The organism is Methylovorus mays (assembly GCF_020531915.1).
GTDB classification, from domain to species: Bacteria; Pseudomonadota; Gammaproteobacteria; order Burkholderiales; family Methylophilaceae; genus Methylovorus; species Methylovorus mays.
Map to the genome: position 1 here is coordinate 57,040 of NZ_JAJAVG010000007.1, position 57,671 is coordinate 114,710.

At 56.2% G+C, this 57,671-nt stretch carries 57 protein-coding genes (2 of these 57 only partly in view); 30 read left to right on the forward strand and 27 right to left on the reverse strand.

Translation table 11 applies throughout. From position 1 onward, the window contains the following. From LG203_RS08935 to feoB, 7 genes are all read left to right on the forward strand, one after another. Positions 1-171, forward strand: the end of a protein-coding gene (locus tag LG203_RS08935) for a septation protein A (protein WP_230345453.1). 363 nt of this gene lie to the left of the window's left edge; 171 of the gene's 534 nt are visible here — the last part of the coding sequence; its start codon lies beyond the left edge, outside the window; its stop codon occupies positions 169-171. After that, complete coding sequence (locus LG203_RS08940) at positions 171-473, forward strand: YciI family protein (protein ID WP_230345454.1); 303 nt, start codon at positions 171-173, stop codon at positions 471-473. The genes LG203_RS08935 and LG203_RS08940 overlap by 1 nt, the downstream gene beginning before the upstream one ends. A gap of 1 nt (position 474) precedes the next feature. Further along, positions 475-741 carry a BolA family protein gene (locus LG203_RS08945; RefSeq protein WP_230345455.1) on the forward strand — a complete coding sequence of 89 codons (267 nt, stop codon included), beginning with the start codon at positions 475-477 and terminating at the stop codon, positions 739-741. A gap of 18 nt (positions 742-759) precedes the next feature. Beyond that, the gene (locus tag LG203_RS08950) at positions 760-1,581 is read left to right on the forward strand and encodes a peptidylprolyl isomerase (protein WP_268867377.1); all 822 of its coding nucleotides are present in this window, start codon (positions 760-762) and stop codon (positions 1,579-1,581) included. A 199-nt stretch (positions 1,582-1,780) separates the two neighbouring features. Next, positions 1,781-3,577, forward strand: a complete 1,797-nt coding sequence (locus tag LG203_RS08955; protein ID WP_230345457.1) for a M61 family metallopeptidase — start codon at positions 1,781-1,783, stop codon at positions 3,575-3,577. Between the two features lie 47 nt (positions 3,578-3,624). Next, positions 3,625-3,852, forward strand: a complete 228-nt coding sequence (locus tag LG203_RS08960) for a FeoA family protein (protein WP_230345458.1) — start codon at positions 3,625-3,627, stop codon at positions 3,850-3,852. Further along, the gene (gene feoB, locus LG203_RS08965; RefSeq protein ID WP_230345459.1) at positions 3,849-5,633 is read left to right on the forward strand and encodes a ferrous iron transport protein B; all 1,785 of its coding nucleotides are present in this window, start codon (positions 3,849-3,851) and stop codon (positions 5,631-5,633) included. Before LG203_RS08960 ends, feoB begins: the two co-directional genes overlap by 4 nt. A 106-nt stretch (positions 5,634-5,739) precedes the next feature. Here feoB and LG203_RS08970 read toward each other — a convergent pair whose 3' ends face one another. Genes LG203_RS08970 through sucC form a run of 6 tightly spaced genes read right to left on the reverse strand, consistent with a single transcriptional unit; the run spans position 5,740 to position 11,173 of the window. Then, complete coding sequence (locus LG203_RS08970) at positions 5,740-6,081, reverse strand: DMT family protein (protein ID WP_230337649.1); 342 nt, start codon at positions 6,079-6,081, stop codon at positions 5,740-5,742. Between the two features lie 29 nt (positions 6,082-6,110). Beyond that, on the reverse strand, positions 6,111-6,449 hold the full coding sequence (locus LG203_RS08975; RefSeq protein ID WP_013441740.1) for a P-II family nitrogen regulator: 339 nt from the start codon (positions 6,447-6,449) through the stop codon (positions 6,111-6,113). Between the two features lie 32 nt (positions 6,450-6,481). Further along, complete coding sequence (locus LG203_RS08980; RefSeq protein WP_230345698.1) at positions 6,482-8,101, reverse strand: NAD+ synthase; 1,620 nt, start codon at positions 8,099-8,101, stop codon at positions 6,482-6,484. Positions 8,102-8,111: 10 nt separating this feature from the next. After that, positions 8,112-9,089, reverse strand: a complete 978-nt coding sequence (locus LG203_RS08985) for an ankyrin repeat domain-containing protein (protein WP_230345460.1) — start codon at positions 9,087-9,089, stop codon at positions 8,112-8,114. A gap of 15 nt (positions 9,090-9,104) precedes the next feature. Then, a complete protein-coding gene (gene sucD, locus LG203_RS08990; RefSeq protein WP_230345461.1) occupies positions 9,105-9,992 on the reverse strand; it encodes a succinate--CoA ligase subunit alpha in 888 nt (295 codons plus the stop codon). A gap of 2 nt (positions 9,993-9,994) precedes the next feature. Continuing rightward, positions 9,995-11,173 (reverse strand): ADP-forming succinate--CoA ligase subunit beta, encoded by a 1,179-nt coding sequence (gene sucC / locus LG203_RS08995; RefSeq protein ID WP_230345462.1) that lies wholly within the window; start codon positions 11,171-11,173, stop codon positions 9,995-9,997. A 141-nt stretch (positions 11,174-11,314) separates the two neighbouring features. Between sucC and serB the strand changes: the two genes are divergently transcribed. Both serB and LG203_RS09005 read left to right on the forward strand, forming a co-directional pair. Beyond that, complete coding sequence (gene serB, locus LG203_RS09000) at positions 11,315-12,157, forward strand: phosphoserine phosphatase SerB (RefSeq protein WP_230345463.1); 843 nt, start codon at positions 11,315-11,317, stop codon at positions 12,155-12,157. A gap of 82 nt (positions 12,158-12,239) precedes the next feature. Beyond that, on the forward strand, positions 12,240-13,220 hold the full coding sequence (locus LG203_RS09005; RefSeq protein ID WP_230345464.1) for a DUF4238 domain-containing protein: 981 nt from the start codon (positions 12,240-12,242) through the stop codon (positions 13,218-13,220). Between the two features lie 165 nt (positions 13,221-13,385). Here LG203_RS09005 and LG203_RS09010 read toward each other — a convergent pair whose 3' ends face one another. From LG203_RS09010 to purL, 7 genes are all read right to left on the reverse strand, one after another. Next, a complete protein-coding gene (locus LG203_RS09010) occupies positions 13,386-14,258 on the reverse strand; it encodes an SMP-30/gluconolactonase/LRE family protein (protein ID WP_230345465.1) in 873 nt (290 codons plus the stop codon). A gap of 21 nt (positions 14,259-14,279) precedes the next feature. Then, positions 14,280-14,864 carry a hypothetical protein gene (locus LG203_RS09015; protein WP_230345466.1) on the reverse strand — a complete coding sequence of 195 codons (585 nt, stop codon included), beginning with the start codon at positions 14,862-14,864 and terminating at the stop codon, positions 14,280-14,282. A 24-nt stretch (positions 14,865-14,888) separates the two neighbouring features. Continuing rightward, positions 14,889-16,118: a PQQ-dependent sugar dehydrogenase gene (locus LG203_RS09020; protein WP_230345467.1), complete on the reverse strand. Its 1,230-nt coding sequence runs from the start codon at positions 16,116-16,118 to the stop codon at positions 14,889-14,891. A gap of 32 nt (positions 16,119-16,150) precedes the next feature. Then, a complete protein-coding gene (locus LG203_RS09025) occupies positions 16,151-17,416 on the reverse strand; it encodes an NAD(P)/FAD-dependent oxidoreductase (RefSeq protein ID WP_230345468.1) in 1,266 nt (421 codons plus the stop codon). Further along, entirely contained in the window at positions 17,406-17,732 is a 327-nt protein-coding gene (locus tag LG203_RS09030) for a c-type cytochrome (protein ID WP_230345469.1), read from the reverse strand. Before LG203_RS09030 ends, LG203_RS09025 begins: the two co-directional genes overlap by 11 nt. A gap of 183 nt (positions 17,733-17,915) precedes the next feature. After that, positions 17,916-18,398 carry an ankyrin repeat domain-containing protein gene (locus LG203_RS09035; RefSeq protein WP_230345470.1) on the reverse strand — a complete coding sequence of 161 codons (483 nt, stop codon included), beginning with the start codon at positions 18,396-18,398 and terminating at the stop codon, positions 17,916-17,918. A 55-nt stretch (positions 18,399-18,453) separates the two neighbouring features. Then, positions 18,454-22,350 carry a phosphoribosylformylglycinamidine synthase gene (gene purL / locus LG203_RS09040; protein ID WP_230345471.1) on the reverse strand — a complete coding sequence of 1,299 codons (3,897 nt, stop codon included), beginning with the start codon at positions 22,348-22,350 and terminating at the stop codon, positions 18,454-18,456. Positions 22,351-22,462: 112 nt separating this feature from the next. On the opposite strand from purL, the gene LG203_RS09045 reads away from it, so the two are divergent. Continuing rightward, positions 22,463-22,861 carry a hypothetical protein gene (locus LG203_RS09045; protein WP_230345472.1) on the forward strand — a complete coding sequence of 133 codons (399 nt, stop codon included), beginning with the start codon at positions 22,463-22,465 and terminating at the stop codon, positions 22,859-22,861. Between the two features lie 49 nt (positions 22,862-22,910). Here the strand turns inward: LG203_RS09045 and LG203_RS09050 are convergent, their stop codons facing one another. From LG203_RS09050 to LG203_RS09065, 4 genes are read right to left on the reverse strand one after another with little or no spacing between them, the layout of a single operon-like run. After that, complete coding sequence (locus LG203_RS09050) at positions 22,911-23,285, reverse strand: nucleotide pyrophosphohydrolase (protein WP_230345473.1); 375 nt, start codon at positions 23,283-23,285, stop codon at positions 22,911-22,913. Beyond that, entirely contained in the window at positions 23,278-24,441 is a 1,164-nt protein-coding gene (locus LG203_RS09055) for a THUMP domain-containing class I SAM-dependent RNA methyltransferase (protein WP_015829693.1), read from the reverse strand. Before LG203_RS09055 ends, LG203_RS09050 begins: the two co-directional genes overlap by 8 nt. Then, positions 24,438-25,271 carry a polyamine aminopropyltransferase gene (locus LG203_RS09060; protein WP_230345474.1) on the reverse strand — a complete coding sequence of 278 codons (834 nt, stop codon included), beginning with the start codon at positions 25,269-25,271 and terminating at the stop codon, positions 24,438-24,440. The genes LG203_RS09055 and LG203_RS09060 overlap by 4 nt, the downstream gene beginning before the upstream one ends. Continuing rightward, entirely contained in the window at positions 25,264-27,123 is a 1,860-nt protein-coding gene (locus tag LG203_RS09065) for a ribonuclease catalytic domain-containing protein (protein ID WP_230345475.1), read from the reverse strand. Before LG203_RS09065 ends, LG203_RS09060 begins: the two co-directional genes overlap by 8 nt. A 67-nt stretch (positions 27,124-27,190) precedes the next feature. On the opposite strand from LG203_RS09065, the gene LG203_RS09070 reads away from it, so the two are divergent. The 5 genes from LG203_RS09070 to LG203_RS09090 all read left to right on the forward strand — a co-directional run bounded on the left by LG203_RS09070 (position 27,191) and on the right by LG203_RS09090 (position 33,209). After that, positions 27,191-27,637: a Fur family transcriptional regulator gene (locus LG203_RS09070; RefSeq protein ID WP_230345476.1), complete on the forward strand. Its 447-nt coding sequence runs from the start codon at positions 27,191-27,193 to the stop codon at positions 27,635-27,637. A 191-nt stretch (positions 27,638-27,828) separates the two neighbouring features. Then, positions 27,829-28,242, forward strand: coding sequence for an RNA polymerase-binding protein DksA (gene dksA, locus LG203_RS09075; RefSeq protein ID WP_230345477.1), 414 nt, complete (start codon positions 27,829-27,831; stop codon positions 28,240-28,242). A gap of 42 nt (positions 28,243-28,284) precedes the next feature. Further along, the gene (gene zigA / locus LG203_RS09080) at positions 28,285-29,502 is read left to right on the forward strand and encodes a zinc metallochaperone GTPase ZigA (protein WP_230345478.1); all 1,218 of its coding nucleotides are present in this window, start codon (positions 28,285-28,287) and stop codon (positions 29,500-29,502) included. A 151-nt stretch (positions 29,503-29,653) separates the two neighbouring features. Then, positions 29,654-30,676: a CobW family GTP-binding protein gene (locus tag LG203_RS09085; RefSeq protein ID WP_230345479.1), complete on the forward strand. Its 1,023-nt coding sequence runs from the start codon at positions 29,654-29,656 to the stop codon at positions 30,674-30,676. A gap of 292 nt (positions 30,677-30,968) precedes the next feature. Further along, complete coding sequence (locus LG203_RS09090) at positions 30,969-33,209, forward strand: arginine/lysine/ornithine decarboxylase (RefSeq protein WP_230345480.1); 2,241 nt, start codon at positions 30,969-30,971, stop codon at positions 33,207-33,209. 47 nt (positions 33,210-33,256) lie between these two features. Here the strand turns inward: LG203_RS09090 and LG203_RS09095 are convergent, their stop codons facing one another. Together LG203_RS09095 and LG203_RS09100 are read right to left on the reverse strand one after the other, a co-directional pair. Continuing rightward, a complete protein-coding gene (locus LG203_RS09095) occupies positions 33,257-34,651 on the reverse strand; it encodes a tetratricopeptide repeat protein (protein ID WP_230345481.1) in 1,395 nt (464 codons plus the stop codon). Positions 34,652-34,685: 34 nt separating this feature from the next. Next, positions 34,686-35,177, reverse strand: coding sequence for a dihydrofolate reductase (locus LG203_RS09100; protein WP_230345482.1), 492 nt, complete (start codon positions 35,175-35,177; stop codon positions 34,686-34,688). 148 nt (positions 35,178-35,325) lie between these two features. Here LG203_RS09100 and LG203_RS09105 point away from each other — a divergent pair, with 148 nt between their 5' ends. The 7 genes from LG203_RS09105 to LG203_RS09135 all read left to right on the forward strand — a co-directional run bounded on the left by LG203_RS09105 (position 35,326) and on the right by LG203_RS09135 (position 42,887). Then, a complete protein-coding gene (locus LG203_RS09105; RefSeq protein ID WP_230345483.1) occupies positions 35,326-36,768 on the forward strand; it encodes a sensor histidine kinase in 1,443 nt (480 codons plus the stop codon). Positions 36,769-36,881: 113 nt separating this feature from the next. After that, complete coding sequence (locus LG203_RS09110) at positions 36,882-37,481, forward strand: hypothetical protein (protein ID WP_230345484.1); 600 nt, start codon at positions 36,882-36,884, stop codon at positions 37,479-37,481. Then, the gene (locus LG203_RS09115; RefSeq protein ID WP_230345485.1) at positions 37,478-38,872 is read left to right on the forward strand and encodes a sigma 54-interacting transcriptional regulator; all 1,395 of its coding nucleotides are present in this window, start codon (positions 37,478-37,480) and stop codon (positions 38,870-38,872) included. Before LG203_RS09110 ends, LG203_RS09115 begins: the two co-directional genes overlap by 4 nt. Positions 38,873-39,062: 190 nt before the next feature. Next, positions 39,063-39,581 carry a BON domain-containing protein gene (locus LG203_RS09120; RefSeq protein ID WP_230345486.1) on the forward strand — a complete coding sequence of 173 codons (519 nt, stop codon included), beginning with the start codon at positions 39,063-39,065 and terminating at the stop codon, positions 39,579-39,581. 5 nt (positions 39,582-39,586) lie between these two features. Beyond that, entirely contained in the window at positions 39,587-40,018 is a 432-nt protein-coding gene (locus tag LG203_RS09125; protein WP_230345487.1) for a glycine zipper domain-containing protein, read from the forward strand. A gap of 14 nt (positions 40,019-40,032) precedes the next feature. After that, entirely contained in the window at positions 40,033-40,494 is a 462-nt protein-coding gene (locus LG203_RS09130) for a hypothetical protein (RefSeq protein WP_230345488.1), read from the forward strand. A gap of 416 nt (positions 40,495-40,910) precedes the next feature. Further along, positions 40,911-42,887 carry an autotransporter domain-containing protein gene (locus tag LG203_RS09135; protein WP_230345489.1) on the forward strand — a complete coding sequence of 659 codons (1,977 nt, stop codon included), beginning with the start codon at positions 40,911-40,913 and terminating at the stop codon, positions 42,885-42,887. A gap of 140 nt (positions 42,888-43,027) precedes the next feature. On the opposite strand, the gene LG203_RS09140 is transcribed toward LG203_RS09135, so the two are convergent. The 5 genes from LG203_RS09140 to LG203_RS09160 all read right to left on the reverse strand — a co-directional run bounded on the left by LG203_RS09140 (position 43,028) and on the right by LG203_RS09160 (position 48,589). After that, a complete protein-coding gene (locus tag LG203_RS09140) occupies positions 43,028-43,555 on the reverse strand; it encodes a PepSY domain-containing protein (RefSeq protein WP_230345490.1) in 528 nt (175 codons plus the stop codon). A 149-nt stretch (positions 43,556-43,704) separates the two neighbouring features. After that, positions 43,705-44,499, reverse strand: coding sequence for a thymidylate synthase (locus tag LG203_RS09145; protein WP_230345491.1), 795 nt, complete (start codon positions 44,497-44,499; stop codon positions 43,705-43,707). A gap of 29 nt (positions 44,500-44,528) precedes the next feature. Further along, positions 44,529-45,962: a threonine synthase gene (thrC, locus tag LG203_RS09150; protein WP_230345492.1), complete on the reverse strand. Its 1,434-nt coding sequence runs from the start codon at positions 45,960-45,962 to the stop codon at positions 44,529-44,531. Further along, positions 45,962-47,275, reverse strand: coding sequence for a homoserine dehydrogenase (locus LG203_RS09155; RefSeq protein ID WP_230345493.1), 1,314 nt, complete (start codon positions 47,273-47,275; stop codon positions 45,962-45,964). Before LG203_RS09155 ends, thrC begins: the two co-directional genes overlap by 1 nt. A 72-nt stretch (positions 47,276-47,347) precedes the next feature. Continuing rightward, positions 47,348-48,589: a pyridoxal phosphate-dependent aminotransferase gene (locus tag LG203_RS09160; protein WP_013441703.1), complete on the reverse strand. Its 1,242-nt coding sequence runs from the start codon at positions 48,587-48,589 to the stop codon at positions 47,348-47,350. A gap of 82 nt (positions 48,590-48,671) precedes the next feature. Here LG203_RS09160 and LG203_RS09165 point away from each other — a divergent pair, with 82 nt between their 5' ends. Continuing rightward, positions 48,672-49,055 carry an Mth938-like domain-containing protein gene (locus LG203_RS09165; protein ID WP_230345494.1) on the forward strand — a complete coding sequence of 128 codons (384 nt, stop codon included), beginning with the start codon at positions 48,672-48,674 and terminating at the stop codon, positions 49,053-49,055. Between the two features lie 106 nt (positions 49,056-49,161). On the opposite strand, the gene fabB is transcribed toward LG203_RS09165, so the two are convergent. Further along, positions 49,162-50,382 carry a beta-ketoacyl-ACP synthase I gene (gene fabB, locus LG203_RS09170; RefSeq protein WP_230345495.1) on the reverse strand — a complete coding sequence of 407 codons (1,221 nt, stop codon included), beginning with the start codon at positions 50,380-50,382 and terminating at the stop codon, positions 49,162-49,164. A gap of 185 nt (positions 50,383-50,567) precedes the next feature. Beyond that, positions 50,568-51,083 (reverse strand): 3-hydroxyacyl-[acyl-carrier-protein] dehydratase FabA, encoded by a 516-nt coding sequence (gene fabA, locus LG203_RS09175; RefSeq protein WP_230337684.1) that lies wholly within the window; start codon positions 51,081-51,083, stop codon positions 50,568-50,570. Between the two features lie 192 nt (positions 51,084-51,275). Here fabA and LG203_RS09180 point away from each other — a divergent pair, with 192 nt between their 5' ends. From LG203_RS09180 to LG203_RS09205, 6 genes are all read left to right on the forward strand, one after another. Further along, entirely contained in the window at positions 51,276-52,292 is a 1,017-nt protein-coding gene (locus LG203_RS09180) for an AAA family ATPase (protein WP_230345496.1), read from the forward strand. 102 nt (positions 52,293-52,394) lie between these two features. Further along, positions 52,395-53,258, forward strand: a complete 864-nt coding sequence (locus tag LG203_RS09185) for a DUF58 domain-containing protein (protein ID WP_230345497.1) — start codon at positions 52,395-52,397, stop codon at positions 53,256-53,258. Then, positions 53,258-54,202, forward strand: a complete 945-nt coding sequence (locus tag LG203_RS09190) for a hypothetical protein (protein WP_230345498.1) — start codon at positions 53,258-53,260, stop codon at positions 54,200-54,202. The genes LG203_RS09185 and LG203_RS09190 overlap by 1 nt, the downstream gene beginning before the upstream one ends. After that, positions 54,199-55,179, forward strand: a complete 981-nt coding sequence (locus tag LG203_RS09195; protein ID WP_015829671.1) for a vWA domain-containing protein — start codon at positions 54,199-54,201, stop codon at positions 55,177-55,179. The genes LG203_RS09190 and LG203_RS09195 overlap by 4 nt, the downstream gene beginning before the upstream one ends. Beyond that, positions 55,170-55,706, forward strand: a complete 537-nt coding sequence (locus LG203_RS09200; RefSeq protein ID WP_230345499.1) for a hypothetical protein — start codon at positions 55,170-55,172, stop codon at positions 55,704-55,706. The genes LG203_RS09195 and LG203_RS09200 overlap by 10 nt, the downstream gene beginning before the upstream one ends. Before the next feature lie 2 nt (positions 55,707-55,708). Beyond that, on the forward strand, positions 55,709-56,734 hold the full coding sequence (locus LG203_RS09205; RefSeq protein ID WP_230345500.1) for a VWA domain-containing protein: 1,026 nt from the start codon (positions 55,709-55,711) through the stop codon (positions 56,732-56,734). Here LG203_RS09205 and LG203_RS09210 read toward each other — a convergent pair. Beyond that, complete coding sequence (locus LG203_RS09210; RefSeq protein WP_230345501.1) at positions 56,698-57,150, reverse strand: protein YgfX; 453 nt, start codon at positions 57,148-57,150, stop codon at positions 56,698-56,700. The two genes, LG203_RS09205 and LG203_RS09210, sit on opposite strands and share 37 nt — an antisense overlap. 38 nt (positions 57,151-57,188) lie before the next feature. On the opposite strand from LG203_RS09210, the gene ygfZ reads away from it, so the two are divergent. Then, a protein-coding gene (gene ygfZ, locus LG203_RS09215) for a CAF17-like 4Fe-4S cluster assembly/insertion protein YgfZ (RefSeq protein WP_230345502.1) crosses the window boundary here: on the forward strand, positions 57,189-57,671 show its 5' portion. It continues 552 nt past the right edge of the window; the window shows 483 of its 1,035 coding nt (coding positions 1-483); the start codon lies at positions 57,189-57,191; the stop codon falls past the right edge of the window.

The window sequence follows — 57,671 nt, forward strand, 5'->3', positions numbered from 1 at the left end:
GCATGGGCGCTGTTTTTTACCCTGCTTGGATTCCTTAATCTGTATATCGCCTTCCACTTCCCCACCGATATCTGGGTCGATTTCAAACTGTTTGGCACCATGGGCCTGATGTTCCTGTTCATCATCGGCCAGACCCTGGTCCTTAACAAATACATGGAAAGCAACGAGTAATGTGGTATGCCATTGTGGCGCAAGATACGCCCGACAGCCTGCAAAAACGCCTGCAAGCGCGGCCAGAACACCTGGCAAGATTACAGACCCTGCAAGATGCAGGGCGCCTGTTGCTGGCGGGGCCCTTCCCCGCCATTGACAGCATGGACCCTGGCCCTGCCGGCTACAGTGGCAGCCTGATCGTGGCTGAATTTGCCACCCTGCAGGAAGCCACAGACTGGGCCAATGCAGATCCTTTTGTGGCCGCTGGTGTCTATCAGCATGTCAGCGTCAAACCCTTCCGCAAGACCCTGCCCACCTGATATGACTCTGCTCGAAGAAATTCGCAGCCGCCTGGCGGTGCTGGAACCTGTTGATCTCGCCATTCAGGATGACAGCGCACTGCATGCCGGGCATGCTGGGAATGGTGGTGGCGGTCACTTTAATGTGCGTATCGTCAGCTCGCAATTTAGCGGCAAATCACCCATAATCCGACATCGGATTGTTTACCAGGCACTCGCAGACTTGATACCCACCAGAATTCACGCGCTCAGCATTCGTGCTTTCGCGCCAGATGAAACCAATCCCTAATCAACAGCTCTCATTAAAATGACAAGGAAGCTTTACATGAAAATCACTTTAAGCGCCCTGCTGGCCTTCGTTGCCATCGGCATGTCCACCGCAGCCACTGCGGCTGACACGGCTGTTGCCACCGTCAACGGCAAGCCGATCAAGCAGTCGCTCTACGATTACATCACCAAGGATGCGGCTGCCCGTGGCCAGAATGTGGACGACAATGTACGCAATGTCATCATCAACCGTCTGGTAAGCAGCGAACTGATCTACCAGGAAGCTCAGCGTAGCGGCTATGACAAGCAAGCGGACTTCGTGGCCAAACAGGAACTGGCAGGCCGTGAGTTGCTGGTAAACAGCTACCTGGAAGACTACCTGAAGAAAAATCCGGTCAGTGATGCCGCCGTCAAAGCCGAATATGAAAAATACAAACAGGAAGTCGGCGACAAGGAATATAGCGCGCGCCATATACTCGTATCCACTGAAGCAGAAGCCAAGGACATCATTGCCCAACTAGGCAAGGGCGCTGATTTCGCCAAGCTGGCCAAGGAGAAATCCAAGGATCCAGGCGGCAAGGAAAATGGTGGCGATCTGGGCTGGTTTGCGCCAGGCAGCATGGTCAAGCCATTCAGCGAGGCCGTGTCCAAGATGAAAAAGGGCAGCTACACCACGGATCCGGTACAAACCCAGTTTGGCTGGCACGTGATCAAGCTGGAAGATGTGCGTGACGCCCAACCCATGCCGTTTGAAAAAGTACAGGCCGCGCTGAAGAAGCAATTGCAACAGCGCCAGCTGGAAAAGCTGCTGTCTGACCTGCGCAGCAAGGCCAAGATTGTAGAAAACCCTCCCAAGAAGTAAGCCCGGCAAGCTTGGATTTGATCATGCTTGACGAGTAGCAAGATAAAAAAGACCTGCCCGAGCAGGTCTTTTTTTTTATGCGCCACTTTCATATGGTCGTGTAGATGGTGCATGGCTCAGTCATACATCGCTTGCAGATGCCGCCGGGTGCTTTACACTTGAGTTCATCCTTATTTTCATTAGCCTTCCAGCCCTACTTATGCCCGCTATCCATTATCAGGTTCGTCTCAATCAGCCCAGTACCCATCTTTTTGAAGTGGAGTGCACCATCAGCAAGCCTGACCCGCAGGGCCAGCAGGTATCTCTGCCGGCCTGGATACCGGGCAGCTACCTGGTACGGGACTTTGCGCGTCATATTGTCAGCATGGATGCCATGTCGCACGGAAAGTCCGTCGCCATTGGAAAAATCAGCAAACATCGCTGGCAGTGTGCACCTTGTAAAGGCCCGCTGACCCTGCGTTATCAGGTATATGCCTATGATCTGTCAGTACGCACGGCTTACCTGGATGGCGAGCGCGGTTACTTCAATGGTTCCAGCCTGTTTGTATGCGTGGACGGACAAGAGCATGCCCCTTGCCAGATGACCCTGCACGCACCGGATATCCAGGGCTGGCAAGTCGGTACCGCACTTCCCGCCATCAAGGTGAATCGCGCTGGATTTGGCCTGTACGAAGCGCCTGACTACCGCGCACTCATCGACTACCCGGTGGAAACTGGCAAGCTCGATATCGTGTCATTCAAGGCGGCAGGCATTCCGCACCGCCTGATTGTCTCAGGCGAACATCAGGCAGATCTGAAACGGATAGCCCGTGATCTCAAAACGCTGTGCGAAACGCATATCGGCTTTTTTGGCAATGCGCCATTTGCCCGCTACGATTTCATGCTCTATGCCGCTGGCGATGACCAGTATGGCGGCCTCGAGCATCGCAACTCCACCAGCCTGATCTGTCCGCGCAGCTGGCTGCCTTCGGCAGGGACTGAGACTGATACCAGCCGTTATCAGGATTTTCTGGGGCTGTGTAGCCATGAGTATTTTCACGCATGGCATGTGAAACGCATGCGCCCACAGGCCTTTGTGGAGCCCGAGCTCGGGCAGGAGGCCTATACGCGACTGCTGTGGGTGTTTGAGGGATTTACCGCGTATTACGACACCCTGATGCTGGTGCGTAGTGGCCTGATGTCGCCAGAGGAATACCTCAAGGATTTGGCAAAAACCATCACTCGCTACCTGCGCACCCCTGGCCGCCATGTGCAGCGTGTGGATGAGTCCAGTTTTGATGCGTGGATCAAGCTGTACAAACCGGACGAAAACACGCCCAACGCGCAGATCAGCTATTACCTGAAAGGCTCGTTGGTGGCACTGGCGATCGACCTCACCCTGCGCAGCAAAGGCAGTTCACTGGATGTGCTGATGCAAGGACTGTGGCGTGATTACCAGCTGACGGGAGCCGCCGTGCCGGAAGAGCAGATGGATGCCCTTATTCTGAAACACACGGGGCACAACCTGCGAAAACTCCTCGATAAACTGGTGCGCGGCACCGAGGACCCGGCCTTTCGCAAACTCTTTGCCAAACTGGGGATCGATTATCAGGAGGATGCCAAACCCGCAGGCAATCAAAGCCTGCGCACGGCCTGGGGCCTGCAACTGGCGAACGAGCAGGACACCCGCATTGCGCATGTTTACCGCAACAGCCCCGCCGAAGAAGCCGGGCTGGCCGCGCAAGATGTCATTATTGCCGCCGACGGCATCAAGGTCAGCGCCAAACAGTTACAGGATCAGGTTGCCAGACTGGCAGAGGGCGCCAGCCTCAAGCTGCATTTTTTCCGGCGCGATACCTTGCGACAATGCCGCATCGTCAAACGCACTCAAACCGTGGCCGAATGTGCACTGAGCATCCTCGCCGAAGACAATCCCTTGCGCACCTCCTGGCTGGCGACGCCGAAGATTTCGCAACAGCGGAAAGCCGGCAAACGCAAATCCGGCATGCCAGCCTGAGCAAATTGTGAAATAATAAGAATAATTATCATTTGTTGAACAAACCGATGTCCGACCTTTCACAACTGCAGCCCGGCGCCTATGCCGTCATCTGCGGGATAGATGCTGATGAATCCCTGTTTCAACGGCTTGCCGCCCTGGGATTCCGCATTGGTAAAAAAATTGAAGTCATCCGTCGGGCCAGCTTTAACGGCCCCTTGCATGTTCGCATCGGCACCACCGATATCATCTTGCGCATCACTGAAGCGCGCCGCATACAGATTAGCCAACAATGAAACGTATCGCCCTGCTCGGCATGCCCAATACGGGCAAATCCACTTTTTTCAATCGTGTCAGTGGCGCTTCGGCACGTGTCGGCAACTGGCCGGGCATCACGGTAGACCTGATGGCCGCCAAGCTGCTGCTGGGCGGCCACATCGTCGAGATCATCGACCTGCCCGGCATTTATGACTTGCATGGGTTTTCTGACGATGAATCCGTAGTCAGGCATTTTCTTGAAAACAATGACGTCGATCTTGCCGTCATCGTGCTCAATGGCTCGCAGATAGACCGCCAGCTTTCACTCGCCTTGCAGGTGAGAGCGCTGGGCCTGCCCTGCATATTGCTCCTGAACATGAGCGACGAAGCCAAAAAATCCGGCATCACCTTCAATCTGCCGGGCATGCAGCAGCAATTGCAGATGCCTGTCATGCAGATCAGCGCCAAGCATGGCAATGGCTGCGCTGAAGCCTTGAAGGAAGCCGCCCGCCACCTGGCCGAAAAGCATCCCAGTCCCGCTGACATCCGCGAACAACTGAAAAACGACGACACCATCGAAAACCAGATGGAAGCCATCGTCAAAAGTACCGTGCATTACCCAGCGCAACTGGATGATGTGGTGACCTCACGCATAGACCGCGTGTTGCTGCATCCATGGCTAGGGCTACCCCTGTTTTTTGCTGCCATGTATCTGCTGTTCCAGTTCATTTTCACCCTGGGTACGCCCTTGCAGGAAGGCATCGCCTGGGCACTGGATCTGTTCCGTGCCGATGTGCTGGAGCCCTTGCTGCAGCCTGCGCCTGGCTGGTTCAGCGGCCTGATGCTGGACGGCATCTACAACGGCATCGGCACGGTCGCGGCATTCATCCCCATCATCGTGCTGTTCTTCCTGGTAATGACCATGGTGGAAGATAGCGGCTACCTGTCGCGCGCCGCCTTTCTGGTGGATGCGCTGATGGCGAAGATGGGGCTGGATGGCCGTGGTTTTGTGATGATGCTGATGGGCTTCGGCTGCAATGTACCGGCCCTGATGGGAACGCGGGTCATGCGCTCGCGCAATATGCGCCTGCTCACCATGCTGGTCATCCCGCTCTCGCTTTGCTCGGCACGCCTGCAGGTATTCCTGTTCATGACGGCCACGCTATTTACACCCAAGCAGGCACCGCTGGTGCTGTTTTCGCTCTACATGGTGAGCTTTGCCACCATTTTCCTGACGGCGGTGATCTACAAAGGCCGCTATAGCAGCACCGAGCCGTTCATTCTGGAACTGCCACCTTACCGCTTCCCTACCCCGCGCCAGATCTGGCTGCGCGGCTGGCAAGAGGTGCGCCACTTCCTCACCCGTGCCAGCAAATTCATCATCATCGGTGTGTTGCTGGTCTGGGCACTGACCAACTTTCCTAGCGATGTTCCCGCCGCCAGCGCAGGCACTATTGCCGGCATGATAGGCACCTGGCTGGCGCCAGTACTGAATCCGGTTGGCATTGACGGCCAGCTGGCGATTGCGCTGATTTTTGGCTTTGTGGCAAAGGAGATCGTCGTGGGCGCACTCGCCGTCATTTATGGCCTGCAGGGCGATGCCCTGATGCAAGTCATGGCGACCAAGCTGGACTGGGTGCAAGGCATGAGCTTCATGCTGTTCACGCTGATCTACACCCCCTGCCTCTCCACCATTGCCACGCTCAAGAACGAGTCCAAAAGCATAGGCTTCATGATGCTCTCGCTACTATGGTCGCTGGGCCTGGCGTGGGTAGTGAGCTTTGTGTTTTACCAGACGGCGCGAGCACTGGGGTATTAGCCGCTAGAAAACACCTTGTCTTCAGCACCATTGCAAAAGGCCCGAGCCGCCATGGCGTCGGGCCTTTTGTTTTATGGAATGCGTATCCCTGACGGGCGCAGGTCACTTAACTACGGAACATGAAATACACCGCTCCCAGCAGGCACAAGCCTGCCCATAGATAGTCCAGCTTGAGCGGCTGATGCATGTAATACACCGCAAACGGCACAAACACCATCAGCGTGATGACTTCCTGCAACACCTTGAGCTGGCCGAGGGAGAGCACGGTAAACCCTGCACGGTTGGCAGGCACCTGAAACATGTATTCGACAAACGCCACCAGCCAGCTGAGAAACGCAGCGACATACCAGGGTTTGTCATTGAGGCTTTTAAGGTGGGCATACCATGCAAACGTCATGAAGACGTTTGACATGGTCAGCAACAGCACTGTCTTGGCAATGACCGGCATGAAGATAATCTAGCCCACCTGGGCCCAGCCTAGATGGCGGCCTCGTCCGTTTCACCAGTACGAATGCGCACCACTTGTTCGACATTCGACACGAAAATCTTGCCGTCACCAATCTTGCCTGTGCGCGCCGCCTTGATGATGGCTTCCATCGCGGCATCCAGCAGGCTGTCGGCAATGATCAGCTCAACCTTGATCTTGGGCAGGAAATCCACCACATATTCGGCACCGCGATAAAGCTCGGTATGGCCCTTCTGGCGACCAAAGCCTTTAACTTCCGTCACGGTCAGGCCATTTACGCCAATCTCAGACAGCGCTTCACGCACTTCATCCAGCTTGAACGGTTTGATGATTGCTTCAATCTTCTTCATTTGCTTAATCCCCTAGCCTCTTTTTAGTTGATTCAGTTTTTACTCACGAATCTGGAAACAACAGGATAACGCCGGTCCAAACCGAACCCGCGCTCTGTCACTCTCACTCCTAGCGGCGACTGCTGCCGCTTGTATTCATTGCGATCAATCAGGCTCAATACACGCGCCACATCCTGCTCGCGATAGCCCATGGCGACAATTTCCTGACGGCTGGAATCGCGCTCGACGTAAGCCTCCATGATCGCATCCAGCACATCGTAGGGCGGCAGGCTATCCTGATCAGTCTGCCCATGCCGCAACTCGGCCGATGGCGGCCGGATGATGATGCGTTCAGGGATCACCGGCGATAGCGTATTGCGATAGCGTGCCAGACGATATACCAGTGTCTTGGAAATATCCTTCAACACGGCAAAACCGCCCGCCATGTCGCCATACAGGGTCGAGTAACCCACGGCCATCTCGCTCTTGTTGCCTGTGGTCAGCACTATGCTACCAAACTTGTTGGATAATGCCATTAAAAGCGTGCCGCGTATGCGGGCTTGCAGATTCTCTTCCGTGGTATCAAAGCTGGTACCGGCGAACGGCTCCGCCAGCGTCTCGCAAAACTGGTCAAACAGCGGCTTGATCGGCAACTCGGTGTATTTCACACCCAGCTGACGTGCCATTTGTCGCGCATCATCCACGCTCATATCCGCCGTAAACTCCGACGCCATCATGACGGCGTGCACATTGTCGGCTCCCAGGGCATCCACAGCAATCGCCAATGTCAGCGCCGAATCGATCCCGCCGGACAAGCCCAGCACCGCGCCGGGGAAGCCATTCTTTTGCACATAATCCCGCAGACACAAGGTGAGTGCCTGATAGGCAGACTCCTCGCGCGTAAGGCCGGGCGCAATCTCGGCAGGCAGAGGGTTGGCACGGTTTTTGGCACTCAAATCAATGCTCACCAGTGCCAGCTGCTCGGTAAAAGCCGGCAATTGCTGCACCGGCGCGCCACAGCGATCAATCACCACCGAGTTGCCATCAAACACCAGTTCATCCTGTCCGCCGACCATATTGGTATAAATCAGCGGCAAGCCGGTTTCTTCAACCCGTTTACCCAATACCTTGTAACGCTGCTGCTGTTTTTCCAGATGAAAAGGCGAGGCATTCAGCACCAGCAAGAGTTCGGCGCCAGCCTGCTTGCTGGCTTTGGCCGGACCAGACTCCCATACATCTGCACAGATCAGCACACCACAGCGTACGCCCTGATGTTCAAACACCTCGGCTTTATGGCCGGGTGAAAAATAGCGCACCTCATCAAATACACTGTGATTTGGCAAGGCATGTTTGTGATAGGTGGAGACAATGTGCCCACCCTGCAATACTGAAGCGGCGTTGTAGCAGCGGCCATGCTGGCGATGGGGGTGTCCGACAACGACTGTGATATCCGGCAGCGCCTTTGCCAAGGCCTGCAATTCACGCTGGCAATGGCGGGTAAAGTCTTCGCGTAATAACAGATCCTGCGGCGAGTAGCCGCTCAAGGCCAGCTCCGGTGTCAGCATCAAGCTGGCCCCGGCCGCTTTGGCCTCACGGGCATAACTTAATATCTTGGCAGCATTTCCGGCGAGATCACCCACCACACAATTGATCTGGGCAATGGCGATCTGCATCAGCGATTTACTAATAGCTTCCACCTGCATCTTTGATGAGTTGTACGATTTCTGCGTTACCGCCCTTGAGTGCGTACACCAGTGCGGTCAGTCCGTATTGATCCTTGGTTTTGACATTGGCACCGCGCTCCAGCATCAGTTTGACCATGGAGACAGAGCCATTGTCCACCGCCAGCTGTAACAGCGGCGTGCCTTCAGAGTCACGATGGTTGACGTCAGCACCGTTGTCCAGCAGCACCGTGGCAGCATCGACATTGGATTTCTTGACCGCCCAGGTGAGCGCTGTCCATTTGGAGCTATCCTGCTCATTGACCTTGGCGCCACGTTCCAGAAGCAGTTTCACCGCATCCGCATTGCCTTCACGGGCAGCCCACATCAGGGCAGTGGCACCGAAACGATCCCGCGCACGCATGTCCGCGCCGTTATCGATCAGGGTATTAATCGTAGGCAAATCGCCATTCTTGGCGGCATACATCAGCACGCTCTTGCCATCGTCACTCTTGGCGCTGGCGTCTACGCCATTCTTCACCAGCAGATCCACCATCTCGCTATACCCGGAGGTGGCGGCCATCCCCAATGCACTCCAGCCGGATTCATCGCGAATCTTGGGGTCGGCACCATGTTCAAGCAGCACTTTCGCAGTCGCCACAAAGTTCTTTTTGGCAGCCATCATCAGCGCCGTCCAGCCACCGTTATCCTTGGCATTGACGTTGGCGCCCTTCTGCAGCAGCAGCTTGACCACCTCAGCCTTGTCCTTGCGCGCGGCATACATCAGCGCGGTAACCCCATCGGCATCCTTGGTGTTGGGGCTAGCTCCGCTATCCAGAATGGCTTTGACCGTGGCGATATCACCCTTGGAGGATACCGTCAGCAAATAGGGAATCTGCTCGGCTGCCTGCGCGGTTGGCAACGCCATGGGCAACACCAGCGCTGGTGCTACCAGGGCCAGCAGAAGTGTTCGTGCAAACTTGTCAGGATAGCGCCGCATGTGATTCCTTTATGATCAATTCGCTTGAGTCGCGGCCTTGATAGCCGCTTGTACTGCTTCGCCGAGTCCGGCTGGTGAGCTGGCAACGATAACGCCCGCCTGCTCGAGTGCGCGTATCTTGTCTTCTGCCTTGCCACTGCCACCCGAGATAATCGCCCCGGCATGGCCCATGCGCTTGCCCTTGGGCGCCGTCTGGCCGGCAATGTAGCCTGCCACTGGCTTGGTCACATGCTGCTTGATGTATTCAGCAGCAGCTTCTTCGTCGGCCCCGCCAATTTCGCCCACCATGATGATGGCTTCGGTTTCGGGATCTTGTTCAAACAATGCCAGGCAATCAATAAAATTCATGCCGCGGATCGGGTCGCCACCTATGCCCACGCAGGTCGATTGACCCAGGCCCAGTGCAGTGGTCTGGTGCACAGCTTCATAAGTGAGGGTGCCGGAGCGGGAAACAATCCCCACCTTGCCACGCAAATGGATGCTGCCCGGCATGATGCCGATCTTGCAGGCATCTGGCGTGATAACGCCTGGGCAGTTGGGGCCGATCAAACGCGCGCCATTGGCTTTGAGGGCGGCCTTGACATTCAGCATGTCCAGCACGGGGATCCCCTCGGTAATACAGACGATGAGCGGAACACCCGTATCGCAGGCCTCGAGGATGGAATCTGCCGCAAACGGCGGCGGCACGTAGATGACCGATGCATTGGCACCCGTTTCACGCACGGCATCGCGCATGGTATTGAAGACGGGTAAATCCAGATGCTGCTGGCCGCCCTTGCCGGGCGTCACGCCGCCTACCATGCGGGTGCCATAGGCCAGCGCCTGCTCGGAATGAAAAGTGCCCTGCTTGCCGGTAAACCCTTGGCACAGGACCTTGGTATGTTGATCAACCAGAATTGCCATGATTACGCTTTCACTGCTGCATGATTGACGGCACGCACCGCCTGTTGGGCGGCATCGGTCAGACCGGCTGCCGAGATAATCGAGAGACCGCTTTCGCTCAGCATCTTTCTGCCTAGCTCAACGTTTGTACCTTCGAGACGGACGACAACCGGAATCTGGATGCCGACTTCTTTCACGGCGGTGATGATGCCCTCGGCAATAATGTCGCAGCGCATGATGCCGCCGAAGATATTCACCAGAATGGCCTTGACGTTGCTATCGGCCAGAATGATCTTGAACGCGCGCGCCACGGTGGCCGCCGTTGCGCCACCGCCCACATCCAGAAAGTTGGCAGGCGCGCCGCCATGCAGCTTGATCAGGTCCATGGTCGCCATGGCAAGCCCGGCGCCGTTGACCATACAACCGATGTTGCCGTTGAGTGCAATGTAATTGAGCCCGGCGTTGTGCGCTTCGGCTTCCTTGGCATCGTCCTGACTCCAGTCGCGCTGCTCGGCCAGGGCTTTTTGACGATAAAGCGCGTTGTCGTCCACGCTCATCTTGCAGTCCAGTGCCACCAACGCACCTTCGCTGGTCACCACCAGCGGGTTGATCTCCAGCAAGGCGAGGTCGTTTTCCTTGAAAAGCTTGTACAAGCCCTTGGCGAGGCGCACAAAGGCAGCAATCTGCTCACCGGCCAGACCCAAGCCAAACGCCAGGTTGCGCGCCTGGAAATCCACCAGGCCATTCAGGGGGTCGCACACTTCCTGCAGAATTTTTTCCGGCTGAGTGGCGGCGATTTCTTCAATATCCATGCCGCCCGCCGCCGAGGCTACCATCACCACGCGCTCCAGACTGCGATCCACCAACAAGGAGAGATACAGCTCGCGCGCAATCGGCAAGGTCTGCTCCACCAGCACCTGCAATACAGGCTGACCATCCGGCGCATTTTGATACGTGACCAGCGGCTTGCCGAGCAAGCTGGCGGCCACTGCTTCAACATCCTCGTACGACTTCACCACCTTGACGCCACCGGCCTTGCCGCGGCCACCCGCGTGAATCTGCGCCTTCACCACCCAGGCATCACCACCAATGCTCTTGGCGGCATCAACGGCGGATTGGGGATTCTCTGCGACCTGACTTTGGGGAATGGGCAAACCGTAGCGCTGCAATAGGCTTTTGGCCTGATACTCGTGCAAATTCATAGAAGGGGCTTAGTGTGGATGCAATACCGCATTTTCGCGCAATTCGGCCTATTGCGCCAGTGCAGATAGCGGCCCGGAAGCCGCATGCAGAGCCCGCGCAATGTATAATGCCAGCCTTACTCACAGACTTCGATCCCTGCCATGCGTCTCGTTGTTCAAGGCTCTGCCATCAGCTTCTCGCACCTCGCCCACTTGCACCAGCTCAGCGGTGCCCAGCAAGGGCTGCAATTTACACAACTGGCCGAGCACGCCTACAGCCTGCCACGACAAACCGAAGCGCAGCAACAGGTCATCGATTTTTGTCGCGAGCAGCAGATTGACTGCGCCTATGTTGATGACAAACACACCCTCAAGCGCTTCGGCCTCGCGGTGATGGACATGGATTCCACCCTCATCAGCATTGAATGCATAGACGAGATCGCCGACATGCATGGCCTCAAACCGCAAGTCGCCGCCATTACCGAAAGCGCCATGCGCGGTGAAATCGAATTCGCCGAAAGCCTGCGCCGCCGCGTGGCCCTGCTGGAAGGTCTCGATGAGTCCGCCCTGCAACGCGTGATCGACGAGCGCCTGCAACTCAACCCCGGCGCCCAGACCTGGATAGACGCCTGCCGCGAAAATGGCATACGCACCATGCTGGTGTCCGGTGGTTTTGATTTCTTCGCCGACAAGGTAAAAGCCATGCTGGGCCTGGACTATGCGCAGGCCAATTCACTGGAAATCGTGAATGGCAAACTCACGGGCAAGGTACTCGGCCATATCGTCGACGCCCAGGCCAAGGCCGATTTTCTGATCGCCACTCGCGACAAACTAGGATTGAGCGCAGATCAGGTAGTGGCGATTGGCGATGGTGCCAACGACCTCAAGATGATGTCCGTCGCCACCGCCGGTGTCGCGTATCATGCAAAACCCATCGTGCAGCAGCAGGCCACTTATGCGCTTAACCATGTGGGCCTGGATGGACTGGTGGGATTGTTTGCCTGAACCCAGAGTTAGGCAGTATAAATTGTATGCTCCATTCCAACGCGTTGCTTGATAGAAAGTTAATTGCTCATCTACCACTAACATGCAGCAAACAAAACGTCATCATTATGTGCCTAAGACTTATTTAAATTCTTTTTGCGACAAGGAGGGTAAACTTCTTGTCTATCGCAAGGATGGACCTTCCGAACCTCTAAAGGTAACACCAGACAATACTCAGTTCCGTCGGTATTATTACTCTCAGCCAATCCAAGATGGCGGGCAAGACAATAATACATTGGAGGCCCTATTTTCAGCAGTTGAGTCCTACTGGCCGGCAACCGTAAATGCGCTTAAGCACCGCAGTGATGTAAATTCAAGAATTGAATCTATTATCCAGTTTATTTGTTTGCAACGCGTTCGAGTACCGGCCTGCCGAGATATGGTTGAGGCTATAGAAGCTCAATTTGTTAAAGATACATTAATAACAATGCTTGCTAATGGTCAGCTTCCGCCACTCCCCCCAGAACTTGCAGATTTACCTAATAAGCTAAAAATATCGATTGATCCTCACCGAAGCATCCATAGAATGGTGGACATGTTGCGCGCTATGGGAAACTTAATTGACAAGTTAGGTTTTGTTGTGATTCACAACAAGACGAAGCGACCATTCCTCACCAGTGACAATCCTGTTTTATGGTTTGATCCGACGCTTCCATTTTTAGAACAGAAGCCTTACACAATCAACCCACAAGGGCCTATTCTTTTATTTTTTCCAGTGAGTCCTGATATGGGCCTCTTGGGTACTAGTGGCGATCTAGAAAGATTCCAATGTTTTGGCTTTGAACATCAAGAAAACTCAGATGAAGAGTGGGTTGAAATAATGAACGCGCAAATATGTAGATTTGCTTATGAGGCTGTGATCGCTTCTGCATCAGGACAAGAATATATAATCGAGTGTTTCAAAGATGTTTCTCCTGTACATGAAGCCTCTTCACTAAGAACCAAAACAGGAAACCTAACTATTCATAAGCTCGCCTTCGATAAGCGAGTACAAAAACAAAAATGGAATCCGAATAATAAATAAAAATGGTGCTGGGTCATCTGATAGAGGTTTGGATCATTCATTAATGGTTATTCATTCAATTATAATTTCTTAATGATTTTGCCAGATTACCAATAGCGCACCCCAAGTAAAAAGCGCCTCATCGAGGCGCTTTTTTTACAACTTGATCTCAAGTTACATGACTGATCAATGCTTTTTCGGATGCAATGGCAGCCACACTACTTCGCCTGCCTTCATGTCTGGCACGATGAGGTATTTTTCATCTTTGCTGAGGGCAATGTCGGCAGATGCATTGAATCCATCCTTCAGCAGCTTCACTTCGTCGTCGTGGCCCAGCTCAAATACCTTGCCGTTTTTCCAGTCGCTGACGTAGATGACGCCGGAGCTGGCGTGCACCAGGCCATCACCACCGCCGAAACCTTCCGCCAGTTTGGTGAGTTTTTTGGATTTCATGTTGTAGCTGTAGAGGATGCCGGAGGCAAAGTCGACTTCCAGCAGAACATCGCCGGTATCATCCACCACCAGGCCATTGGGGCTGAGTACCTTGGGATCCTGTTTGCCGTCAATCACCAGCGTGACCTTGCCTGCCTTGTCCAGGCGGTAAATGGCACCGCCGCTGCCGGTGTTGATGTCGCCACTGTCGCTAACGTAGAGATTGCCTTTGGGGTCGGGCTCAATGTCGTTCAGGAACTGTGGCGTCACCGGAAAGCCGTTGGTGGGCGTGAACACCTCCCATTTGCCATCGGGCTTCACTTTCAGGACGCGGGTTTTATCGGTGACATAAATATCCTGCCCGATGATGGCCAGACCTTTGGGGTCATCCATGCCGGTCGCAAATACGCTGACCTTGCCATCAGGCGAGATCACGCTGATCTGGCCATCACCATCTTTGCCAAATTCGCCGATTTCAGAGACAAACACGCGGCCATCCTTGGTTTGCAGCACGGATTCCGGCGTTTTGAAGCCGCCTATGGTTTTGCCTTCGTGAGCATGCGCGAGAGGCGCGAACAGCACGGACAACGCAAGCACAAGCGGGGTGAGACGGGGAATTCGGGTCATGGCGTATATCTCCTGGGTTGGTTATTTAGGGCTTTTTATGGAAGGCAGCACGCTTACCATGGAACATGGCGTAGCGGTTTCGTTGGAGGGAATGCCATTCTTCACGGCATCGCTGAATGCGGGGTCGGCTTTCATCTTGGCCACCACTTGTTGCATGGCGAGCTTGTAGGATTGTTCCACCTGGTAGGCAGGCACTACATCGAGAAAACCACTTTTTTCTGATTCGCCAACGTAGGTGCCAATCGGTTTGCCGCTACCACTATAAGCGCTGGCAATAATGGTGCCGTAGAAAATCTTCATGTGCGGGTTGTAGAACATCTTGGGTTGCAGCTTGACCAGCGTATTACCGACCAGATTGCTCTCGCACATGCCCACCTTGCCAAACTCGGCACCCATTACCTCTTTGGCAACTGGCTCCACTGCCGGGCCTTGGGCAAACCAGTAATCATTGTAAAATTGCCAGAGCTTGATCGGATGCTGATACTCCTGTGGATTGATGTAGATCAGCATATCGGCTGGCTTGGCTGCCTCATCCGCCAGCGCCATGGCTTGCACAGGCAAGAGCCCGGCAACCAGCCAAGAGAGTAAATGCAGTCTGTGTTTCATGGTACTTTCCTTGATTAAAAACGATTATTTGGCCTGATATCGTATGCGATACACTAGGCCAGAACGGTCATCCGACACATACAGCGCACCATCCGGCCCGATTAGCGTATCTACCGGGCGGCCCCAGGCCGCGTTGCCTTGCAGCCAGCCAGTGGCAAAATCCGTGACTTCAACGGGTTGATTCTGCTTGAATTTTACACGCACCAGTTTGTATCCCGAGGGGTTAACCCGATTCCACGAGCCATGCAGCGCCACAATGGCATCCTGCTGATAATCCTTGGGGAATGCGCTTTTATGCAGGAAGGTAATGCCCAGTGGCGTCGAGTGCGCGTCAAAGGTGATGGCCGGCGCTTGCATGGCATCGCAGAATCCGCTGGGTCCCTCAAAGTTTGGATCCGGCACGCGTTGGCCCCAGCAATGGGGCCACCCATAGTTCTTGCCCGACTCAATCTGGTTCAGGTGCTCAGGCGGAATATCATCATTGACGCGCCCACCACGGGTTTCCGAGCGCATATCCGCACCATTGTTGGTAGCAAACATGGCCTGCGTTTGCGGATGCCAGGCAAAGCCTTGCGAATTGCGCAGCCCGCTCGCCCATACCGCTGACTGGGCATGCCGCCCCAGCGTCACCAATGCCCCGGCAGGTTTGCCATCCACGGTATAGCGCAAAATAGCCGCACGGCTGGGATCTTGCTCCACGCAAACATTGCAGCTGGAGCCAACATTGAGATAGAGATAACCATCCGGCCCCTGCCGGATGGTCTTGAGGGTATGCCCACCCGTCGCCAGTCCACTGATGATGGGCTGGGCTTTGGCAGCGGGCCACTTGCCGCCCTGCTGCTCCAGCCGGACTACGCCATCCTGATTTGCCACCAGCAGCTGTTTATCCACAAAAACAATGCCGTTCGGCGCATTCAGCTTGTCTGCCACGACCACGGTTTCATCGGCTTTGCCGTCCTTATCGCGGTCAGGCAGCATCAGCACCTGGCCGCCCATCCCGGTGGTGAGATAGAGATTACCATCCGGGCCGAAAGCCATCATGCGCGGGCCGCTGAAATAGCCTTCCCCTGGATTCACACGGGCAAACACATTCAGGCTGAAACCAGCGGGCAAGCGCACGGCACTTGCCACATCTGCCGGGATGGGCGCTTCGACGGCCTGATCAGCATGGCTGCTGGCGGATGCGACGGTCATGATACCCGCCAGCATCATGCAGAATCCGACGACGGGACGTCGAATACGCGGCTTGGACATTCACTTGCTCCTGTAAAGGGTCATGGATGTTGTTATGTCAGCACATCGGACCAGATATTCTGCGCCCAGTAGCGGGCATAGTCGGCCTCAAGTTCGGAGGGAGCGTCAGAGACGCCACCGCCTTCGGCTGACAGCATGATTTTTTTCGCCTGGTTGTAGCGGTACACATTGGCGACGTGCATGGCCATGTGGTCACTGACATAGCTGTAGCAGGTGTTGGCAAACACCGGCGATGCGTCGATCGGCTGCTCGGTCAGCGCTGCCAGCACAGCATTGGCGCACACCCGGGCTTGCGATGTGGCCATGTGCGCCGACTTGGGCAAGGCCGCCGATACTGCATCACCTATGATATGGACATGCGGAACCACCATAGATTCATATGTCAGAAAATCCACCTCGCACCAGCGCTTGTCGATATTGTTGGCCTGCACCAGTTGCGCCGGGATTCCAGCGCGTTGCGGCGGGATCACATTCAGCACATCTCCCTTGATGCTTTCAAACTCGGTCATCACAGTCTGGCCAGCCACATCCACTTCGATCACCGCGCTGTTGGGCCGATAATCAATCATGCCGGGGTAGAGATCGGCCCAGGCTTTGGTAAACAGGCCCTTCTTGGAGACGATTTCCGGGTTGGCATCCAGCACGATAATACGGGCCTTGGGCTTGTGCTGCTTGAAGTAAAACGCCACCTGACATGCCCGCTCGTAAGGCCCGGGCGGACAGCGGTAAGGGGCTTTGGGGATACTCATCACAAACACGCCATCGTCCGGCATGCTCTCCAGCTGGCGGCGCAGATTAACGGTCTGCTCCCCAGCTTTCCAGGCATGGGGCACCTGCTTGCGGGCAGCGTCGCTTTCTAGCCCCGGCAACGCATCGTAAATAAAGTCTACCCCGGGAGCGAGGATAAGCTTGTCATAGCCAAAATCACTGCGGCCCAGCACCAGCTTTTTACGCTCTGGATCAATCGCGACCACCGAATCCCGTACCCATTGCAGATCGTGATTCTTCTTTAGTGCGGCATAGCTGAACGTGAGGTCATCGATGGTTTTGCTGCCACCCAGCACCAGATTGCTGAGGGGGCAGGAGACAAATTGCGAGCTGGGTTCCACCACCACCACATCGACCGTATTACCTCCCCACAGCTTGAGATATTTGGCGGCCGCCGCACCAGCGTAGCCCCCGCCAACCACCACCACTCTGGGCTTTGGTCTTCCGGCAGCGCGTAACAAGGGCGAGCATCCAGTCAGCAGCGCTGCCGCCGAGCCCAGTTTGAGAAAATTGCGTCTATCAATGGTCATGAGAAGGCTCCAGCTTCACGGAGGGCGGGAGCTTGCCAGCGACCCGTGGTTGCGTGGCAAAAAACGCGGCCAGGCCGACAATTTCGTCTTCCGTCAGCCCTTTGGCATGGCGTTGCATCACAGTCGCCGGGCGCTCGCCAGAACGAAATGCTTTCATCTGGCGGATGAAATGCAGGCTATCGAGACCGGCCAGCACTGGTGTCCCCCCCACGCTATTGCCATCGGTGCCGTGGCAGGCCGCGCAGGAAGCAGCCAGCACCTGAATATGCGGAGAATATTGCGGGGTTTGCGCGAAGGCGCTACCAGAGATACACATGAGAACTCCCAAGACGGGAATTCGGTAAGAGGCTATCAGTTTCATGGGCTACCAATCGTTGCAGGATTGGGCCAAGCGGCCGGGAAATGCAAAAGAGCGAAGCCTGTCGTTGAGTACAGGCTTCGCTCTTGTGATTATAGCGGGTAAAACACCAGCGTTAACGGCATGGGCTTGATAACAAGCCTAGTTACATTGGCCTTCGCAACCATCATCCTTGGCGCCCGCAGCTTCCAGCACTTCCACCATCTTGGTGTTGCCTGTATCCCTGACGGCACGCACGATGGAAACGCCACCGCGCATCTTGATATTGACGTCAGCACCCTTGGAAATCAGGTATTTGACGACATCGGTATAGCCATCATAAGCCGCCAGATGCAAAGGCGTCATTTTGGTCATGGGGTGCTGGTAGTTCACGTCAGCGCCCTGCTCAACCAGATACTTCACCACCGCCAGCTGGCCTTTGTTGGCCGCAATCTGCAATGCCGACCATGCGAAGTATTTGTCGTTAACATCCACTTTGTGTTCATTGAAATATTTCTTGACCACCTTGAGCTTGCCGGTACCCAATGCATCGGTGTACTCAACCTGCTCATCGCCTGTCAGCGCAAAGGCCGAAAACGGAATACAGAGTGCTGCTGCCAACAGGATTGCCTTGATTGTTTTCATGCTGTTCTCTCTCTAATCTTATTATCGTATTTTAATTAACATCCACGTTCACGCATCAACCGATGAACTTGCGTGCATTACGGAACATACGCATCCACGGCCCATCTTCACCCCAACCATCAGGATGCCACGAGTGCTGCACGGTACGGAATACACGCTCCGGATGCGGCATCATAATGCTAAAACGCCCATCGCGCGTAGTGAGTCCGGTAATGCCCTGTGGCGAACCATTGGGATTGAATGGATAGGTTTCCGTCGCACTCCCCGTATTGTCAACGAACCGTATACTGACCAGTTTGTCGGCAAGTACGCTGTTGACCGCACTTTCATCAGAAAATTCCGCAAAACCTTCACCATGCGCCACGGCAATCGGCATGCGGCTGCCTGCCATGCCATTGAAAAACAGCGAAGGTGAGTCCATGACTTCCACCATGGCCACACGTGCCTCGAACTGCTCGGAACGGTTGCGCACGAAATGCGGCCAGTGGCTGGCACCGGGGATCAGGTCGCGCAGGTTGCTCATCATCTGGCAACCATTGCAGATACCAAGCGCGAAAGAGTCCTCGCGCTGGAAGAAAGCTGAAAACTCATCGTTGGCGCGGCTATTGAACAGAATGGACTTGGCCCAGCCTTCGCCCGCGCCCAGCACATCGCCATACGAGAAGCCACCACAGGCCACCACACCGGCAAAGTCCTTGAGGCTGACGCGGCCACTGATGATGTCGCTCATGTGCACATCCACCGACTGGAAACCAGCACGATCAAACGCCGCCGCCATTTCCACCTGACCATTGACGCCCTGCTCGCGCAGCACCGCCATGCGAGGACGCACACCAGTAGCGACATAAGGCGCTTCGATCTTGTTGGCGATATCAAACGTCAGGTACTGATGCAGACCGGGGTCTTGCACATCCAGAATACGGTCGTATTCCTGCTGGGCACATACCGGGTTGTCCCGCAGCTTTTGCATCTGGTAAGTGGTCTCGGACCACATGCGATGCAGATCGGTACGCAGTTCGGCAAATACCACTTCGCCATGCTGGCGAATGATGATGCCGTGATTGTTGATCACCGGCGCGCCGAGCACATGCGCACAGCCTTGCAAGGCCTGGTTGAGTTGTTCAGCAATCGTCGATGCTTCGGCGGCAGGCACCTGAATCACGGCACCCAGTTCTTCGTTGTAAAGCACGCTGACGGCATCGCCAGACAGCGCAGACAGATCAACATCAATGCCACAGCGACCGGCAAACGCCATTTCCACCAGGGTGACAAACAGGCCGCCATCCGAACGGTCATGGTAAGCCAGCAGCTTACCAGCAGCATTCAGCGCCTGAATCTGCTCGAAGAAGGCCTTGAGCTGTTCCGGTTTATCCAGATCGGGCGCGACGTTATCGGTGGCACCATATACCTGGGCCAGGGCAGAACCGCCCATACGATTGCGGCCATTGCCCAGATCAATCAGGATCAGCTTGCTGTCGCCCAGATCCGTCCGCAGTTGCGGCGTCAGGGTCTGGCGAGCATCGGGCGTGGGGGCAAAGGCGGTGACCACCAGGGAAATTGGGGCAGTCACGGCTTTTTTGTCGCCGCCTTCTTCCCACACGGTCTTCATGCTCATGGAGTCCTTGCCGACCGGGATGCTGATGCCGAGTTGCGGGCAGAGCTCCATGCCCACCGCACGCACGGTATCAAACAGCGCAGCATCTTCACCGGGGTGTCCGGCAGGCGCCATCCAGTTGGCAGAAAGCTTGAGGTCAGACAACTGCTCAATGCGGCTGGCGGCAATATTGGTAATGGATTCGGCAATCGCCATGCGGCCGGAAGCCGGAGCATCAATCAGCGCCAACGGGGCTTTTTCGCCAATGGCAAAGGCTTCGCCACGATAAGTTTCGTAACCCGCCAGCGTCACCGCCACATCCGCTACCGGCACCTGCCATGGGCCCACCATCTGGTCGCGGGCGATCAGGCCCGTCACCGTGCGGTCACCAATCGTGATCAGGAAGGTCTTGTCGGCCACACCTGGCAGTCGCAACACACGCTCGGCCGCTTCTTTCAGCGACACCTTGGCATCAAATGGCTTGAGATCGCGCTCCAGATGCGTCACGGTGCGGGTCATCTTGGGCGGCTTGCCCAGCAGCACGGACAAATCCATGTCTACTGGCTTGTTGTCAAAATGGCTGTCGGCCACGGTCAGGTGGCGTTGCTCGGTGGCATGGCCAATCACGGCAAACGGGCAGCGCTCGCGTTCGCAAATCTCGGCAAAGCGTGCCAGATCTTCCACCGCCACTGCCATCACATAGCGTTCCTGCGCCTCGTTGCTCCACAGCTCACGCGGCGACATGCCGGGCTCTTCGTTATGTACATTGCGCAGCTCGAACAGCGCGCCCACACCAGCATCGTTCACCAGTTCGGGGAAGGCATTGGAGATACCACCAGCGCCGACGTCGTGAATACTGAGAATAGGATTGTCATCCCCCAGCTGCCAGCAGCGGTCGATAACTTCCTGCGCACGGCGCTCAAGCTCAGGATTGCCACGTTGCACCGAGTCAAAGTCCAGGTTTTCGGTATTGGCACCGGTATCCATACTGGATGCCGCGCCACCGCCCAGGCCAATCAGCATGGCAGGACCACCCAGCTGAATCAGGCAGGCGCCCGGCGGAATCGGATTCTTTTTCGAATGCTTGGCCGAGATATTGCCCACACCGCCCGCCAGCATGATGGGTTTGTGATAGCCGCGCAGCTCACCGGCGGCTTCCAGCTCCAGCGTACGGAAATAACCCGCGATATTGGGGCGGCCAAACTCGTTGTTATAGGCGGCGCCACCCAGCGGGCCATCGATCATGATCTGCAGGGCGGAAGCAATGCGCGATGGCTTGCCGTTATCGCTTTCCCACGGCTGCTTAAAGCCGGGAATATTCAGATTGGACACGGAAAACCCGGTCAAACCAGCCTTGGGCTTGGAGCCAGAACCAGTCGCACCTTCGTCGCGGATTTCACCGCCAGCACCCGTCGCCGCACCGGCAAACGGTGAAATGGCCGTCGGGTGGTTATGCGTTTCCACCTTCATCAGGAAGTGCATGTCTTCCTCGGTGTAACCATACTCACCATTGGCCTGCGGATAAAAGCGGCGAGTAGTTTCGCCCTGCACAATCGAGGCATTGTCGGAATACGCCACGACGGTATTGCCCGGATTCAGCTGATGCGTATTGCGGATCATGCCAAACAGCGATTTGTCCTGCTTGACACCATCTATCACCCAGTCGGCATTGAAAATCTTGTGGCGGCAATGCTCGGAGTTGGCCTGGGCAAACATCATCAGCTCAACATCGGTCGGGTTGCGGCCGATGCGGGTGAAGTTTTCCAGCAGATAATCCACTTCGTCGGGGGACAGCGCCAGGCCCATCTCGCTATTGGCCGCTTCCAGTGCTGGCTTGCCACCGGCGAGAATGTCCACCGTAGCCAGCGGAGCTGGTTCGGCAATGTGATAAAGACGCGCAGCATCTTCCAGCGTCGGGAAGACGGCTTCGGTCATGCGGTCATGAATCAGCGCTTTCAGCGCCTGCTTTTCAGCATCGGTCAAGGGCGAGCCATCGGCCGTAGCCGCATAGTAAGCCACACCGCGCTCCAGGCGCTGCATGGTTTCCAGCCCACAGTGGCGGGCAATATCGGTCGCGCGTGATGCCCATGGCGAAATCGTGCCGGGGCGTGGCACCACCAGCAGCAATTCACCTTGCGGCTGCTCTTCGTGCAGCGTTGGGCCATAGGTGAGAATCTTCTTCAGCGTGTCCTGCTGGGCGGTGGTCAGCGTGGTTTCGGACCAGGCAAAATGCCAGAACTCGGCATACAGATGGCTGATACGCGGGGCAGTTGCCTTGAGCGCAGTGAGAATTTTATCGAGACGAAAATCGGAGAGTGCTGCGCTGCCGCGAAGGCTGATCATTTGGAGGCTGGACATGAATAAATTCAGGACGTTGGCAAAAATGTAATTTTACCAGAAACCGCCGCCTATTCCTCGCCTGTTGCCTGCTAAAATCCAGCGCATCATGACCGCCCTGCGAGGAATCGCCATGCATCAAGGCCGCAGCACCTGCACCCTGGTTTTAGCCAGCCTGTTGTTCCCATGGCTGTTAAGCAGCTGTGCCAGCAACGCACCGCAATCCAGCACCATGCTGCTGAAGGCGCGTTACCAGTTTTCCGATAGCAGCGAAAACGCGAGTTATTGTCTGCTGAAAAGGCTGGCCGAATCCTACCCCAACCGCACCAGCACGGTGGATCAGACCGAGCATGGCTGGGATATACGCTTGCATGCAGATCAGCGCGTGCTGTTTGTGCTGAGCATGTCTGACGTCAAAGGCCAGAAAACGATAGGGGAATTGTTTTTGCCTGAAGGCGATATGGCGCAGGCGGCGTGGGTCAGCCGCATAACCTCGGCCGCCCTGCCCTGCAAAGGCAAACCGGTCTATTGATCAAGCAACCCCGTCAGGGATTGCACGAGGATGGCAACGCTTTTGTGCGCTAGCTTTCCGCCTCTGGCGGCACTTGATAGGCGGTATATTTGGCATTGCTGCCACGCGCCAGGTCAGCCGGATATTTCTTCGCGTTAAGGTCTATCTTGGCGTTGGCGGCGGCAATCAGGTCTATGCCGCACACTTCGGCAATCCGCAGCAGGTAGACGAAAGTATCGGCCAGCTCATGACCAATTTCGGTTTTGCGGGCATCCTCCATGGTGGCGCTTTCTGCCGGAGTGTCCCACTGAAAATGTTCCACCACTTCCGCCGCTTCCACGATCATCGCCATCGCCAGGTTTTTGGGCGTGTGGAACTGCGCCCAGTCGCGCTCGGCGACGAAGGCATTTACCCGGGCGCGCAGTTCATCCAGACTGTCACTCATCGGCAGGCTTCTCCTTGCGGTTGCTGCCCGCCACCATGCGGATCTCAAACAAACGACATTCCAGCGGGCCGTTGAACAAGGGCGTGCGCTTGGAAGGCGCCAGTCGCATCAGCTTGGGCATGCGCAGATCGTTGGTCAAAAAGTAGGCATTCCAGCCGGCAAACTTGCGCTTGAGGGCTTCGCCCATCTTGGGGTAAAGCGCGGCCAGCTCTTCATCTTCGCCAATACGCACGCCGTAGGGCGGGTTGGCAACCAGCACGCCGGCTTCGGCGGGCGGCGGCACTTCGACCATATCGGCATGGCTCAACTGCACGGCTTCCAGCAACCCAGCTTCCTGCAGGTTTTGCTTACTGACGCGCACCGCGCGCAAATCCTGATCGCTGCCATAGATTTTCTGGAAAGTCGCAGGCTTGGCCTGGCTCTGCGCTTGCTGACGCAGGCTTTTCCATTTGTCCGCATCAAAATTCTTCAGCTTTTCAAAGCCGAAATGACGGCGGCTGCCGGGCGCAATGTGCAAGGCCATCATGGCGGCTTCGAGCAAAAAGGTGCCGCTGCCGCACATCGGGTCCAGCAGCGAGGTGCCCGGCTGCCAGCCGGACAGCTTGAGGATGCCCGCAGCGAGGTTTTCACGCAGCGGCGCTTCTATGCTGGCACGGCGCAAACCGCGCTGGTAAAGCGCATGGCCGGAAGTATCGAGGTAAAACTGGAAATGTTCGGCAGCCAGATAGGCGTGGATGCGGACATCCGGCTCTTTGGTATCGATATAGGGGCGGCTGCCCACGGCCTGGCGGAAACGGTCGCACACGGCATCCTTGATGCGCAGGGTGGCAAATTCCAGACTCTTCAGCGGGCATTTGACGCCAGTCACCTTGACCATGAAGTTGCGACCCACATCAAACCACTCGGGCCAGTTGAACTTGAGCGCGGCCTGATAAAGATCATCTTCGCTGGCATAGTTGCCACGCACCACTTCCAGCAGCACGCGCGTCGCCAGACGACTGTGCAGATTGACGCGGTAGCATACCGCCATGTCGCCGCCAAACGAGGCGCCGCCATCGGTCACCTGCACGGCGCGCGCGCCCTGTTGCTGCAGCTCTTCGGCCAGCAGCGCTTCCAGCCCGCGTGGGCAGGTGGCAAAAAATTGATGGGATTTCATTCCGCGGACTCTCTTTCCAGCAGCAAGCGATTGGGGGTATTCGGATTATGGTCGCGCAAGCGCTCAATGAAATCCATGAATTCGATCTTGTATTCGGCTTCCAGCGCACGGGCACGTTCGCGTAGCGAGCTCCAGCGCAGATCCTGCGGCGCACGCTTGAAGGCAAATACAATAATGTTGCCAGGACGACCAGTTGGCATGACCAGCACGCGCTGATGAAAACTTTGCTCGATGCGTTGCAGATAGACATCAAAGTTGCGGTCCGAGCCCCACAGATTGACCACCAGCATGCCATCCAGCGTGAGCGCTTCAAAGCAGTCATCAAAGAAAGACTGGGTGCAGAGGTCTTGCGGAATGCCGCGGCTGTCAAAGGCGTCGATCACCAGCACCTGCATGCTGTCGGCGTTTTCAGCAACATACACGGCGCCATCGGCCTGCACCACTTCAAAGCGGGCCTCGCCCGAAGGCAGGTATTCATCATGCGGCACAAAAAAGTGACTGCGCGCCACCTCGATGATACGCGGGTTGATTTCGATCACCTTGCAGGCAATCTGCGGCAGGTACTGGTATATATACTTGGGCACCGAGCCGCCACCGAGACCGATCATGACCAGATTGCGCACCTGCTTGTTGAACAGCAGAAACACCATCATGCCGCGCGTGTACTTCAGCTCAAGATCATAGGGCGCCTTAACTCGCATGGAGCTTTGCACGGTATCCGAGCCCAGATGCAGCGAGCGCACACCGTCAATCTCGCTCACATCCACACTGTCTTCATGCGTAATGGCCCGGTGTATGCTGCGTGCGATGTTGCGTCCCATCCTAAACATGGTCCACCTCCGCTACGGGTGTCTCCACGCCTTTGAATCGGGTGTCCAGTTCCATCATCAGCGTATCCACCTGACGAATTTCCAGCTTGACGCGCGTACCCGGTGCCAGCTCCGGCAGGCTGTGCACCTTGGTGATGTAAGGCAGATTATCCAGCCGCACCAGATTTTCGCGCCACACCGTGGCGCCGATTTCCTGGATGTTTTCCTGCACCAGATACTGCAGGCACCAGTAGCGCTCCATGCGCGTCTGGAATTCGTTATAGGCATTGTAGGTCTGGTCAAAATTGCGCATGGCCGAGGCCAGGAGATCGCTATTCGGTGGATACACCGGCGGCTCCGCGCGCAATACCGAGATCACCTGACGCTGGTTGATCAGATCCACCGCGCGGCGCAGAGGCGAGGTGCTCCAGGCATACTGCCCGACGCCCAGGCCCTGATGCGGCTCAGCCTGCGTGGTCATGTAGACCTTGCCGCCATTCTGGGCGCGGTAAATACCGGGAATGGCATGCTCTTTCAGCAGCAGACCCCACTGACTGTTGGCTTCTATCATCAGCTCGGCCACCAGCTTGTCCATGGGCGAACCGCGACGGCGCGCCACAATCTGCACCTTGCCATCGGTGACATAAAAGTTGTAATCGAGCTGTGGCGGACGCGTCGGGTCGTACTTGCCACGGGCTTTTTCCAGCGCTTCGGCCAGATTGAACAGGAACAGCAGGCGCGCCCAGTAGGGATGCCCGCTATCTTCCGCCAGCGTGGCTTCGTTGAAGTAAGGCTCCAGCGCATCATGGCGCAGGTTGTCCACAATACGCACACGTTCGACGCGACTCTCGCGATGCACAATGCTGAAATCTGCCGCCACATCCAGATACAGCGACAGCGCAGGCCGCTCATGGCCTGCATTCAGACTGAAGGGCTCAATGGCCTCTTCCGGCAGCATGGTGATCTTGTTGCCCGGCATGTATACCGTAGACAAACGGTGCAGCGCGACGGCATCCAGCGGTGAATCCGGCAGAATACCCAGCGCCGGGGCGGCAATATGAATGCCGACGCGGGTGAGGCCATTGCCCAGCGGGGTGACCGACAACGCATCGTCGATTTCGGTGGTGGTACTGTCATCAATACTGAAAGCTTCGACCTCGGCCAACGGCAGGTCGTCGACCGGTGGCAAGGCGGCCACCGCATCAAACCCCGTGCCTTTGGGGAAATATTCGCGCAGAAAAGCGCCCAGGTGGTAATCGTGTATGGAAGCAATGGCGCCGGCAGCGGCCAGCACTTGCACGTGCCCGGTATGGGTCTCGGCTGCCGCCTGCTCCAGCGCTTTCCATTCCATGGAGTTTTTGTCGGGATCGTAAAACAGCATATCCAGCTTGCTGCGGAACTCTTCGGGGAATTCACCCGCCTTGAGCTGCTCGGCAAACGTGGCAATTTTTTCGGCTTGCAGGCGTTTTTTCTCAATCGCTGCCAGTGCCGCATTCAAAGTATCGGCCGGCGCGGCCTTGTAATGGCCTTTGCCCTTGCGGTAAAAATACACAGGCGCGCTGTGCAGACGAATCGCCACTGCCGCCGATTGCACAGGCGTGGGTTTTTGTCCGTAGTAATCCTGCGCCAGCGCATCAAAGGCAAACTCATCCTCGCCGCAGCATTCCCACAAAAACGGGATATCCAGCTGCTCAGCCTCGGCATTGGCGGCTTCCATGAAACCGGACAGGGATTGCTCAAACTTCATGAGCACATTGGCGGATTTGATCTTGGAGCGTTTGCCGGTCAGGGCCTCGACCTGCAAGGATCCCGGATTCTCGGTCATGATGGCGGCAACCTTGAAGCCACCATCCTCTTCGTAAAATACATTCATGCGTGTTTGATTCTTTTTTCCGCCCTTGTGGGCATGTGGTTGACGTTTCCGGCGTTATCTCTGACACTTGAAGGCTATTAACCCTCTCAAGCCTATGGAAAACGCAGAACAATTGATTCGGGACGCCGGACAACGTCCCACGCCTTCACGTATTGCCGTACTCAATGTACTGGCGGGCGCTCAGCACGCCCTCACCCATCCGGAAATCCTGCAGGCCCTGGGCAGCGAGGCATCCTTTGACCGGGTCACGCTCTACCGCGTTCTGGACTGGCTACTGGAGCATGGTCTGGCGCACGCTATTATGGGGCATGACCGGGCTCGCCGCTTCCAGCACACGCAAAAAAATACGCTGCATCAGCATGCCCACTTCAAATGCACCTCGTGCGGCAAGGTGTTTTGCCTGGAAGGCGTGCATGCCAGACTGCCTGCGCAGATACCCGAGCATTTTACCGTCGATTCCATCGAACTCAACATTAAAGGCTGTTGCGCCGACTGCCAGCGCGCGCAGGCCTGAGTCTCAACCCCCTGCCACTCACCCGTGGCAGCCAGTCTCACCTTCCGCCCCCTCTGTTTAACACCGCATCGGTTTCATTAGCGGCAACACCACCCTCAAAAATGCAACTAGGTTGCATTTTTTAACACCAGGCATTAGCATGCACGGAAGCGCAACATTGTTGCAAACATATTCAGTCCCTGCTGACGCACATGCCACAAGACCTGACCCCACAACAGCTACTCGCCATGCCCGCCACCGACTACATGAACGGTGAGCAACTGGCGTACTTTGCTCATCTGCTGCAAAGCCTCAAGGCCGAAATCAGCGATAACGCCGCCCATACCGGTGAGCACCTGCGTGAAACCGAAGATGCCGCCGACCCGGCCGACCGGGCCACCCAGGAAGAAGTCCGCACGCTGGAGCTGCGTGCCCGGGATCGCGAGCGCAAATTGCTGAAAAAGGTCCATGCCGCCCTGCGCCGGATTGAAGACGGCAGCTATGGCTACTGCGAAGAAACCGGCGAAGCCATCGGCCTTGCACGCCTGCTGGCGCGCCCCACCGCCACGCTGTGCGTGGAAGCCCAGGAAAGACACGAGTGTCGCGAGCGCCAGTTCGGGCATTAACCGCCACCGACACCAGCCATATTCCCTAGCGAAAGATATCCCATGAAAAAACTCCCTGTGACCGTACTCTCCGGCTTTCTCGGTGCCGGCAAAACCACGCTGCTCAACCACATTCTCCATAATCGCGAAGGTCGCCGCGTGGCGGTGATCGTCAACGACATGTCCGAAGTCAACATTGATGCCCGTCTGGTGCGTGAAGGCGGCGCGGCACTATCGCGTGCCGAAGAAAAGCTGGTGGAGATGAGCAATGGCTGCATCTGCTGCACGTTGCGCGAAGACCTGCTGGTGGAAATCCGCCGTCTGGCCGCCGAAGGCCGTTTTGATTATCTGCTGATCGAATCCACGGGCATCTCGGAACCACTGCCGGTGGCCGAGACGTTTACCTTCCGCGATGAAAACGATGTCAGCCTGTCGGATGTGTCGCGTCTGGACACCATGGTCACTGTGGTCGATGGCTACCATTTCCTGCGCGACTACAGCTCGCGTGACTTTCTGGCAGATCGTGGCGAAACCATGGGCGAAGAAGACACGCGCACCGTGGTCGACCTGCTGGTCGAGCAGGTGGAATTCTGTGACGTGATCATCCTCAACAAAACCGATCTCATGACACCAGCCGAGATCGGCCAGCTGGAAGGCATCCTCAAGACACTGAACCCGCGTGCCGACATCGTGCACAGCAGTTTCGGCAAAGTGCCGCTGGACCGCGTATTGAATACTGGCCGCTTTGACTTCGAAGCCGCGCAGGATGCGCCGGGCTGGCTGAAGGAGCTGCGTGGCGAACATGTGCCAGAAACCGAAGAATACGGCATCCGCAGCTTTGTCTACCGGGCGCGCAAACCGTTTCATCCCGAGCGCCTGTGGGCATGGCTGGGGCAGGAATGGCCGGGCGTGGTCAGATCCAAAGGCCATTTCTGGCTGGCCAGCCGTCCTGATTTCTGCGCCAACTGGTCACAAGCGGGCGCGATTTCACGCAATGAACTGGCGGGTATGTGGTGGGCCGCCACCCCTTCTGACTATTGGCCGCAGGACGAAGAAGCCTTGTCCATGATCAAGAGCCGCTGGCTGGAACCCTGGGGCGACAGGCAACAGGAACTGGTACTGATAGGCATGAACATGGACGAAACCGCTATTCGTGCGGGGTTTGATGCCTGCCTGCTAAGCGATGAAGAAATGGTCAGCGGGGTATCCGGCTGGCGCAAACTGCCCGACCCCTTCCCGGCGTGGCATGCGGCGCATGAAGAAGAACAAGACGCGGCATGAGCGGTTTTCCCAGCCGGAGATTCTGCGGCTACAATAGAACTTGAGCGATGTGGCCGGGTCAGGCAAGAGTCTGGCCTGGTGCAATCTCCGGCAACGACACATCACCAACCCTTTTAAACTCTGCCTTTTGGCCCCAAGCAACAGGTTATCCATGAGCCACGACCCCCGCATTCCCGTCACCCTGCTCACCGGCTTTCTCGGTAGCGGCAAAACCACGCTATTGAACAAACTGCTCAACAACCCCGGCATGAAAGATACGGCCGTGGTGATCAATGAGCTGGGTGAGGCCGGGCTGGATCATATATTGGCGCGCACCGTGGAAAGCGAGCATGTCGCCGACAATACCGTGCTGCTGAGCTCAGGCTGCCTGTGCTGCACGTTGACCAATGAGCTGGCGGATACGCTGCGCGATCTGTTCTTCAAGCGCGCGCTATCCGCCATTCCCGAATTCAAGCGCCTGGTGATCGAAACCACCGGCATGGCCGACCCCGGCCCCATTCTCGCCAACCTGATGAACGAGCCGGTGATCAGCTCGACCTACCGGCTGGATGCGGTGGTGGTCACCATCGACAGTCAATATGGCATTCAGCAGATCGAAAAGCATGGCGAAGCACGCAAGCAGGCCGCCGTGGCCGATGTGCTGCTACTGACCAAGTCTGACCTGGCCACAACGCAACAGCAGGAAGCGCTGGCGGCGACCCTCACTGAGCTCAACCCCGGTGCCACGCAACACATGATCCGCCATGGCGAGATTGAGCCCGAACACCTGATTGATGTCGGCCTGTTCAGTCAGGATGGCAAGCAGGCACAACCGCAACGCTGGTTGCGCGCCCCCACGCGCTCCAAGGCAGGTCGCGGCATGTTGCCCAAGGCCGTGCATGATGACGAGATTGTCAGCTTCACCGTCACCCTGCCCAAGCCGCTGACCTGGGATCAACTGGAACCCGTGCTGAAATGGCTGTGCGCGACGTTTGGCGAGCAATTGCTGCGGCTCAAGGGCATTATCCACGCCGAAGACCAGCCTGCGCCGATTGCCGTGCATGCCGTGCAACATACGCTCTATCCGCCGACCCTGCTGGAAGGCTGGGATGAAGACGAGCCGCTGACACGCATCGTCTTCATTGGCAAAGGCGTCGACGAGTTGCGCGTGCGCGATGCGCTGATGCAGCTCTAGGAGCGCTGCGCGGAAAATATGGTTGCCTGGGCGTTGATTTCGTCCGGGCTGGTTCAGGCATAGCCAGACCGCCAGAAACACATGCCTGAAAAGTCGCGATTTTGCCCCCGGCAGCCCCCAGAAAATGCATGCGCCAATATGACATTTTTATGAACGTTCGGCCGCCAAGCCGCTCCAATCCGCATATTCGATTCCACACGGACAAAGCTTTACTGCTCAAAGGCTTGTCACGTCACGAAAACGTGCTATATTCCGCTCCTTTCGCCATTTCGGGCAGCCTTCGGAGGCCTATATGAAGTTCAGATTTCCTGTCGTCATCATTGATGAAGACTTTCGCTCGGAGAACTCCTCCGGTCTCGGCATACGCGTGCTGGCCAAAGCCATCGAAGAAGAAGGCTTTGAAGTACTGGGCGTGACCAGTTACGGTGACCTGACCTCCTTTGCGCAACAGCAAAGTCGCGCCTCGGCCTTCATCCTGTCGATTGACGATGAAGAATTTGTCGAAGAGAAACCCGAAGCGCTGGATAACCTGCGCAAATTCGTCGACGAAATTCGCTACCGCAATGAGGAAATCCCGATTTTCCTGCATGGCGAAACCCGCACCAGCCGCCATATCCCGAATGAGATCCTGCGCGAACTGAACGGCTTCATCCACATGTTTGAAGATACGCCGGAGTTCGTGGCCCGCTACATCGTACGTGAAGCCCGCACATATCTGGACAGCCTGCCACCGCCATTCTTCCGCGCGCTGACCCACTACGCAGCCGATGGCTCCTACTCCTGGCACTGCCCCGGCCACTCCGGTGGCGTGGCCTTCCTGAAATCCCCTGTCGGCCAGATGTTCCACCAGTTTTTTGGTGAAAACATGCTGCGCGCCGACGTCTGCAACGCCGTGGACGAACTGGGCCAACTGCTGGACCATACCGGCCCCGTTGCTGCGTCCGAGCGCAATGCGGCCCGCATTTTCAACTGCGACCATTTGTATTTCGTAACCAATGGCACCTCGACCTCGAACAAGATCGTGTGGAACTCCACTGTCGCCCCCGGCGATATCGTGGTAGTAGACCGTAACTGCCACAAGTCGGTGTTGCACTCCATCATCATGACCGGCGCCGTGCCGGTGTTCCTGATGCCAACGCGCAATCACTTCGGCATTATCGGGCCGATTCCCAAAGAAGAATTCGCCTGGGAAAACATCCAGAAGAAGATTGAAGCCAACCCGTTTGCCACGGACAAGAATGCCAAGCCACGGGTGCTGACAATTACGCAATCCACTTACGACGGCGTGCTGTACAACGTGGAAGAAATCAAGGAAATGCTGGATGGCAAGATCGACACCCTGCATTTTGATGAAGCCTGGCTGCCACACGCCACTTTCCATGACTTTTACGGTGACTATCACGCCATCGGTGCGGATCGCCCGCGCTGCAAGGACTCCATGGTGTTTTCCACCCAGTCCACGCACAAGCTGCTGGCGGGTCTGAGCCAGGCCTCGCAGATTCTGGTGCAGGATGCAGAAGACAATCGCCTGGACCGCGATGTATTTAATGAAGCCTATCTGATGCACACCTCAACCAGCCCGCAATATTCGATTATTGCCAGCTGCGATGTGGCAGCCGCCATGATGGAAGCCCCGGGTGGTAAAGCCCTGGTGGAAGAGTCCATCATGGAAGCCCTGGATTTCCGCCGTGCCATGCGCAAGGTAGACGAAGAATGGGGCAGCGACTGGTGGTTCAAGGTCTGGGGCCCGGACGATTTGTCCGAAGAAGGGATTGAAGAGCGCGAAGCCTGGATGCTGAAAGCTGGCGAACGCTGGCACGGTTTCGGCAATCTGGCCGAAGGCTTCAACATGCTGGATCCGATCAAGGCCACCATCATCACGCCTGGCCTGGATGTGGATGGCTCGTTCTCGGACGAGTTCGGCATCCCCGCCGCCATCGTCACCAAGTACCTGGCCGAGCACGGCGTTATCGTGGAAAAGACGGGGCTTTATTCGTTCTTCATCATGTTCACCATCGGCATTACCAAGGGCCGCTGGAACACCATGGTCGCCGCCTTGCAGCAGTTCAAGGATGATTACGACAAGAACCAGCCGCTGTGGAAGGTGCTACCGGAGTTTGTTGCCAAGCAGCCACGCTATGAGCGTATTGGCCTCAAGGATTTGTGCACGCAGATTCACGAGGTGTATCGCGCCAACGATGTGGCACGCCTGACCACCGAAATGTATCTGTCCAACATGATTCCGGCCATGAAGCCGACCGATGCCTTTGCCCGCATGGCGCACCGCAAGATTGATCGCGTGCAGATCGACGAACTGGAAGGACGCATCACCGCTGTGCTGTTGACGCCTTATCCACCAGGCATTCCGCTGCTGATTCCCGGTGAGCAATTCAACGCGATTATCGTGAATTACCTGCGCTTTGCCCGCGATTTCAATGAGCGCTTCCCTGGCTTTGAAACCGATGTACATGGCCTGGTAAAGCAAGTAGTGGATGGCAAGGCTTCTTACTACGTGGATTGCGTGGCTGCCTGAGTCACGCCTTGCGCTGACCTGACCGGTCAGCGCAACTGCTGGGCAGATCAGGACAAACTCTCGTTGCTGGCAGAAACTTCCGCTTGCAATGCCTGTGCGATTCTATTCACCACGCCAACCCAGTCACCGCGAACTGACTGGCGAAAGAGGCGCAGACTAGGGTACCAGGGGCTATCCTCTCTCACTGTCATCCATCGCCAGTCAGCCATGTAATGCGGTAGCATCACCCAGCACGGCTTCCCTAGCGCCCCTGCCAGATGGGCCGCCGCCGTATCTACCGAAATGACCAGATCCAACCCTGCGATCACCGCGGCCATATCAGCAAAATCTACCATTTCATCAGGCAAATCGATCAATTCGATCATGTCGGCAGCCTGCTGGCTCGCTGGTTCTTGCTGCAGGCGAATGAAATGGACATCGCGAAGTTTACTCAAAGGCATGAGGCAAGCCAGGCCAGGCAGCGACCGATCCGAGTCATTCTCAAACTTGTGATTGCCCTGCCACACCAACCCCACCTTCATGTGATTGACTGGCAATATCTCCCGCCATTGCTGAACAAAGTCTGAGGAGACTGTCAGGTAAGGGACATCTGCCGGAATATTGTCAACACGCGTCCCCAGCAACCCTGGCAGGCTCAATAGCGGACACCAGAAATCACATTGAACCTGGCCTGGATTCATCCATGCCTGCTCAAAAACATCCTGCATGGCAAACAGCCGCTGTAACGCTGGCGGGCACACCACATGCAGGCGCACCGACCATTGTTGCTGCAACAGAATGGCATAGCGACAAAAGTGGATGGCATCGCCATGGCCGCCTTCGCAGATGAGGAGCAGGGTTTTGCCACTCAGTGACTCGCCTTGCCAGCGCGGCGCAGTCACCAACCCGGCATGCGGCGTCAAGCCGCGCGCTTCCAGGCACTCCCATCCTTCATCAAACCGCCCTTGCCGTAACAAAAGATAACTGAGGTTGAAACGGGCCTTGCGATAATCCGGCGCCAGCATCAGCGCATGCCGATGGCAACGTTCGGCCTCCTGATCTCGCTGAAGCGCAGTGTAAAGTATGCCCAGGTTGCTCCATGGTGAAGCCTGGTCGGGATGATGATGGATGGCCTGGCGATAGATGGATTCAGCTTCGTCAAACCGGCTCTGGCTTTGTAACAGCACACCAAGATTAAGGGCAGCATTGAGTAGCGCAGGAGCGAGCTCAAAAGACTGCCGATACGCGGCCTCTGCAGCCTCAACCTGGCCAAGCTGCTCAAGCACATAACCCAGATTGCAATGCGCCTCGGCATATTCAGGGGCGCTACCCAAGGCCTCTCGCAAAGCCCGCTCCGCCTCATCCCATTGCTGGATACGCATATAAGCGAGCGCTTGCGCAAACCACGCGGCAGGCTCAAGTGTTGAATGGATACTGGAAGTATGCTCGCCGACTTTCGTCATAGACTTCAGCCCCCTCCTTCATGGTGATCAGTGATTAGTTTTCCACTTTGCGATCGTACGTCAGATAGCGGAATGCCAGGCCTTTTTCACTTACATGACGCTCTTCAGCCACCAGCTGCCATTGGCCGACATCAATCTGGGGGAAAAAAGCGTCCCCATCAAACCGGGCATCAATCTCGGTAATATAGAGCCGATCAGCCTGGGCAAGACCTTCACGATAAAGCTCGGCGCCTCCAATGAGAAACACTTCCTCATCGCCTGCTGATTGCGTCAAGGCATCCGGCAATGAGCCGCAAACTAACGCGCCTTCCACCCGATATTGCGGGTTGCGCGTCACAATCACGGTGGTGCGGCCTGGTAAAAGGCGATTCAGCGACTCATAGGTTTTTCGGCCCATGATGATATGATGGCCCATGGTCAAGGCGCGAAAGCGCTTGAGATCTTCGGGCAAATGCCAAGGCAAGGTATTATTCACCCCGATGACGCCATCATGCGCGATGGCTACGATAAGAGATAGTTTAGGCATGTCAGTATTATAACGGCGCATGCTCGCTGGAAATTGAATTGCTGATGATAAATCGACGCATCACTGGCCTCCCACCATGCACATCACCCGTTTGAATATGGAAGCCTTGCCGAACATGAAGAGTGCCCCAGACATGGAGATTAACTAGTTGCGCATCGCCTATCCCAGATCATTCCTGAAACTGCTGTTGTTTGGCTTTGCCCTGACCATGTTGCCCTTGTTGTTTGCCTTCGGCAATGCGGCCGTTTACCTGGACAGACTCGCCGACAAAAGTCGTACGACCGTCGCGCAATCCGTACAGGCCACCCGCGCCAGCCGGGCGATTGCGGAGCAACTCATGCTGATGGAGCGCAGTGCCCGTCAATATTTTGTGCTGCATGACGTGCAGTTACTAGTGAACTTCACCCGCGCGCACGAGCAATTTGCCGATGCCATTGATGAGCTGAGCGGGCTCAGCATTACGGCCAGTCAGGCAGAGGCGCTGAAAGCCATCAACCAGCAGGAGGACAAGCTGTACGACACCGTGGTGCAATTGCAACCCACCCCCGAAACCGCCAAGGCCGCGATTGCCGAATTCCTGGATTTATCTGACCAGGCGCAGAATATCCTGCGTGAAAACAATCGCCTGATTGACCGTGAGTCAGCGATCCTGGCGCGCACCGCCGAACAAACGCAGGAAATGCTGATCAGTCAGACCATGACGCTGATTCCCGTCGCCCTGCTGGTCGCGGCGGTCATCACGTTTTTGGTGGCCCAGCCGATCAAGCGCATGGATGCCGCCATTCGTCGGCTGGGCGAAGGCAAATACGACGAACCCATCAGCATCGATGGTCCCGGCGACCTGCATAACCTGGGCATACGCCTGGACTGGCTGCGGGCCCAGCTGGATGAGCTCAACCAGCAAAAGCAACGCTTTTTGCGCCATGTATCGCATGAGTTGAAAACGCCGTTGACGGCGATACGCGAAGGCAGCGAACTGCTGAGCGATGAAATCGGCGGCGCTTTGAGTCCGCAACAGAAAGAGATCGCGAATATCCTGCGAGAAAGCAGCATGCGTCTGCAAAAAATGATAGAAAACCTGCTGAATTACTCCGCGGTGCAATACCAGAAACCGCAACTGCAATTAAGCGGATTTGACTTCCCTTCCCTGCTGGAAAATGTACTGAATGCCTACGCCCTGACCATGAGCAGCAAGCAGATCACCATCGAGCGGGACTGCGAAACCGTGCACCTCAAAGCAGATGCAGAAAAGGTCGCCACCATCGTCGATAACCTGATTTCCAATGCCATCAAATACACGCCAAAATCCGGCACCATCCGCTTGCGTACCCGGCAAACTGATGACAGTCTGGTATTTGAAGTCCATGATGGGGGCCCCGGCGTCATGGCGGCGGACAAGGCAAAACTGTTTGATCCTTTTTACAAAGGGAACGGTGTGTATGAAAGTCTGGTCAGTGGAAGCGGGCTAGGCTTGTCGATTGCCAAAGAGTATGTAGATGCGCACGGCGGTGACATCATGCTGCTGCCTTCGGAACATGGTGCTCATTTCCGGGTGCGCCTGCCACTGCATCCGGCCAGCAATACCGCCTAGCCTCCCAAGCCTTGCCCTTATTGCCGTCCTTCATGGCATGTCAGCAGTATGTCTTGCTGCCGTTATCGGCACAGGCATATCGGCATTAATACGAATTTTTAGGAGAATATTCCATGAAGACTACAGCCCCCTATCCGGGCCTGACCCGATTAGCAGTGCCGCTATTCGTAGCGCTGCTGTTAAATGCCTGTGCCCCCGTTTCCACAAAACCACAGGCCACGGTAGCCGAGTCTGCGCAGACGCGCCACGAACATACCAGCAAAACCGAGGTCAAACCCGAAACTCCGTTAGTCAGTAATAATGCCCTGCTGGATTACGCGCAGTATTTCACCGACTTGCCAGCCGACACACAAAAAAAGGAAGTCGCCATCCTGAGCACTGTCAATGGCAAGGAAAAACTGCCTCTGCTTACGCGCAGCAAGCTGGCGATTGCCTATGCCCTGCCTTCCAGCAAAACACGTGATTCGCAGAAGGCCCAAATCTTGCTGGATGAACTACTGACAGAGAAAACGCTGTCTGCCGATGAAAAGAACCTGTTTGGCCTGTTACGCGACTTTGTCGGCGAAAACATCCGATTGGTGAGCCGCTTGCGCGATGAGCAAAAGCGCACGGAGACGGCACAGACCGGCATGATGAATCTGCAGAAAAAACTGGATGACCTCAAGGATATTGAAAAAACCATGATAGATCGTGACCAAGGACCCAAGAAATGAGTGTTATGGCTTTATCGCCCGTCACTGGCCGCAAGATTCTGGCCGTAGACGACGATCCCGACATTCTTAAACTGCTGGAAATGCGGCTGGTGGCCGCTGGCTACCAGGTTGTCACCGCTGCCAATGGTGAAGAAGCGTTGGCACATATCGGGGTGAGTCGCCCCGCACTGGTGATCAGCGATTTGCGCATGCCACGCATGGATGGTCTGGCGTTATTTGATGCCATTCATCAGGCCGACCCCGCTCTGCCCGTCATCCTGCTGACCGCCCATGGCTCGATTCCGGAAGCGGTGGATGCCACCCGGCGCGGCGTGTTTGGCTTTTTGACCAAGCCTTTTGACAGCAAATCCTTGTTGCAACAGGTAGAAGCTGCACTGCGGCTGACCGCAGGCGCCCATGTGGCCGCCGATAGCACCGAGGATCAAAGCTGGCGCGAAGCCATCATCACGCGCAGCCCGCATATGGAAAACCTGCTGAGTCAGGCCAAATTGATGGCGATGTCGGACGCCAGCGTGTTTATTCAAGGCGACAGTGGTACCGGCAAGGAACTGCTGGCGCGTGCCATCCATAAGGCCAGCCCACGTAGCCGTCGTCCCTTCGTGGCCATCAACTGTGGCGCGATCCCGGAGGCCTTGCTTGAGTCCGAACTTTTTGGGCATACCAAGGGAGCGTTTACTGGCGCCGTCAGGGATAACAAAGGCCTGTTCCAGAGTGCGGAAGGCGGCACGATTTTCCTCGATGAAATCGGCGACATGCCCATGCCCTTGCAAGTCAAGCTGCTACGGGCATTACAAGAGCGCGTGATACGGCCTGTGGGTTCCAACACCTCGATTGCGGTGGATGTACGGATTATTTCAGCCACACATAAAAACCTGGCCGAAGAAATGAAAGCCGGACGCTTCCGTGAGGACTTGTACTACCGCATCAACGTGGTATCGCTGGATATTCCATCGCTGGCTGGCCGGCGCGAAGACATTCCCCTCCTGGCCAATAACTTCCTCAATGCCTTGAGTACCAAATACGGCAAGAATCTCAATGGCTTTTCACCCGACGCCATGGAGCTGCTGATTGCAGCGCCCTGGCCGGGCAATGTACGCCAACTGCAAAACATCGTCGAACAGACGGTGGTGCTATCGACCACCCCGCTGGTATCCACCTCTCTGGTACAAAAAGCCTTGCAGGACGATATCGGCGGCATTGTGCCGTTTGAGATTGCACGCAAGAATTTTGAGCGGGATTATCTGATCAAGCTGCTCAAGGCCACCAATGGCGGCGTCACGCAAGCTGCCAGGCTGGCCCAACGCAACCGCACCGAGTTCTACAAGCTGCTACAACGCCATCAATTAACCCCGGCGTTGTTCAAAGACGACACCAGCGGCCAAGCTGCCTAGTTTTCGCGACATACATTCTCATTTCAATTCAATACGTTACAAAATACCTCTTGTGGAGCGTCGCTATTCAGCGACGATTCCACGGGGTGTTCAAAATCCGGAATTTCAATTAATAAATTGATTTAAAACAATATTTTCATGTTGGCACGCTACTTGCCATATCTCTTGTGAGTAATGTAAGCAAACCAACATGAAAAACCAGCCATATACATTCAATTTGAAAACCACAGCCCTGATGCTGACTCTGGCGCTGTGCGCCTATAGCGCATCGGGGGTGGCAGCGAACGCTGATCGCCCAGTGGTGCAGCCTTTTGCCAGCGCTTTCAGCAAACTGGACAGTGATCAGGATCATCGCCTTAACCACGATGAGGCCGTTCAAGATCAGGATCTCGCACAACACTTCGAAAATGCCGATATCGATCGCAATGGCAGTCTGAGCGAGCAGGAGTTTGAACAATTCAAGCAGGCTGCCCAGCAATCGCGGATGGAAGCATTTCTGGACGATACCGAAGTCACCGAAAAGATTCGCGATGAACTGGTGCACGACAGCCACACCAAATCCCTCAACATCAGCGTTGAGACCTACAAGGGCGAAGTGATACTGAGCGGTTTTGTCGATACGGATCAGCAAGCGCATCGTGCGGTGGAAATTGCATCCTCCGTACAGGGTGTGCAAATGGTTAAAAACAGTTTGGTTGTTAAGGGGTAAATCACATGCTTAAGATCAAGATGAATACGAAAATCACCCACGCCTGCGCAGCCTTTGCGCTGGTTTGTGCCTTCAGCACCTCGGCCCAGGCCGATGGCTTCATGGAGGTGAATGGCCCCTCGATTCTCGGTGGCGCACTGGGCGGCGGTGCCGGGGCCATAGTCGGCTCCTCCATCGGCGGCCGCGATGGCGCGATCATAGGTGGTGCCATTGGCGCAGCCGCTGGGGTGGCGATTGCGTCCCAGACGCCGCGCTACCACGCAGAGCCTCGCTATCGCCCCGCGCCACGTGTGTACTACCAACCTGCACCGCGCGTCTACTATCAGCCAGCCCCACGTGGCTATATGGTCTACGAGCGCGACTGGCGCGGCCCACGCCATCATGATCATGGGCACGACAGGCATTACCGTTATGGACATCAAGGTTACGGATATTAAGGGAGGGCACTACCATGAAAAATCCTAATCCACGCAAGACGCATCCACTGGTACTGGTTGCCGCCGTTGCACTGACCATTTTCAGCCTGCTGGGTAGCGCGGCGATTACCGGTCTGATTCCAGTGCATTCCGAAAAACAGGATGCGGCGCAAAGCCTGACTGATGGCCGTCACCGTGACGCCGCCATTGCCAAGCCCCAGGCCGCTGCTGCGCCGGTTCCCGATCAGCATTCTTCAGCTTGCAGCAGCTGCGGCACGATTATTTCGATACGTACGGTTGAGGGTGAAGCCATAGCCCCTGCATTGCAAAAACCCGCATTGCAGGCACCCGATCGCGAGAACGAGAAACTGACCGCATACATCATCCAGGTGCGCATGGTGGATGGCGCCACCCATACCATTACGCAATATGACCGTCCACGCATCGCTGTTGGCGAGCAAGTCCGCCTGAGCATAGGGCGCCAGCTTAACGCTTAACGTTTCCCCGTGGCGGGCCTCTAATCCCCGAGGAGGTCCGCCTTTTTTCTTCCCCCGCTGCCCGGAAACGGGCAATAAAAAACGCCCTCACGGGCGTTTTTTATTTTTGACAGCTCCTGCCTGGCCTGTATTCATCCTCATTCATCGCCCCTTGCTCTGCCGCGCATCTACGGCGACTCAATCCTCAATCACCCGCAAAAAAAATGATGGCTTGCTGGTAGAATTCGTAGCGGCATCAGCGAAACTTCATTGCCATTAAAAAAATAACCAGTCGGCCACCGACTTGATAAGGAAGAATCTTGCTTACCCCCCTCTTTCACTCTGCAGCCTCACACCCTGCTTGCGACGAGCCATTTGTGCAGCCTGTTAACAGCCGAGGAGCGTTATACCTGGCAGTATTAATAACCCTCCCGACCATGGGCAGCGCGTTGACCTGGGCAGCGGACACCGCAGATGGTCTTGGTTTTCTCTATGGCAACAATGCCGGGTCTTATGCCTATGCGATCAGTGCCGATGGCAGAGTGGTGACGGGCTATGGGGATACGGCATCAGGCTATAGCACGTTTCGCTGGACGGCAGCCGGGGGGATAATCGATCTGGGCAGCATCAACAATGGGGAGTCCAGCTATGCCACCGCCATCAATAGCGATGGCAGCGTTATTGTTGGCCAAAGTGGTACACAGGCCTTCCGCTGGACACAGGCGGGGGGCATGGTGGGCTTAGGATTCCTGTCCAGCGCGACAAATAGCGAAGCGATTGCGGTGAATGCCGATGGCAGCGTTGTGGCAGGACGGGTGAGAAATTCAAATTACACCAATGTACAGGCATTTCGCTGGACCCAGGCTGACGGTATGGTCGGTCTGGGCTTTTTAACCGGCGGCAACTACAGCCAGGCCAATGGCATCAGTGGCGATGGCAGTATCCTGGTGGGCTCAAGCAATTATGCCAGCACCAACAATTTTCAAGCCTTCCGCTGGACGCAAACAGACGGTATGGTCGGCCTGGGATTTCTATCCGGCGGCAATAGCAGCGGTGCCAATGCCATCAGCTCTGATGGTAATGTCATTGTGGGCTCAAGCAACGATGCTAGTGGGAACACGCAGGCAATGCGCTGGACGCAGGCATCTGGCATGGTCGGGCTTGGGTATCTAACCGGTGGCAATTACAGTGAGGCGTATGCCACCAGTGCAAATGGCAGCGTCATTGTCGGCTTCAGCAACTCAGGCACATCGTCTGGCGAGGCCTTCCGCTGGACATCCTCAGGAGGCATGGCCAGCGTGGCAGACTGGCTGACCGCCGCCGGCGTGAGCATTGCGGGCTTTAACCAGTTTTCATCCGCATCGGGCGTCAGTGCTGACGGTAACACCGTAGTGGGATACGGGACCAATAGCAGTAATCGCACCGAAGCCTTCATTGCCCGCGTCGGCGGTACTGCGGATAGCTCCGGTGTCGTCGGCCTCACAGATCTGCAAACCAGCATGGGACAAACGCTGGCGGTGAGCAACCAGATGGAAGGCCTCACCACGTTGACCATGAATGGTGCTCATCACCGTCCACTCACGGAAATGGCAGTGGGCAACAGTCGGTCTTGCGGCTGGGTAAGCGGCGATGCTGGAAGATATTACCGCCAGGCGAACGGCTACACCGGTCTCGCAGAAGTGGGGGCATGCCATGATTTTGAGGAGCATGGTGTGCGTGTTGGCCTAGGGGTGGGGTCCAGCGTCAGCGATCTCAAGCTCGAAAACAAAGGGCATAGCCGTGTGGATGGCGAGTATGGTCTGGCCGAAGTGGACTGGCAGTTGCCCAATCTGCCCCTGCTGGCTTCCTTGCTTGGAACCTACGGCGTCTGGAATGCGGACCTGAGGCGTGGATATGCCATATCAGGCACGGCCCCTTCAACCGGCAGCACGGATATCACCGGCTATAGTCTGCGCGCCCGCCTTGATTGGCAAAATGCCTTCCATGTGGGACAAGTCGGTTTCAGCCCGCGCCTGGCTTATACCATTTATCGTTCTGAGGTGGATGCCTACCAGGAAAAAGGCGGATCGGCTCCTGCCAGCTTCGCGGATCAGAACCATACTGGCCGAGAATTGCGCGGAGGCCTCACAGGCAAATATGCGCTCAGCGACAAAACCACTTTGCTGGCGCATGCCGAAGTGGCACACCGCTTTGATCAGCGCGCTGCCAATGTGGTCGGCAATATTAATGCCCTTGGCATCGGCATCGGCGTTGACATACGTGGCAACAAGATCGCACAAAACTGGGTACGTGTGGGCGCAGAGCTGGATTACCGCGTAAACAACAGCAATCTGCTCAATCTGAGCACATTCATCGCCAGCGCCGGGCAGGACCCGGATATTTCGGCAGCGCTGAGCTGGAAAATGGCGTTCTGATCAGCAGACCCCAATCGGGGAAATCTAAAGACCGGAGCGAGCCTTAAAAAAAAGCCCTGTGGTAAGACAGGGCTTTTTTCATGCTGTCAGGAGATCAGCCTGGGGAACGGGCTGACCTCATGCTCAGTCCAGACAGAAGATTACTCTTTGCCGATCTGGTAGATCTCGCTGTGCGATTCCACGATCTTGCCGGAAGTGGCATCAACCTCAACCTTGATTTCCTTGCCATCCTTACCCACGATGTCGAACTCGTAAGTGGCAGCGCCGTCTTCTTCGATTTCGTATTCGACTTCGGTGATTTCACCTGGATGGGCTTCCAGTGCCGTCTTGCGTGCATCTGCTTCGCTGACCTTCATCTTGGCCTTGAACAGTGGGTCTTCAGCAGACTTCACTTCCTGTTCGATTTCAGTCACTTTGCCGCTCAGCGCGTTGCACTCAACATCCCAAGCCTTGCCATCAGCGGCTTCAATGTCGAACTCATACACTGGAACCTTTTTCTCCAGCTTCATTTCCACTTTTACCACGGTACCAGGCTTGGCCTTGGTCGCGGCAACCAGGCATTTTTCCAGGCTAACCTTGGTCTTGGGGATTGCCAGATCGGCAGCAACCGCGCTATTAGCGGCAAATGCCAGGGCGATCAGTGCAGCACCAACAGATAATTTTTTCATAGTAACAACTCCATAGTGATTAAAAAAACAGTCAGCAAGAATTTGCAAGCAAAACCAATGCCGACAACAGCTTACAGCCAGATTATGGCATTTATTATAGTTATTGAAATGTGACGCTTGTGCGGGAAAAGCAAAGCTTCTCGTCAAGCTCAAACAGCGACAGGTGCCTTGATGGGCGGATATGGATCGTAATTCTGCAGGGTAAAATCTTCATACCGGAATGCAAAAATATCACGCACGTCTGGGTTGATTTGCATCGTGGGCAAGCTGCGTGGCGTACGCGACAACTGCTCTTTCACCTGCTCCAGATGGTTGAGATAAATGTGCGCATCGCCCAATGTATGCACAAAATCGCCCAGTTTAAGCCCACATACCTGCGCCACCATCATGGTGAGCAAGGCATAAGAGGCAATGTTAAAGGGCACGCCAAGGAAGATATCCGCGCTACGCTGATATAGCTGGCAACTGAGCTTGCCATCTGCCACATAAAATTGGAAGAAGGCATGGCAAGGCGGCAGCTTCATCTGGTCGACATCGGCCACATTCCAGGCGGACACGATCAGTCGACGCGAATCCGGATTGCGCTTGATGGCATCCACCACCTGGGTGATCTGGTCGATATGGCTGCCATCCGGCTTGGGCCAGTTGCGCCACTGGTAACCATACACCGGGCCCAGATTGCCCTCGGCATCGGCCCATTCGTCCCAGATGGTGACGCCGTTTTCCTTGAGATAGGCAATATTGGTACTGCCTTGCAGGAACCACAGCAACTCGTGGATGATGGATTTCAGATGTACTTTTTTGGTAGTGAGCAGCGGAAAACCAGCCGCCAGATCAAACCGCATCTGGTAACCGAATACGGACAGAGTGCCGGTACCGGTTCTGTCTTCCTTCTTGTGGCCATGCTCAAGCACATGGCGCATCAGATCATGATAGGTTTGCATAAGGTGACGGCTTTCCGCGTAAATCCAGCCTAATCGGCGGTGTGGTCGACAATGAATTGCTTGATGGCCTGCACATCGGCATCCATCACTTCAAAGCGCTGCGGCAAATCTTCCAGGCCTTGCAGGCTCGCAGGGCGCTCCGGCTTGTGGCCCAGCGCTTCCTGAATCGCATCTTCAAACTTGACCGGCAATGCTGTTTCCAGCACCAGCATGGGGGTAGCCGCATCACGCACTTGCAACGCGACTTTCAGGCCGTCGGCAGTGTGGGTATCAATGGTGACACCATACTTGGCCTGCGTCTCACGTATCGTCTGCATGCGGGCGGCATGGTTGCTGCTGCCAGATACAAACCCATAATCGGCCACCTGAGCAAACAGGCCATCGTCATTCAGATCAAAGGCACCGCCCTGATCTACCTTGCTCCACAAGGCACGCACCTTGGCGGCATCGCGCCCGGTCAGATCAAACACAAAGCGCTCAAAGTTGGAGGCTTTGCTGATGTCCATGGACGGGCTGGAGGTGTGGTAGGTATTGGCCGAGCCACGTGGACGGTACACGCCAGTCTTGAAGAACTCGTCCAGCACATCGTTTTCATTGGTGGCGACCACCAGCTTGTCGATGGGCAAGCCCATCATGCGTGCCACATGGCCGGCGCAGACATTGCCAAAATTGCCAGATGGCACGGCAAAGCTGACTTTTTCCGTGTTGCTGCGGGTCACTGCAAAGTAGCCCTTGAAGTAGTAAACCACTTGCGCCGCGACGCGCGCCCAGTTGATGGAATTCACCGCGCCTATCTTGTTCTTGGCTTTGAACGCGGCGTCATTGGATACTGCCTTGACGATATCCTGCGCGTCATCAAACACGCCGTTGACGGCGATATTGAAAATGTTCTCATCCTGCAGGCTGAACATCTGGGCGGTCTGGAAGCGGCTCATTTTCTTGTGCGGCGACAACATGAACACCTTGACGCCTTTTTTTCCGCGCATGGCGTACTCAGCCGCAGAGCCAGTGTCGCCCGAGGTGGCACCCAGAATATTGGTGGTCTCGCCTTTTTTCGCCAGTACATATTCAAACAGATTGCCCAGCAGCTGCATGGCCATATCCTTGAAGGCCAGGGTCGGGCCATTGGACAGGGACAGTAGATAAAGATTGTCTTCCAGTTTGAGCGTAGGCGTAATGTCCTCGGCGCTCTGCTCAGGCCGCGCATAGGCATACACATCGGCACGGTAGGTCTTGTCGACAATCGCGCGCAGATCCGCTGGCGGAATATCGTCCGCGAGCAGCGAAAGAATGCTGAATGCCAGATCGCGGTAATTCATGCCGCGCAAGCGTGTCAGGTCCGCATCGCTCAGCTGTGGATATTGCTCGGGCAAATACAGGCCGCCGTCTGGCGCCAGACCACCCAGCAGGATTTCGGTAAACGAGAGTGCAGGCGACTGCCCGCGGGTACTGATGTACTTCATTATCGGCCCAGTTCTTCCATACGCAATTTGGTGATCTTGCCGGCAATGGCAGGCAAGGCTTCAATCGCAGCAATCGCGCTATCCATGTTTTTCTCTACGGTCACATGGGTGAGGATGATGATATCGGCCTGATCCTCGCCCTCTTCCGGCTCTTTCTGGATCATGGCATCGATCGAAATATCGCGGTCACCCAGGATGCGGGTCACTTCGGCCAGCACGCCCGGCTTGTCCATGGCACGCAAGCGCAGGTAATAGGCGCTGCTGATATCGCTGATCGGCAATACCGGCAGATCCTGCAGCTGCTCATCCTGGAAAGCCAGATAAGGCACGCGCTGGTCAACAGCTGCATCCATCATGCGCGCCACATCCACCAGATCAGCTACCACAGCACTGGCGGTAGGCTCGGCACCGGCACCGGCACCGTAATACAAGGTGGGACCCACGGCATCGCCCTTCACCACTACGGCGTTCATGGCGCCATTCACATTGGCAATCAGGCGCTTTTCCGGAATCAGGGTCGGGTGCACGCGCAACTCCACTCCGGCTTCACTGCGTTTGGTAATACCCAGCAGCTTGATGCGATAACCGAGTTCCTCGGCATACTTGATATCGACCGCATCCAGGCGGGTAATGCCTTCGGTATAGGCTTTATCGAACTGCGGATGTGTACCGAAACCAATGGCAGACAGAATCGCAAGCTTGTGGGCAGCATCAATGCCTTCCACGTCGAAGGTGGGGTCAGCCTCGGCATAGCCCAGGCGTTGCGCTTCTTTCAGCACATCGGCAAAGGTCAGGCCTTTTTCACGCATTTCGGAAAGAATGAAGTTGGTGGTGCCATTGATAATGCCGGCAATCCACTCAATACGGTTGGCACTCAGGCCCTCACGCAGTGCCTTGATGATGGGGATGCCACCAGCGACGGCAGCCTCAAAGGCGACGATCACGCCTTTGGCGCGCGCGGCCGCAAAAATCTCCTTGCCGTGCAGGGCAATCAGCGCCTTGTTGGCAGTCACCACGTGCTTGCCATTGGCAATCGCCTGCAACACCAGTTCGCGGGCAATGGTATAGCCACCGATCAGCTCCACCACCACATCAATCGTGGGGTCACTCACCACGGCAAACGCGTCGTCAGTGACGTCCGCCTTGCCCTGGGTCACTTGGCGAGCCAGTTCCAGATTGCGGTCAGCCACGCGGGTAATGCGAATGTCACGGCCGGAACGCCGCGCAATTTCATCATGGTTACGGGTCAGCACGGTGTAAGTGCCGCCGCCCACCGTACCAATACCCAACAAGCCTACATTGATTGATTTCATATTCACGCTGATCTTTTTAAAGTAAACAATGGCAACCACACGCGGCCATCTCAAGCCGCGGCAGATGGCGCGTTATGCGCTGATTTTGTCTGTGCCGTGCTTCTTGCGATAGCCTTCCAGGAAGCGGGCAATACGCTTGATCGCTTCGGTCAGGTCATCCACATTGGGCAGGAACACCACGCGGAAATGATCCGGCTTTTTCCAGTTGAACCCACTGCCCTGCACCAGCAGGACTTTTTCTTCCAGCAGCAGGTCAAGAATGAACTGCTGGTCATCCTTGATCGGGTAAATCTTGGGGTCCAGCCGCGGGAACAGATACATGGCCGCCGCTGGCTTTTCACAGGTAACACCAGGAATCGCCGTCAGCAGCTCATAGGCCAGGTCACGCTGTTTGCAGAGTCGTCCGCCCGGGGCCACCAGATCGTTGATGCTCTGATAACCGCCCAGCGCGGTCTGGATGGCCAATTGCCCTGGCACATTGGCACAGAGGCGCATGGAAGCCAGCATATTCAGGCCTTCAATATAATCACCGGCATGCCGCTTTTCACCGGACACCACCAACCAGCCAGCACGGTAGCCGCAGGTACGGTAATTTTTGGACAAGCCATTGAAGGTCACAAACAGCACGTCATCCGCCAGCGAGGCGATGGAGGTGTGCGTGTTGCCGTCGTACAGCACCTTGTCGTAAATCTCGTCGGCAAAAATCACCAGGCCGTGATGGCGGGCGATTTCGATAATACCTTCCAGCGTTTCACGCGGATAAAGCGCACCGGTCGGGTTGTTCGGATTGATGATGACAATGCCGCGCGTGTTGGCGGTGATCTTGGACTCGATGTCCTTGAGATCAGGCAACCAGCCGGTGTTTTCATCGCACAGGTAGTGGCGGGCAGTACCGCCAGCCAAGGTGACAGCCGCTGTCCACAATGGATAGTCGGGCATGGGCACCAGCACCTGGTCGCCATTATTAAGCAGTGCCTGCATCGCCATGACGATCAGCTCGGATACGCCATTGCCGATGATGATGTCATCGATGGTCACACCCGCAATATTCTTCTGCTGGGTGTAATGCATGATGGCTTTGCGTGCGGCAAACAGGCCCTTGGAATCGGTATAACCGGAAGCCTGATCCATATTGTGGATCACGTCCTGCAGAATCTCCTCAGGCGCTTCAAAACCAAACGGTGCCGGGTTGCCGATATTGAGCTTGATGATGCGGTGGCCGTCTTCTTCCATTTCGCGCGCGCGCGCCAATACCGGGCCGCGAATGTCGTAGCACACGTTATTGAGTTTGGAAGACTTGAGTAATGGATCCACGGCGGAAAACCTGACGAAAAAAATGTGTTATCTTACATTGTCATAGCCTTATCAGGCAATTTAAAGCCAGGACTGACAACCAATGAAACTGCATTTGACCCAGGCGGCTGGCAATCAGCTGATTACCGGACATGCGCCCGAGTGGGTAGAGGTGAATGCTCAGCGCTATCACGGCAGCCTGCTGGTGCTACCCAACCTGCTGGTGACCGATTGGCCGGTGACCGACTTTGATGCTCTTACCGTACAGGATTTCGAGCGCATTGCTGAGCTGGCGCCCGAGGTTGTATTGCTGGGCACTGGCGACAAGCACCGGTTTATCCATCCCCGCCTGACAGCATCACTCACTGCACGCGGCATCCCGGTGGAATGCATGACCACGGCTGCCGCCTGTCGCACTTACAATATCCTGATGGCAGAAGACAGGCATGTCGCCGCCGCACTGCTGGTGAACCCTGCGGCCAACTAACCGGATTTGCATCCTGATCAGCGCCGCCTGACGGCGCTTTTACCTTGCTTGGGATTTACCCAGCTGCGCGCCGACAGCAAATCAGATGCGCACAGCCGGGAAGGAGTTACAGACCGCGACGCGAGAAGGTCAGCGTGGCGTTGGTGCCGCCAAAGCCAAAGCTGTTGGACAGCGCAGTCTGGATATTGGCGTTATCAATACGCTGGCGCACGATGTTCAGGCCTTCGGCAGCCGGGTCCAGCGTTTCAATATTGGCTGAAGCCGCAATGAAGTTGTTTTCCATCATCAGCAGCGTATAGATCGCTTCATTCACACCCGCAGCACCCAGTGCATGACCGGACAATGACTTGGTGGAGGCAATGGCGGTATTGCTATCGCCAAACACGGCGCGAATGGCTTCCAGTTCCTTGAGGTCGCCCACAGGTGTACTGGTCCCGTGAGTGTTGATGTAATCCACACCACCCTCCACGCCCTGCAACGCCAGGCGCATGCAGCGCTCGGCACCTTCCCCGCTTGGAGCCACCATGTCGTAGCCATCGGAAGTCGCGCCGTATCCCACCACTTCGGCATAAATCTTGGCACCACGTGCCTTGGCATGCTCGTATTCTTCCAGCACCACGATACCGCCACCGCCGGAGATCACGAAACCATCGCGATTGGCATCATAGGTACGCGACGCCTTTTCGGGCGTGTCGTTATATTTGCTGGAAAGCGCGCCCATGCCATCGAACATAAAAGACAGCGTCCAGTGCTCTTCCTCGCCACCGCCGGCAAACACGATATCCTGCTTGCCCAGCTGAATCTGCTCCAGCCCGGCGCCTATGCAATGCGCGCTGGTCGCGCAGGCGGAGCTGATGGCGTAGTTGATACCCTTGATCTCGGCGCCGGTCGCCAGACAGGCGGAAACACCGCTCGCCATGGCCTTGGTCACCATGTAAGGGCCTACGCGACGCACGCCCTTTTCACGCAGGGTATCAATGCCGTTCATGATGCTTTCATGCGAAGCACCGCCCTGGCCTACGATCAGGCCAGTACGAATATTGGACACCAGTTCCTTGGGCAGGCCAGCATCGGCAATGGCTTCCTGCATGGCAAGCCAGGCATAGGCATGGCCCTTGGCCATGAAGCGCATCAGCTTGCGGTCAATCAACTCTTCCACGTTCAGGTTTTTGATTGACCCGGCGACGTGCGAACGCAGCCCCTGATCAGCATATTCCTGCTGAAAAGTAATACCGGAACGGCCTGCCTGCAGGCTTTCCAGCACTTCGGATTTATTGTTGCCTAGGCTGGAGACAATCCCCATGCCAGTTACTACTACACGACGCATCTCGTGATTCCTCACATTATTGAGTTCAACTTGCCAGATGAACCTTTGAGTCTAGGGTAACCGTGTGACAAAGTCGTTTTTTTCATGTTCGGGCTCGAAATACGTTGCCCGGATGCGACGATGATACAGTCACCCTTCTTTGCTCTGTTAAGTTTTAGCCTGCCCTGTTTAGCCAGAGCATTCATTTAGAAATTGTCGGTGCGGGTAAACAAACCTACGCGCAGATCCTGCGCATTGTAAATTTCACGACCATCAATTTCCATATGGGCATCGGCGATGCCCATGACCAGCTTGCGCATAATGACGCGTTTCAGATCAATACGATAAGTGACCAGCTTGGCGGTAGGCAATACCTGACCGGTAAACTTTACCTCGCCAGCGCCCAGCGCACGGCCGCGGCCCGCACCGCCCATCCAGCCCAGGTAGAACCCCACCAGTTGCCACATGGCATCCAGACCCAGACAGCCAGGCATCACAGGATCACCTTCAAAATGGCATTGAAAGAACCAGAGATCAGGCTTGATATCCAGTTCAGCCACAATCTGGCCGTGGCCGTATTTGCCGCCATCTTCGGTAATCGACACAATACGATCGAACATCAGCATGGGTGGCAAGGGCAACTGGGCATTGCCAGCGCCGAACATTTCGCCCCGGCCACAGGCCAAAAGCTCTTCAAAAGTGAAACTGTTTTGTTTTTGCATGTAATTCTGCTTGTAGGATGCTGATCGGTAAAAAAACAGTATTTTCGCCGGAAACGCTTCGAAACGAAAGCCCTTTGAAAATAAACTATATTTTGCGAGGGGTATACCGATCTGTTTACACCCCCTGGGAATCTGGCTAAGATGCCGTAACATTTTTTTACATTCACCCCCTCTACTATCAGGATCAAGTCAATGAGTGACCGTCTTTTAGCTGACTGGCAAGCGCATGCGTTAAACCTGGAATCCGAAATCAACAAGGTCGTCGTCGGTCAGGAATCGCCGGTGCGACTGATCACCACCGCCATTTTTGCACGCGGCCACGTGTTGCTGGAGGGGGATGTCGGCGTAGGCAAAACCACCTTGCTGCGTGCGTTTACCCGTGGCATTGGCGGCGGTTACCAGCGGATTGAAGGTACCATCGACCTGATGCCCAACGATCTGGTGTACCACACCTACCTGGGCGAAGATGGCCGCCCGCATGTTAGCCCCGGCCCATTGCTGTCCGAAGGTGAAAACCTGGCGGTGTTCTTCTTCAACGAAATCAACCGTGCCCGCCCGCAAGTGCACTCGCTGCTACTGCGCGTCATGGCCGAGCGCACCCTGTCCGCCTTCAACAAGGAACACCAGTTCCCGCACATGCTGGTATTTGCTGACCGCAACCAGGTAGAAAAAGAAGAAACTTTTGAAATCCCGTCCGCTGCCCGCGATCGTTTCATGATGGAAATCCCCATCGTGGTCCCCAGTGATGCCGAGGTCATGGAATCGCTGATGTTCGATACGCGCTTCCACAATGTGGATGCGCTGGTTGAACGAGTACCCGCCGGTATTCTGCAGTTTGATCAACTGAATGAATTTGCGGCCCTGGTGCAAGATAAGGTGCAAGCCAGCCCTGCCTTGCGTCGCTATGCCCTCAATCTGTGGCTGGCCACCAAGACACCAGGCCAATATGGCATACAGATCAGCGGCGTCGACATCAATCGTCTGGTGATCGCTGGCGCCAGTCCACGCGGCATGGCGATGATGCTGCGCGCTGCGCGCGTCAATGCCTGGCTGAATGGTCGCGATGCCGTATTGCCGGAAGACATACACGCTGTGTTCCACGAAACTGTGGCGCATCGTCTGGTATTCAGCCCGGTCTATGAAATGCGCCGCACCGAGATTGCCCGTGAATTACTGTCCGGCATTGTGAATGCCATCAGCGTTCCTTGAGTCGACAGGTGCTGAACCCTCGCATGCTCCTGACTTTCATGCTGAACACCGGTGACACACCAGGCATTAAGGCCATTGATTTTACGGAATAGTTGACCGCACATGACCCACGCACTTGCCAAGGAATTCACTTACCAGATCGGCTGGCGCTCACGCGGGCGCCATGCTGGCCGCCACGCCAGCGTACAGCGTGGGCTGGGCATGGACTTCGTCGGCCATGCACCGTTAATTTCCTACCCGGATCCGCGCCGTATCGACTTGCGCCTGACGCTGCGCGACCCCGCCGAGCAGGTGTTTGTGCGTATCTTCAATCAGCGCAGTGCTACCCCCATTTACGTGGTGTGCGATCTTTCGGGCTCCATGGGCTTCAGCGGCGAGCACCACAAGCTGCAGATTGCCGCGGAGATTACCGCATCGGCGGCGTATTCGGCCTCGCGCGTCAACGATCCATTCACTTTCATCGGCTTTGATCAGCAGGTGCGCGAGGACTGGATGTCACACCCCAGCACTCGCCTGCAAGGCGCATATCAGATGGCCGAACGCCTGCGCGATTACCAGCCGCCGCAAGTCGGTGGCGATGGTCTGGCGCAGGTCGTGCCCTATCTCTCCCGTGAGCGGGCGCTGATTTTCCTGGTATCCGACTTTCATATGCCATTGCCAGTGCTGGAAGAAGCGCTGGTCGGCATGCAGCGCCATCACGTGGTGCCCATGGTGCTATGGGATGCGGCGGAATATCGCAAGCTGCCGGAATTTGGTGTCACCCACATTACCGACAGTGAAACCGGCGAACGTCGCACGGTGTTTTTGCGCGGCGACATGCATGCACGCATACAGGCGGCCTTTGCCGAGCGCCGCGCGGCCCTTAGCGCACTCCTCATGCGTTACGACCTGCCACCCTTTTTCATGGAAGACGGCTTCAAGCCAGACGCCTTAACCGAGTATTTTTACCAGTTTGTGGCTGCTTAATGATGATCAACTCCCGGATACTCTCCCTGATATTGGTAGTGCTCAGCGTGCATGGCATCCCCGCCGCGCTTGCCGACAGTAAACCCAACCCGCAAGTGCTGGTCACTGAGATCAACCCCGCGCGTGACGTCGGCTACCATGTGGGCGATATCCTGCATCGCACCATCATCCTCAAGGCGCCCGCCAGCTACAAGTTGCTGGACACCTCACTGCCGCTCAAGGGCACGGAGAAAAAATACCGTGGACAAAATCAGGGCGTGGAAGTCCGCTCGGTGGATATCAGTGAAAAACAGCAAGGCGCTTTCAATATCTACACGCTCAAGCTGCAATACCAGGTGTTTACCAACAATGTAGTGGTGAAGCCCAGCCAACTGCCGGCGGAATACGTCAAGTTTGGTGGCGAAGGCCGCGTATTCCAGGTGCGAATTCCTTACTGGAGCTTCCGGATTTCCCCGCTGGCGGTATATGGCTCGGTTAAGATCGAAAACGACATGAGCCAATTGCGTGGCCCATTGCTACTGGATGACAGCCAGCAACGTCTGGCGCTGTGGATTGCACTCGGCACGCTGGCACTCTCACTGCTGGGGCTGCTGTACATTCTGGGCAACCGCCGCTGGCTGCCGCGCATGGGTGGTGAATTCGCACGCGCTTATCGCGATCTCAAGAAAATCCGCAAACAGAACCTGGGCCTGGAAACCGGCATGACGCGCATGCACCATGCCCTGAATCAGAGTAGTGGTGGCAGTGTATTCAGCGCCGATGACATCATTGCCCGCAAACCGGCCTTTGCCAGCATCCGCGATGAGCTGAACCAGTTCTTCCGCCTGTCGCGTCATGTGTTTTTTGATACGACGGCCAAACATCAGGTGCAGGGTGACCCCGAGCAATGGCTGCAACAATTTTGCCGCCACTGCCGCGATTGCGAACGAGGGCTGAACAAGTGAATTTCGTCACACCCTGGGTCCTGCTGTTGTTACCGCTGGCACTGGTGCCACTGCTGCTGGATCGCCAGCATAGCAAGAGTTACTCATGGATGCAGCTGATCCCGCGCGATGGCTTGTCCGACCTGCTGGGGCTTTTGCTCAAGATACTGGCGGCGCTGGCACTCATGTTCATTATCCTGGGCGTTGCCGGACCGGCCACACCCTCGCAACCCATTGAACGCACCGGCGTTGGCGCGCAGCTGGTACTGATCATAGATCGCAGCGCCAGTATGGACGACCCTTTTTCCGGCGCGATTGCCAGCGGACGCGCCGGTGAATCAAAGGCTGCCGCCGCCGAACGCCTGATTACCCGTTTCGTCAATGAGCGCAAGAACGATATGTTTGGCATGGTAACCTTCAGCAACTCCGCCATGCATGTGTTGCCCCTGACCGAGAGCAAGGAAGCCATTCTGGCGGCCATTCGCGCGGCTGGCGGCTCGGCCCTGTTCCAGACCAATATCGGCAGTGGCCTGACAACGGGCCTTGCGCAGTTCGACAAGACGCCGGACTCGGGTTCCCGCGCCATTATCCTGCTGTCAGATGGCGGCGGCCGCATAGGCGCAGCCACGCAGGAGAAAATACGCGACTGGCTGGACCGCATGCACGTGACGCTGTACTGGATCGTGCTGCGCCAGCCGGGCTCCATCAGTATTTTTGATGAGACCTACAAAACCCCGGATGACCGTCCACCACCACCGGCGATTGAGCTCAACGATTATTTCAAGACCCTGCGTTCCGGCTACCAGCCCTATGAAGCGGAAGATCCGCAATCGCTGGCAGCGGCGATTCAGGACATCAATCGCAAAGAGAAAAAACCGATCAAGTACATTGAAGAGATTCCTGGCAAGGATTACGCGCCATGGTGCTACAGCATCGCCGCCGTTCTGATTGCCTTGCTGCTTGCCGTTAAATTCATTGAGGTCCGAACATGGCATTAAGTGCTAAAAAATGGACGCTGATCCTCGGCGTCATTGCCATCGCCAGTGCCGCTGTTGCTGCAGGTGAAGCCTACCGCATCCAGCAAATCAAGGCGTTCAACGCTGCCATTAGCAAGGGCGATCCCCCGCAAACTGACAAGCAGTCTTACGAAGCCAAGTTTGCCGTGGCCTATTGGCAGGCCAAAAATGGCAGGCTGCAGGAAGCCACGCTCTTGTTCAGCCAGCTCAATGACCAAGGCACGGATACGCAACGCTCCGCCGTGCAATTCAATATGGGCAATATCTTCTTCCTGCGCGGGCTCGCCATCAACGGCACCAACATGACGGTGCGCGACCAGACCGAATATCTGCTGACCCAGGCCAAAACCGCCTACCAGCAATCCCTGCGGCTGGATAACCACTTCTGGGATGCCCGTCACAATCTGGATCGCGTGCTGACCATGCTGCCCGCTCACCCAACGCCGGGCGTGGGCGATTCTGATTCGCCGGGTCTGATCATGGGCAATATTCCGGTCGGGCTGCCTTGATCATGTGGCGCACTGAGCTGCTTAAACGGTTTGGGCATTACCTGTGGCACCGCCGCGATGCCGCCATGCTGGCAACCGCGTTTGTGCTGGTGCTGGCAGCGGCATTCAAACCGACCGTGCCCATCCCCCGCAATATCTACAGCTATGTGTTTGTGGTGGATATCAGCCAGAGCATGAACGTGAAAGGCATGTACTGGCATGGCAAGGAAGTCTCGCGCCTGGATTACACCAAGAGCATGCTGCACGACATCATCGGCCGCCTGCCCTGCGGCAGCCGGGTCAGCATCTCGCTGTTTGCAGGGGTCAGCGTGGCCGCGCTTTACACGCCGATCGAGGTCTGTGCCAACTACTCGGCCATTCAGGACACCATCGACCATATGGAATGGCGCATGGCCTGGTCTGGCAACAGCCGCCTGCGTGACAGCACGGAATCATTGAGCCGGTTATTGCGTGCCCTGCCGGAAGCTTCCCAAGTGGTGTTTTTTACCGATGGAGAAGAAGCTCCCAAGCTGCATGCCTTCAACACGCGCGACCTGAGCAATTTTCAGGGCGGTGGCTGGCTGATGGTGGGCATAGGCAGCATGGACCCGCACCCCATCCCCAAGATGGATGAGTCCAACAAGGTCATCGGCTACTGGTCGGCAGAAAACTTCACCATGCAGCCCGGTATTGCCCAGATTTCGCAGCAGAATTTTGGTAACCGTGATGACAACGTCGCGCCTTCAGAAAATGACCGTTACGCATCCCGGCTGGATGAGGAATACCTGATGCAACTGTCGAAAGAGATCCACGCGACCTATGTGCGTGGCGATAGTCTGCAAGCGGTGCGTAGCGCCATGAGCGAACTCAAGCCTTCCCGCCGCGATTTTTCGCCCATGCAGATCGACTGGATACTTGCTACTCTGGCGGGCATCGCCATCATCGGCGCTTATACCCCGCAACGGCTGGTGCATCTGTTCAAGCGCCTGCGGGCAGCCAGAGCCGAACGTCGTCAGCGCGCGGCCAGTTCAGCCGACCTGCGTTCATAAGCCCAGCGCAACTGCACGCGCAAGCGGCGCAAGGATTCCGCATCTGCGCTGTCGGCGAGCAGCACGAGGGCCTGCGGCCAACGCTGGTCAGCGCTGCGAAATCGAATCACCGTGAGCGCGCTGGTCACCATGGAGTCCGGCAATATCGTGATCCCTGTAGCCTCACCATCATTGCGCCACGCCTGCCAGCCGCTTTCCGCTGACCATTGCAGTCGCATCCAGGCGTGCGGAACTGATCGCCAGGCATGGCGTTGCATCTGACGGATACTCGTCACCATCACAGTCAATACGCCCGCCAGCTTGCCCCACCATGGCAGAGGGACGATCAGCAACAGAAACACTGCGCTGGCACTCGCCACCATGAGAATGGCGGCGAGCCGGGGCGATGGACGAAGGTCGACTTGCAGGGGCTTCACGCTATAATGTCCCATTCGATTATTGATGGCTTACTATCATGACGCAATGGCAAGATTTCTTACAGTCCCGCGGCGCCTCCATGGTCGATGGTCGCCTCCTTGATTTCGGCGCCCCCGCCAAAGAGTTGGCCGCCACCCGCCAAGATCATGTCATGGCCGACCTCTCCCATCTGGGTTTGCTGCAGGTAGATGGCGAAGATGCCATCTCCTTCCTGCAGGGCCAACTGACCAATGACATCAAGCTGCTGAACGGCAGCAACAGCCACTATGCAGGCTATTGCACAGCCAAAGGCCGCCTGCTGGCCCTGTTTCTCGCCTTTGCTCATCAGGGCCATATCCACCTGCAATTGAATGGCAGCCTGCTGGACCCCATCCTCAAGCGTCTTAAGATGTATGTGCTGCGCTCCAAGGTGGTGATTCAGGATGTGTCGGCCACTATCGTGCGCATCGGCGTGGCAGGCAGCAATAGCGAGGCGATTCTGGGGGCCATGTTTGAGTTTGTGCCAACAGAAATCCACGGC

Bases quoted from the DNA above. Each gene is read 5' to 3' on its own strand.
- LG203_RS08940 (WP_230345454.1), top strand. From the start codon at position 171: ATGTGGTATGCCATTGTGGCGCAAGATACGCCCGACAGCCTGCAAAAA.
- LG203_RS08945 (WP_230345455.1), top strand. From the start codon at position 475: ATGACTCTGCTCGAAGAAATTCGCAGCCGCCTGGCGGTGCTGGAACCT.
- LG203_RS08950 (WP_268867377.1), top strand. From the start codon at position 760: ATGACAAGGAAGCTTTACATGAAAATCACTTTAAGCGCCCTGCTGGCC.
- LG203_RS08955 (WP_230345457.1), top strand. From the start codon at position 1,781: ATGCCCGCTATCCATTATCAGGTTCGTCTCAATCAGCCCAGTACCCAT.
- LG203_RS08960 (WP_230345458.1), top strand. From the start codon at position 3,625: ATGTCCGACCTTTCACAACTGCAGCCCGGCGCCTATGCCGTCATCTGC.
- feoB (WP_230345459.1), top strand. From the start codon at position 3,849: ATGAAACGTATCGCCCTGCTCGGCATGCCCAATACGGGCAAATCCACT.
- LG203_RS08970 (WP_230337649.1), bottom strand. From the start codon at position 6,081: ATGCCGGTCATTGCCAAGACAGTGCTGTTGCTGACCATGTCAAACGTC.
- LG203_RS08975 (WP_013441740.1), bottom strand. From the start codon at position 6,449: ATGAAGAAGATTGAAGCAATCATCAAACCGTTCAAGCTGGATGAAGTG.
- LG203_RS08980 (WP_230345698.1), bottom strand. From the start codon at position 8,101: ATGCAGATCGCCATTGCCCAGATCAATTGTGTGGTGGGTGATCTCGCC.
- LG203_RS08985 (WP_230345460.1), bottom strand. From the start codon at position 9,089: ATGCGGCGCTATCCTGACAAGTTTGCACGAACACTTCTGCTGGCCCTG.
- sucD (WP_230345461.1), bottom strand. From the start codon at position 9,992: ATGGCAATTCTGGTTGATCAACATACCAAGGTCCTGTGCCAAGGGTTT.
- sucC (WP_230345462.1), bottom strand. From the start codon at position 11,173: ATGAATTTGCACGAGTATCAGGCCAAAAGCCTATTGCAGCGCTACGGT.
- serB (WP_230345463.1), top strand. From the start codon at position 11,315: ATGCGTCTCGTTGTTCAAGGCTCTGCCATCAGCTTCTCGCACCTCGCC.
- LG203_RS09005 (WP_230345464.1), top strand. From the start codon at position 12,240: ATGCAGCAAACAAAACGTCATCATTATGTGCCTAAGACTTATTTAAAT.
- LG203_RS09010 (WP_230345465.1), bottom strand. From the start codon at position 14,258: ATGACCCGAATTCCCCGTCTCACCCCGCTTGTGCTTGCGTTGTCCGTG.
- LG203_RS09015 (WP_230345466.1), bottom strand. From the start codon at position 14,864: ATGAAACACAGACTGCATTTACTCTCTTGGCTGGTTGCCGGGCTCTTG.
- LG203_RS09020 (WP_230345467.1), bottom strand. From the start codon at position 16,118: ATGTCCAAGCCGCGTATTCGACGTCCCGTCGTCGGATTCTGCATGATG.
- LG203_RS09025 (WP_230345468.1), bottom strand. From the start codon at position 17,416: ATGACCATTGATAGACGCAATTTTCTCAAACTGGGCTCGGCGGCAGCG.
- LG203_RS09030 (WP_230345469.1), bottom strand. From the start codon at position 17,732: ATGTGTATCTCTGGTAGCGCCTTCGCGCAAACCCCGCAATATTCTCCG.
- LG203_RS09035 (WP_230345470.1), bottom strand. From the start codon at position 18,398: ATGAAAACAATCAAGGCAATCCTGTTGGCAGCAGCACTCTGTATTCCG.
- purL (WP_230345471.1), bottom strand. From the start codon at position 22,350: ATGTCCAGCCTCCAAATGATCAGCCTTCGCGGCAGCGCAGCACTCTCC.
- LG203_RS09045 (WP_230345472.1), top strand. From the start codon at position 22,463: ATGCATCAAGGCCGCAGCACCTGCACCCTGGTTTTAGCCAGCCTGTTG.
- LG203_RS09050 (WP_230345473.1), bottom strand. From the start codon at position 23,285: ATGAGTGACAGTCTGGATGAACTGCGCGCCCGGGTAAATGCCTTCGTC.
- LG203_RS09055 (WP_015829693.1), bottom strand. From the start codon at position 24,441: ATGAAATCCCATCAATTTTTTGCCACCTGCCCACGCGGGCTGGAAGCG.
- LG203_RS09060 (WP_230345474.1), bottom strand. From the start codon at position 25,271: ATGTTTAGGATGGGACGCAACATCGCACGCAGCATACACCGGGCCATT.
- LG203_RS09065 (WP_230345475.1), bottom strand. From the start codon at position 27,123: ATGAATGTATTTTACGAAGAGGATGGTGGCTTCAAGGTTGCCGCCATC.
- dksA (WP_230345477.1), top strand. From the start codon at position 27,829: ATGCCACAAGACCTGACCCCACAACAGCTACTCGCCATGCCCGCCACC.
- zigA (WP_230345478.1), top strand. From the start codon at position 28,285: ATGAAAAAACTCCCTGTGACCGTACTCTCCGGCTTTCTCGGTGCCGGC.
- LG203_RS09085 (WP_230345479.1), top strand. From the start codon at position 29,654: ATGAGCCACGACCCCCGCATTCCCGTCACCCTGCTCACCGGCTTTCTC.
- LG203_RS09090 (WP_230345480.1), top strand. From the start codon at position 30,969: ATGAAGTTCAGATTTCCTGTCGTCATCATTGATGAAGACTTTCGCTCG.
- LG203_RS09095 (WP_230345481.1), bottom strand. From the start codon at position 34,651: ATGACGAAAGTCGGCGAGCATACTTCCAGTATCCATTCAACACTTGAG.
- LG203_RS09100 (WP_230345482.1), bottom strand. From the start codon at position 35,177: ATGCCTAAACTATCTCTTATCGTAGCCATCGCGCATGATGGCGTCATC.
- LG203_RS09110 (WP_230345484.1), top strand. From the start codon at position 36,882: ATGAAGACTACAGCCCCCTATCCGGGCCTGACCCGATTAGCAGTGCCG.
- LG203_RS09115 (WP_230345485.1), top strand. From the start codon at position 37,478: ATGAGTGTTATGGCTTTATCGCCCGTCACTGGCCGCAAGATTCTGGCC.
- LG203_RS09120 (WP_230345486.1), top strand. From the start codon at position 39,063: ATGAAAAACCAGCCATATACATTCAATTTGAAAACCACAGCCCTGATG.
- LG203_RS09125 (WP_230345487.1), top strand. From the start codon at position 39,587: ATGCTTAAGATCAAGATGAATACGAAAATCACCCACGCCTGCGCAGCC.
- LG203_RS09130 (WP_230345488.1), top strand. From the start codon at position 40,033: ATGAAAAATCCTAATCCACGCAAGACGCATCCACTGGTACTGGTTGCC.
- LG203_RS09135 (WP_230345489.1), top strand. From the start codon at position 40,911: ATGGGCAGCGCGTTGACCTGGGCAGCGGACACCGCAGATGGTCTTGGT.
- LG203_RS09140 (WP_230345490.1), bottom strand. From the start codon at position 43,555: ATGAAAAAATTATCTGTTGGTGCTGCACTGATCGCCCTGGCATTTGCC.
- LG203_RS09145 (WP_230345491.1), bottom strand. From the start codon at position 44,499: ATGCAAACCTATCATGATCTGATGCGCCATGTGCTTGAGCATGGCCAC.
- thrC (WP_230345492.1), bottom strand. From the start codon at position 45,962: ATGAAGTACATCAGTACCCGCGGGCAGTCGCCTGCACTCTCGTTTACC.
- LG203_RS09155 (WP_230345493.1), bottom strand. From the start codon at position 47,275: ATGAAATCAATCAATGTAGGCTTGTTGGGTATTGGTACGGTGGGCGGC.
- LG203_RS09165 (WP_230345494.1), top strand. From the start codon at position 48,672: ATGAAACTGCATTTGACCCAGGCGGCTGGCAATCAGCTGATTACCGGA.
- fabB (WP_230345495.1), bottom strand. From the start codon at position 50,382: ATGCGTCGTGTAGTAGTAACTGGCATGGGGATTGTCTCCAGCCTAGGC.
- fabA (WP_230337684.1), bottom strand. From the start codon at position 51,083: ATGCAAAAACAAAACAGTTTCACTTTTGAAGAGCTTTTGGCCTGTGGC.
- LG203_RS09180 (WP_230345496.1), top strand. From the start codon at position 51,276: ATGAGTGACCGTCTTTTAGCTGACTGGCAAGCGCATGCGTTAAACCTG.
- LG203_RS09185 (WP_230345497.1), top strand. From the start codon at position 52,395: ATGACCCACGCACTTGCCAAGGAATTCACTTACCAGATCGGCTGGCGC.
- LG203_RS09190 (WP_230345498.1), top strand. From the start codon at position 53,258: ATGATGATCAACTCCCGGATACTCTCCCTGATATTGGTAGTGCTCAGC.
- LG203_RS09200 (WP_230345499.1), top strand. From the start codon at position 55,170: ATGGCATTAAGTGCTAAAAAATGGACGCTGATCCTCGGCGTCATTGCC.
- LG203_RS09205 (WP_230345500.1), top strand. From the start codon at position 55,709: ATGTGGCGCACTGAGCTGCTTAAACGGTTTGGGCATTACCTGTGGCAC.